Genomic DNA, 57,671 nt, shown 5'->3' with positions numbered 1-57,671 from the left:
AGGTACATCTGGTAGCGGTGCACCAAATGGATTTCCTTCTTGTGCCGGAGCCATGTCTGCCGGTGGGGGAGGTACTGAACTTCCTCCTTTATTCATTTTTGAGCGGATGACAGGTGTCGCGTTTTCTTCTGTAGGCAGTGGCACAATCATTTCATCCTCAGGATTCTGGAATCTTGCAAACTCTCCACGGAAACGTAACAGAACATCGCCTACGGCACCGTTACGGTGCTTGGCTATGATTATTTCTGCCATACCGTGAAGGTCGTTACCCTTTTCGTCGGTATATATCTTGTAGTATTCAGGACGGTGGATGAAGCAAACCATATCGGCATCCTGCTCGATGGCTCCCGATTCACGAAGGTCACTCAACTGTGGACGCTTACCATCCACTCCCTCACGGTTTTCCACACCACGGTTCAACTGACTCAGGGCTATGATAGGTATGTTCAATTCCTTGGCAAGACCTTTGAGCGAACGTGATATGGTGCTGACTTCTTCCTGACGGCTGCCGAACGACATACCGCTGGCATTCATCAGTTGTAGGTAGTCGATGATGATGATTTTCACATCATGTTCCCTAACCAGACGGCGCGCTTTTGTTCTTAGCTCAAATACTGACAATGAAGGAGTATCATCAACATATAGAGGAGCATCATACAGCTCCTTAATCTTATAGTCCAGCTGTCCCCATTCGTATGGAGCTAGCTGTCCGCTCTTTATTTTCTCGCCCGGTATCTCGCATACGTTTACAATCAAACGGTTAACCAACTGGACGTTACTCATTTCAAGCGAGAATAATGCTACTGGCACCTTGTTGTTTACGGCTATGTTCTTGGCCATAGAAAGCACGAACGCAGTTTTACCCATCGCAGGACGTGCGGCAATGATGATAAGGTCGGAGTTCTGCCATCCCGAAGTCATCTTGTCGAGCTTGTGGAAACCGCTTGCCAGACCACTCAAACCGTCGGTACGTGCGGCTGCAGTACGAAGCATCTCATACGCTTCCTGTATCACAGGGTTAATTTGCGTATAGTCCTTCTTCATGTTCTGCTGTGAGATTTCAAACAGACGTCCTTCTGCTTCCTGCATAATGTCGTCCACGTCTTCTGTCTCGTCGAAAGCCTTTTTCTGAATGTTGCTTGTGAAAGTTATAAGCTCTCTGGCAAGGTATTTCTGTGCGATGATTCGTGCGTGATATTCGATATGTGCAGATGATGCCATCATACCGCTCAACTGTGTGATATAGAACGGACCTCCAACTTCGTCAAGGTGTCCCATGAATCGCAGGTGTTCTGTCACTGTGAGCAGGTCTATAGGTTTCTGCTGTATAGCCAAGTCTGTTATGGCAGCATAAATCAGCTGATGTCTGTGCTCGTAGAAAGATTCCGGTTTAAGAATCTCACTCACAAGCGAGTAGGCATCCTTTTCAATCATCAGTGCACCAAGTACAGCCTTCTCCAACTCCGGAGCCTGAGGCTGAAGGTGTCCATATTCATCCGTAAGTTTTTCTTTACTTACCTTTGTTGTTCGTGCGGGTCTTTTCTGTGTAGTAGCCATTATCTATGGTATAATTTTTTTGCAAAGATAAGATTTTCCTATTTATTGTGATTTATCTAAAAACTAAATATGAAAAAAAATAGGAAGAAAGCCATATCAGCTATCTTCCTATTTTTTATATTGTTATAAGACAAGGATTATTTTACTGGAATCTTATCTATTCTTTTCTGATGACGTCCGCCTTCAAATTCAGTATTGAAGAATTCTGTCATAATCTTGTCTGCCATTTCAGTGTCAATAAATCTTCCAGGCATAACAAGAACGTTTGCATTATTATGCTGGCGTGACAGTTTAGCTATTTCAGGAATCCAGCAAAGTGCTGCACGTATTCCCTGATGCTTGTTTAGTGTGATGCCAATTCCTTCGCCACTACCGCATATTGCAATTCCAGGATAACATTCGCCAGCCTCTACAGCTTCTGCCAATGGGTGTGCGAAGTCAGGATAATCGCAACTTTCAGTAGAGTAAGTTCCAAAATCTTTGTATTCTAATCCTTTTGCTTCCAACCACTGCTTAACATACTGTTTCAGTTCAAATCCTGCATGATCGGATGCTAGTCCTACTATTTTCATTATAACATTGCTTTTACTTGGTTATATACATTTTCTGCTGTGAATCCCAGTTTTTCGTCCAATACTTTGTATGGTGCAGAGAAACCGAATGATTCAAGACCCCAAACCTTTCCGTTAGGACCTACAAGTCCTTCAAGGTTTACAGGAAGACCTGCTGTGAGTCCGAATACTTTAGCTCCAGTCGGGATAACGCTTTCCTGATATTCCTTGCTCTGGCTGCGGAACAGACCTTCAGAAGGAACAGAAACAATACGTGTCTTGATACCGTCTTTGTGCAACAGTTCAGCACCGGCAACAAGTGTAGAAACTTCAGAACCTGAAGCAACCATGATAACGTCAGGAGTACCTTCAGCATCAGTTACAATGTAACCACCTTTGGCAGCTTCAGCATAATTTGTACCTTCAGGAAGGTCGTTGATGTTCTGACGAGAAAGGATCAATGCAGATGGAGTGTCGATGTTTTCCATTGCAAGTTTCCAAGCCTCAGTAGTTTCCTTAGCATCAGCAGGACGAAGAACAAGCATAGAGTTCTTTCCGTGGTGGTTTTTCAGTTTTTCCATCAGACGGATCTGTGCTTCCTGTTCTACAGGTTCGTGAGTAGGACCGTCTTCACCTACACGGAATGCGTCGTGAGTCCAGATGAACTTGACAGGCAACTGCATCAAAGCAGCCATACGCACTGCAGGTTTCATATAGTCCGAGAATACAAAGAATGTACCGCAAGCAGCGATTACACCACCGTGAAGAGCCATACCAAGGCAGCAGCATGCCATAGTAAGTTCTGCAACACCAGCCTGGAAGAATGCTCCACTGAAATCGCCTGACTGGAATGCGTGAGTTTTCTTCAAGAAACCGTCAGTCTTGTCAGAGTTAGAAAGGTCGGCAGAAGAACAGATCATGTTAGGAACCTGTTCAGCAAGAGCGCCAAGAACAGTTGCAGATGCGTTACGTGTAGCATCATTAGCTTTCTGCTGTATTCCGGCCCAATCAACTTTAGGAGCAGCACCGCTGAACCATTCTTTCAGCTGAGCAGCTTTTTCAGGATTTGCAGCAGCCCATGCTTTTTCTTCTTCGTATCTTGCAGCTACAATAGTTTCAAGTTCCTGTGCACGTTTTGCGTAAAGTTCTTTTACGTCGTCGAAGATTACGAATGGGTTTTCAGGGTCAGCACCAAGATTTATCATTGTATTCTTGTATGCATCGCCACCAAGAGGAGCACCGTGAGTCTTGCAATTGTGTTCATAAGAAGAGTTGTCGTCTTTACGTGCGCCCTTACCCATGATACATTTACCTATGATAAGAGTTGGGCGTTTTGTCTCAGCTTTAGCTGCGTCAAGAGCCCTACGGATTTCGTCGCAGTCATTACCGTTGATTTCAATAACGTACCATCCCCATGCACGGTATTTCATGGCAGTATCTTCAGTCATTACATCTTTAGTTTCAGTAGAAAGCTGGATGTCGTTAGAGTCGTAGAACATGATAAGGTTATCAAGTCCAAGGTGACCTGCTATACGTCCGCTACCCTGAGAGATTTCTTCCTGGATACCACCGTCAGAGATATATGCGTAGATAGTTTCTTTAGCGAAAGTAGGGTTACCTGTACGAGCAGCAAGGAATTTTGCAGCGATAGCAGCACCCACAGCAAAAGTATGTCCTTGTCCAAGTGGTCCGGATGTATTTTCAATACCACGTTCTACGTCAACTTCTGGATGTCCAGGAGTAGGTGAGCCCCACTGACGGAGTTGTTTAAGTTCGTCGATAGTGAATTTTCCGGCCAAAGCCAATTGAGAATACAGCATAGGAGACATGTGTCCCGGATCGAGGAAGAAACGGTCTCTTCCTTCCCATTTAGGATTTTTAGGGTCGTACTGCAGATATTCTGAATACAGAACGTTGATAAAGTCTGCACCACCCATAGCACCACCTGGGTGTCCTGACTTAGCTTTTTCTACCATTGAAGCTGCCAGAATACGGATGTTGTCGGCAGCATGGTTCATTACTTGTTTGCTGTTCATATTAATTGATTATTTTGTTGAATGTTTCTATCAGTTTTCTTATGTTCTCTGAATTTTTGAGCAAAAATATAACATTTATATGTAAATAACAACCTGAACAAAAGCTTTTTTTATCATTAATTGAATAGAAATATCAGATATTCAGGCTGTTTCATGCCTACTTATTGTCAAAAATACTCTTTACTTTTTGTATTTCACAGCGGCCTCTTCAACAGGTATGCAAGCCTTGTAGTTTTCTATGTATTTGTTGAATCCTGCTACATCTTCTGCAGTAGGAGATACTTCTGTACCTGTATTTCCGGCAAATACCTTTTCATCCAGGAAGTCGGCAAGTGATTGTTTTTTGTCATTGTTCACTAAATAAGAACCAAGTAGTGCTATTCCCCATGCACCGCCTTCGCCTGCTGTTTCCATTACCGATATAGGAGAGTTGATGGCTGCGGCAAGAACTCTTTGTCCTACACCTTTAGTTCTGAACAGACCACCATGGCCTGTGATTCTGTCAACCTTGATTTTCTCTTCATTGAACAGAATGTCGTTACCTATTTTCAACACTCCTACAGAGGCATACAGATGTGCGCGCATGAAGTTGGCAAGATTGAATTTATCACTTGCATTACGAACGAACAGAGGGCGGCCTTCTTCAAGTCCTGTTACAGGTTCGCCTGAGAAGTAGTTGTATGAGATAAGTCCGCCGCAGTCGGCATCACCTTTCAGGGCGTTGTTGTAAAGTTTTCCGAATATCTCGTCCATATCTACAGGAATACCCATCAGCTCCTGATATTCCTTGAAGATGTTTACCCATGCGTTTAGGTCGGAAGTACAGTTGTTGCAGTGAACCATTGCCACAAGGCTTCCGTCAGGAGTAGTGACCATATCAATCATTTCGTATGGTTTCGACAAGTCTTTTTCCAATACAATCATTGAGAAAGAAGAAGTACCTGCAGATACGTTACCTGTGCGCTGTTTAACAGCATTTGTAGCTGCCATACCTGTTCCGGCATCGCCTTCAGGAGGGCAAACAGGGATACCTGCTTTCAGATGTCCTGACACGTCGAGCATTTTTGCACCTTTTTCTGTAAGGCAACCTGCATTTTCGCCAGCCAGAAGTACTTTAGGAAGAATATCTTCAAGAGTCCAGTTAAATCCGTATGGAGCTATGAGATTGTTGAATTTCTTTACCATTTCGGCAGAATAGTTCTTTGTTTCTGGATTGATAGGCAGCATGCCGGATGCATCACCTATTCCAAGAACTTTTTCCCCTGTTATCTGCCAGTGTACATATCCTGCCAATGTTGTCAGGAATGTTATGTCTTTTACGTGTTCTTCCTTGTTGAGGATAGCCTGATAGAGATGTGATATACTCCATCTTAAAGGAATGTTATATACGAACAGCTCAGACAATTCTGCGGCAGCCTTGCCTGTGTTGGTGTTTCTCCATGTGCGGAAAGGTACGAGGATTTCTTCTTTGTCGTTGAAAGCCATATAGCCATGCATCATTGCGCTTACGCCGATTGCAGCCAGGGTTTCAATTTCAATTCCGTATTCCTTGTTTACGTTTGCGCGGAGGTCTGCATAACAGTCCTGCACTCCGTTCCATATAGCATCAATACTGTATGTCCACAAACCGTTTTCAAGTTGGTTTTCCCATGTGTGGCTTCCTTGGGCGATAGGCTTGTTTTCTTCGTCTATTAATACAGCTTTGATTCTTGTAGAACCAAATTCAATACCCAAAATGGCTTTCCCGCTTTCTATTGTTGATTTAGCATTAAGACTCATAGATTTTAAGTTTTTAAGTTCTAAAAAAATAAAAGTGCTACAAACGATTGCTCGCCGAGCACTTTTAATTAAGGCAATATAATCAATTTATTAGCAAAGAGCTTTGTTCAGCATGTAGTAAACTTCATTCATGCGAAGCTCTTTCTTGAACTCACTGATAGTAGTATCTTTGTTGATATGAACCATTTCGATACCTGCGATTTCTGCATAGTCTTCCCAGTATTCTGCTGTCAGATCGTATGAGAAGCAAGAGTGGTGAGTACCACCTGCAAGAATCCATGCACCAGCACCTGTTTCGAAGTCAGGCATTGGTTTCCAAAGAGCGGAAGCAACAGGAAGTTTTGGCAATGGTTTTGGTTCGATACATTCTACATCGTTTACGATGAGACGGAAACGGTTTCCTAGGTCAACAACTGTAGCTGTACATCCTGTTCCAACTTTAGATGTAAACACAAGGCGTGCAGTCTGACTCTTGCGGATACCAATGCCGAGGAAGTGAACTTCCAGACGAGGTTTCTTGGCTGCTATTAACGGACAAACTTCCAGCATATGTGCCTGAAGGATTGAGCTGTTTTTGCCATCGAAGTTCAGAGTATAGTCTTCAAGGAATGAGCAACCGTTTGCAAGTCCCTGATTCATTACCCATACAGTGCGGTAGAGAGCTGCTGATTTCCAGTCACCTTCAGCACCGAAGCCGTAGCCTTCTGCCATAAGACGCTGTGAAGCAAGACCCGGAATCTGGTCGAAATGGCTGCCGTCTGTCTGTCCAAGGTCATCGAAGTTTGTAGTGAAACCTTTGGCACCTTTAGCTTTCAGGATAGCACGAAGAGCAAGTTCTGCCTTAGCTGCATTCCATACTTTCTGATATGCTTCAGTTGACTTGTCTTCAAGTTCTGCATCATGGTCATATTCGCTGAAGTAAGTTTTAACCAAAGCTTCAACTTCTTCGTCCTTGATATTCTTGTGATATTCCATCAGTTCGCTTACTGGGCAATAGTCAACGTGGTAACCCATGCGCTGTTCGGCTTCAACTTTGTCACCGTCTGTTACGGCTACATTGTTCATCTGGTCGCCGAAACGCAAGATAAGCATATCCTGAGAATCAGCCCAAGCAGCACATACTCTCATCCAAACAGCAATCTTGCTGAGTGTTTCTTCATCTTTCCAGTAGCCTACAACCACCTTGCGGCGAACACGCATACGTGTGCAGATATGACCAAATTCACGGTCGCCATGTGCGCTCTGGTTAAGGTTCATGAAGTCCATGTCCATAGTGTCCCAAGGAATTTCCTTGTTGAACTGGGTGTGCAGGTGCAGCAAAGGTTTCTTCAACTGCTGAAGGCCGTGAATCCACATCTTGGCTGGAGAGAATGTGTGCATCCATGTGATTACACCGATACATTTTTCATCATTGTTTGCTGCCTTGAATACTGCTTCTACTTCTTTTGAAGAATTTGCAGTGCCTTTATATACAACCTTAACAGGAAGTTTTCCACTTTCGTTAAGACATGCTACCATTTCATTACTGTGTGCATCGACTGCTATTACTGCGTCGCCTCCGTAAAGGAGCTGTGCTCCGGTTACGAACCATACTTCATACTGACTGAATGCGTTCATAATTTTTTATTTTATTAATAGGTAATAATTTGTTTATTTCAGTATTTATTAATTTCAGATGTTTTTACTTTTTCTGTCCGTAATAAGCGTTAGGACCATGCTTGCGGTTAAAGTGTTTTTCCACCAGCAGAGGATTCATCGTAAGGTTTGGGTTAGCTGCATATGCAATGCTTGCCATTTTGGCTACCTGTTCCATAACTACGGCATTGTGAACTGCATCGTTGGCATCCTTACCCCATGAGAAAGGACCGTGGTTTTTCACCAATACTCCCGGAGTGTGTACCGGATTCATTCCTTCGAAACGTTTTACTATCACATTTCCTGTTTCCTTTTCGTATTCACCTTTCACTTCTTCTTCTGTCATATCGGCAGTGCAAGGAATAGCTTCGTGGAAATAGTCGGCATGAGTCGTTCCTATGTTTGGAATGTCAAGTCCGGCCTGTGCCCAGGCAGTGGCATAAGTGGAGTGTGTATGTACCACACCGCCAATTTCAGGGAATGCCTTATAAAGTACAAGGTGAGTAGGAGTGTCGCTTGACGGACGAAGATTGCCTTCTACTACTTTGCCTTCCAGATCAACTACTACCATGTCTTCTGCTTTCATCTCGTCGTATGAAACGCCACTAGGCTTGATTACTACAAGTCCTGTTTCGCGGTCAATGGCAGAAACGTTTCCCCAGGTGAAAATAACAAGTCCATGTTTCACCAAATCAAGATTGGCATGGAATACTTTTTCTTTTAATGCTTCTAACATATTTGAGTCGTTTTTTTTAGTCAAATTTTGAATTTCGGATCCTTTTCGTATGCCTTGTCATTAAATTTGAACAGGCGTGCACCTCTTTTCGATCCGGTTTTGTCTATTTTGTCTGTCTGTTCTATAAAGTCCATTTCGGCTATGCGCTTGCGGAAGTTTCTCTTGTCCATGGTTTCACCGTAAATGGCTTCATAAAGATTTTGCAGTTGTGTCAGGGTGAACAGTTCAGGAAGCAGGTTGAAGCCTATAGGCTTATGCGATGCCTTTTCCTTCATTATCTTCCTGGCTTTCCTTACCATTTCCGAGTGGTCGAAAATCAATTCGGGAACTTCGTTAATGTTTACCCAGTGTGCATTGTGCTGCTGAACCAGTTCGCAGTCGTATTCGTTAATGTTTATAAGTGCGTAATAGGCCAACGATATAACTCTTTCTCCCGGATCTCTGTCAACATCTCCAAAAGCACCGATTTGTTCCATATAGACGTTTTCCAGTCCTGTAAGTTCGCTCAACACACGTTTTGCGGCATCATCGGCGCTTTCATTTTCCTGTATAAACCCTCCCATAAGAGACCATTTCCCTTTAGCCGGCTCAAAATTTCTCTTTAACAGTAGGAGGTTCAGTTCGCCTTTGTCGAAACCGAATATTATACAGTCAATGCCGACGTAGAATTTTGGATTTTGTTTGTAATAAGCTGTCATGTAAATACAGATTTTATATTGTTCTACATTGAATATGCAAATGTAGAACAATATTTATTTTTATTACCAGAAATATGCATAGAATAATCCGCAAAGGACTATAACTCCAAGTGTTGCTATTACGTCCCACTTGTTCCAGCTCTTTCTGATAAGTTCTTTATAGCTGTCTGTAAATGTTATTGCTTCTATCTGTTGTGCTGATGGTTTAGGAGTGAAGCAAGACACAACAATCATAAATACAATCAGGAATACCAGTAACCATATTTCGAAAATCAACCAGTTGGTCTGCCAGAACCAAGCTGTAGCATCCCAGAAAGAGCCTTCCATGGCTGCTGTACCACTCTTTGTTATTACGTTTGTAATGAGTCTTATCATACCTATGATGAAACCGCCGATAAGTCCCCATTCACCCGCTTTAGGAGTGATTTTCTTAGAGAATATACCGAGAGTGAACACTGCTACCATTGCAGGTGCCAACAGTGACTGGATGTCCTGCAAGTAGCTGTACAGATTGTCCATGTTCATCATAATAGGTAACCATAGCAATCCGAGGATAACAACCACTACTGTAGCTACGCGTCCTACGAATACATAGTGTGCTTCGCTCTTGCCCTGACGCATTGGTTTGTAGAAGTCTTCTGTAAACAGAGTTGCACAACTGTTGAAGAACGCTGCCAAAGATGTAACCAAGGCACATATGAAACCGATTGTTACCAATCCTTTCACGCCTGCAGGAAGAATATTTTTCACCATCATTGCAAATGCTCCGTCAGTGTCGTGCTGGTTTGTAAGATCCATTACAATACCGCTGTTTGGATCTTGTGCCAAAGCAACAGCTACCATACCTGGGATAAGGAACATGAATACAGGAAGAAGTTTGAAATAACCAGCAGCTATACTACCTCTGCGGGCACGTTTCATTACTACGTCGTCCGATTCGCCTTTCTGCTGTCCGAGTACACGCTGAACTATGTGCTGGTCTGTACACCAGTACCAGAAACCGATGATAGATGCTCCGATAAATACTGCAAATCCAGGGAATTTAGGATACATAGGATCGCCTTCATCCCAGTGGAACATATGGTTTATTCCATATCCGTCGTGAGCGGAACGTGCGTAATCCATCATGTTGCTCCATCCGTCGGCTATGCTTCCTTGTCCAAGTGCAGACAATCCGAGGAAGAGAACAAGGAATGAACCGATAATCAGAATAGGGGTCTGTATCGCTGACATTGTCATCACACCTTTCATACCACCCAATACTGTAAATACGGCTGTTACTGCAATCAGTCCCAAAGCTCCCCACCAGAATGGAAGTCCTAGAAGATATTCGAAGAAAATACCGCCGGTGAAAGCTGTAACACTAACTTTTGTAAGGATATATGCGATAAGTGTAATTATACTCAACCATGAACCTGTTCTCTGTGTGTAACGGTATTTCAGGAAATCAGGCATAGTGATGATTTTACCCATCTTGTTGTTAAGTAACTGATAGAAAGGAACGAATAACCATCCCAAAATAAGAATCATCCAGCCCTGCATTTCCCAGTGTGCCATGCCTACACCGTCTTTTGCTCCTGTTCCGGCAAGACCCACAAGATGTTCAGAACCGATATTTGCAGCAAATATTGCAGCACCTATCACATACCATGGTTCACCTTTGCCAAACAGATAGTCCTGGCTGTCGGCACCTTGCATAGCAAGTTTATCTTTACGCACTGCTCGCCATACAGCCCATGCTACTCCAAATATACCTATGATCAGAACAACCCAGTCTAACCATATAAATTCTTTTGAACTCCAATTCATAATGAAAATGTGTTTTTTATGATATTATACTTTTATTTATTTCTCAGTTCCGAATTTGAAAATGCAATGGCTGTAATATGTTTCACCAGGTTTCAGTATTACAGAAGGCCATTGTGGTTTGTTTGGGCTGTCAGGATAATGTTGTGTTTCAAGACATACTGAAGCACGCTGTGGGTATGCTATACCTTGTTTTCCTTTAACTTCTCCTGTAAGGAAATTTCCTGTATAAACCTGTATCCCCGGTTCGTTAGTATAAACTTCCAGTGTTATGCCGCTTATAGGACTTGTAAGTCTGGCTGCCACTTTTGTATCATCACCTTTTGTGTTCAGTACCCAGTTGTGATCGAAGCCATTTCCGAATTTCACCTGTTCGTTGTCGAATGCAGTTACGTCAGGAGCAATTGTTTTTGGTGTATTGAAGTCGAAAGGAGTATCTTTTACTGCCGTCATTTCACCTGTGGTCATGTATGTACTGTCAACTGGAGTTATACTGTCGGATGCTACATATAGTATATGGTCAGTTGCAGGTTTCGACATATCTCCGCTTAAGTTGAAATAAGAGTGATTAGTCATGTTTATGACAGTCGTCTTATCTGTTGTAGCATCATATTTAATGTCTATTGCATTGTCTGATGTCAGAGTATATGTTACGTTAGCTGTAACATTGCCAGGGAAATTGTTGTCTCCATCAGCCGATTTCATTGTAAGTACGATAGTGCTGTCGTTTGTTTGATTTGCCTCATATACCTGATATTGCCATCCGGTAGGTCCGCCATGCAGGCAATGTCCGAAGTTGTTTGTAGGAAGTTGTATTTCCTGTCCGTCAATATTTATTTTCCCCTTGTTTATTCTGTTTGCATATCTGCCTATGCTTGCTCCGAAGTCACTTGGTATATTCTGATAGTCATTTATATTATCGAATCCAAGTACCACGTCAGTCATTTTTCCGTTCTTGTCAGGTACCATGATGGAAACTATTCTACCTCCGAAGTTTGTTACACAGACCTCCATTCCGTTATTGTTGGTAAGTCTGTATAGACCCGTTTTCTTGTTTCCGTCAATAATAGTTTCAAATTTAGCTGGGTCAAGTCCTGAAAGTGTCAACTCAGTTTTCTTCTCTTGTGAGGCGCATCCACTCAATAGTATGATTGCAGCTCCCATACTTAAAAATGACTTTTTCATGTTTCTCATTAATATATTAAATGGTAAATGTTTTTTCACGGTGTAAAAGTAACACTTATTTTATTCCATTGTTCAAAAAAATATATGTTATACAGCATTAAAGTGTTGTTTTTACACTTATCGATTTAAGGTTGATGTTTTATCGTATTTTCTTCCTATCAGCGATGTGAATATCTGTTAAAAAATGACAGGTCGTTTTTTTAAAACGTATGAATTGCTGATTTTTAAGGAAAATAAAAGTAGAATTATAGTAAGCTATGATAGTTTTTCTGTATTGGATATCTAGATATGGTTTGATATACGGAGAGATGAGGCTTTCTTTCTGTTCAGACTATTGAAAGTTTATGCTTAATTTCAGAATCTCTCAGGTTTTTACGTTGATCCAAAATTGTGTCCGACATTTGTCCGACCTCTAAAACAGCAAAAGCCGCAACTTATTGAGTTACAGCTTTTTACTTTCGCACGGAAAGAGAGGCTCGAACTCCCGACACTCGGTTTTGGAGACCGATGCTCTACCAACTGAGCTATTCCCGTGTTTGCGTGTGCAAAGGTAGTACTTTTTTTTATATTGGCAAGCCTTTAATGAAATAAAAAATGAAAATATTTTGTTCTAAATATCTAAGTCATTGAAAGCCTGACGATATAGTTCTGATTTTTTTTCCAGCTTTAATGGATATGCTCTACTGGATGATGGCATTCTATACAGCAGAAGCTTTCTGTCGTGGAATAATATTTCTGTTTTGTTGCCTATGGATGGTTGTTTGACAGAAAAATATTCGCATATAATATCTGTAGCCTTTTGTCCTGTTGTGATTATGGCTTTGCATTTCGGCAGCTGTCTTAACAGTAGTTCGATATCTGTTGCTTCTACAACTTCCAGAAATTTGTCAGAAGCATTGTCCTGAAGTCTTATTACTGCTGTAGCTGTATCATATAATGCAATACCTTTTTCTGTTAGGAATGATTCAAGTTGCTCTTTGTTGAATGCTTTTTTGTCTTCAGTAAGAAAATGTTCTTTATCGTTGAAGAAAATGTAACCGAATATTCTCCACATATCGTTCTGGAGGTTAGGGTAGAAGAAATCCATACTCCATCTTTTACGTTGAGGTGGAAAACTTCCTAACATAAGTATTGAGGCATTGGCCGGAAGGAATGGTTCCAACGGATGTTGTTCAATGTCTTTAGGGTTTGTCATCATACCTATAATATTAAGGCGGGGTTGATTGCTTATGATTTACCAACTCCGCCTACAGTTCGTTCTATATTTAATCTTATGCTTTTGGTTTTGGCTCTTTCTTAGCCAGAAGGACAATGTTATATACATAATCATTCATCCATTCTTGTGAATATCCTAATGCGTGTTTGTATTGACGGATATTATTACAAGTCTTACGTACTCCATCGTCTTTCCAGTCTGTTTTCGTAAGTATATCGTTTATGGCTTTTTCTGTCATGTTGCGAAGCATCTTTTTCAGAAGGCTAGGCATACGGAATTTCCATTGCATCAAATTGCCGATAACCATCATCAGGTCTTGGCTGAAACCTTGGAACATGAACAGGTATGATTTGATGTCGTTTACGTTTTTACAGTTTTTCTTTACTGATGCATCTATTTCCTTAAAGAAACCGTCATTCAACCCGTAAATATCAATAAGCATTTTTTTGCAGCGTGATTTTTCTGCAATACCAAGCTTGTTGTTTTGAGTAGATACTTTAAGTGTACGTTTGAATACTGCCAAGTCAGGCAAAAAGTTTATATTGCTTATGCCCATCTGTGATGCCATTACGGCTTGGTAATACACACGTATAAGGGTCATAAAATCTTCCATTCCACCTACTCTTACAGGTTCTTCTGCATTTTCGGCATTTTTTTTCCCGAATAGTTTTGAAAATATGCTCATATATTTAAATGTTATTTATTTTTTACGGGTGCAAATATACGGAAATAAATTGATTTTGAACACTATTGTTTCCAATGTATCTGTTAACTGTGTATTCTAATTATATTGTTTCGTTGAAATTGCAACAGAATATCACCAACAAGTGATATCTTCCTCAATGTCTTTCATCTTATCTTTAGAAAAGACTGGGCTTTTTATTCCGTTTTTCTTTTGTGTCAGATAGTCATCAAGTAGTCTGAATGCATATTTGCCAAGCATAATGATTGCTATCAGATTACATATAGCCATCAGTGCCATTGTGACGTCTGCAAGGCTCCATACAAATTTTAGACTTGCTATAGAACCGAAAAACACCATTCCGCCTACAAGTATTCTATATATATGTATAACTTCTTTTCTTTTGGTGATGAACCTTATGTTGGCCTCACCGTAATAATAGTTGCCTAGAATGCTGCTGTATGCAAAGAACAGTATCGCTATTGCTATATATGTGCTTCCAATGTTACCTATCTGGCTGTTCAGTGCAGCTTGTGTGAGCTGTATTCCGTCAAGGTCAGTGTTGTAATGTTTCCCACTGAAAAGAATTATAAATGCAGTGCATGTGCAGATGAGCAGTGTGTCTGTGAAAACCCCGAGAGCTTGAATGAAACCTTGTTTGGCAGGGTGGGTGACGTGTGCTGTAGCTGCTGCATTAGGCGCAGAACCCATTCCGGCTTCGTTGCTGAACAATCCTCGTTTAATGCCTTGCATTAATGCCGCGCCTATACCTCCTCCTAAGGCTTGCTCAAAGCCAAAAGCGTTCTTTATTATTATACCGAAGATGTCAGGAAGATGGGTAATATTGCTTATAACTATATATAATGCAAGAATTATATATCCAAGAGCCATTATAGGAACAAGGATACTGCTGACATTGGCTATCCAATGTACGCCCCCGAATATAATAATGATAGTAAGTATCGTAATTCCTATTCCCATATATATAGGAGGTATGTTGAATGCACTGTCGAAAGCCGCGCATATAGTGTTACTCTGTACGGAGTTGAATGCGAAACCGAATGTGATGGTTATCAGTATGGCGAAAATTACTCCCATCCATCTTTTTTTAAGACCTTTTTCCATATAATAGGCAGGTCCGCCAATGTATGAATGTTTGCTTCTCACCTTAAAAAGTTGTGCTAAAGTAGATTCAACGAAAGCGCTGCTTGCACCAAGCAATGCTATTACCCACATCCAGAATATAGCTCCAGGGCCTCCTACGGTTATAGCAGTTGCAACTCCTGCCAGATTTCCGGTTCCGACTCGGCTTGCCAAAGATATTGTAAATGCCTGAAAGGAAGATATATGTTTCTCGTGACCGTCAATTTTTGCTGTTGAGTCTCCTAGGAGTCTTACCATTTCAGATATCATTCTGAACTGTACAAACCTGGTCTTGAAACTGAACCATAGGGCACATCCTAGCAACATAGCCACAAGTATGTATGTCCAAAGTATATAATTAGCCTGGTTTATTAATTCTGTAATGAAATTCATGTTTGTTCCTTGAATTTAAAAATGCATATTATTTTGTATTTTCTTCTTTAAGTCTGAAATAGAATGTGTGCTCTCTGAAGATTTGTTCCACTAAATCAAAGCGTATGAAATCGGCCAGTAATCTGCTTGTTGTTATACGTGGAATTCTTGAGAGTCTGCTGCATTGGTTTAATGTAAGTTCCTTGTTTTTTGACAGGATATCAAGAAGATATTTTTCCCTTTCAGAGTATGTTACAATTACCTTTTCTTCCTGTTTGTTGTGTTTCCATCTGTTTAGGAAAACAGTGTCGGCAAGAATATTCTCGTCATTTATTCTAACGTATGCCCATGGCTTATTGTTCTCATCAATTGCACAAACAGGCTTGTTTTTGCTTTCTTCTATGCTGACTTCCAGAACATCTTTACCTTGGACTCTGAATATTTTGTTTGATATGTTGATTTCAGGGGTGCAGTACATTTTGGCTGCAGCCTCTATCATGTATATTTCTTCTTCTGAGCGTACACCGGCTATTTTGCCGTTGTCTTTTACTCCAACCAACAGCCTTCCGCCTTCCGTATTCGAGAAGGCGGATATGCTTTTGGCTATTTTTCTTGCATCCGAAATAGCGAATTTAAAATCCTGATGGACATGTTCTCCTTCGTCTATCAGTTTTTGGATATAGTATTCGTCAGTAGGGAGCATAATATTTCGTTTAGTCTTGCGCTTGTGTGTGGTGTATTAATGTATTTTTAGTATTCACATGTTTTATGTGTCATTATGTCGAGTACAACCTTATCTGTCTCGTTCATACCTACAGAGCCTATTCTTGTGAGGTTTCTTATACTTAGATCTACGTTGTCTTCAATGATACCTTCTACAGATGTCACACACTTTTCTTCCATAGCCATTATGGCAGAGAATACCGCAGTTGATACTCCACTTGTTACTTTCAGTGCGCAACTAGGCTTTGCACCGTCGCAAATCATTCCTGTGAGGTTTGCAATCATGTTCTGTACAGCATATACTATCTGTTTGTATTTTCCCCCCATCAGATATGTTATTCCGCAACTGCTTCCTGTGGCTGCGACTACACATCCGCACAATGCTGAAAGGCGACCAAGGCTTTGTTTTATATATATAACAGAAAGATGACTCAGGACAAGTGCACGTATAAGTTCCTCTTCAGACTTGTTGTTGTCTTCCGCATAAACTACAACAGGTAGAGTGGCTGCTATACCCTGGTTGCCACTGCCTGAATTACTCATTACTGGAATCATAGCTCCTGCCATTCTGGCGTCGCAAGCGGCCGATGTATAAGACAAGATATGAGTGAATGTATTGTTACCCATTATCTCTCTCTCGTTTTTGCATTCCATCAGGGTTTTACCTAATTCATGTCCGTAATGTCCGTTAAGAGAGCGTTCAGCTGCCTGCTTGTTCAGTCGTTTTGACTCAAGTATGAATCGTATTTCATCAAGAGGAGCAGTTGTGGCAAATTCGTAAACCTTGTATAGGTTGAGGTTTAGTTCTTCCTCGTTTGTTTCATTGTTTTCTGAAACTTTTTCATTCAGAAGTATTTCATCGTTCTTGCTTACATATATGAAGTGTGTGTGTCCGCCGCTTATTATTGCTGTTGCTTCGCCTTTATCAGATGAACATTTCACTTCAATATAAAGCTTTTCTTCTATTCCATACTTCAGACTAATGTCTATAGTCTGCGATTCAATCATTTTTTTACCTTCTTCCACAGCCTCTGGAGTACAGTCTTTCAAGACTTCAAGCTGGTATTCCGATTTTCCTATGATTGCCCCCAGTGCTATGGCTATCGGAAGACCTATCATACCGGTGCCGGGTATTCCTACCCCCATGGCATTTTTTAGTATGTTAGCACTTAGAAGTACAGAAATCTTTTTAGGTCTTTCACCTAGTGTCTCAGTGGCTTTTGCTACACAAAGAGCCACAGCAATAGGTTCTGTACAACCTATTGCCGGGACTACTTCTTTTTTTATGAGTGCTATTATTTGCTCTCTTTCTGATTTTGAAATCATTTTCTGATTTTTATTTTTTGTAGTTCTTTAATCCTGTTTCGAGGAAATCTATATAAAGTTTAATATCCTCATCGTAAGAATATGATTTGTTCAGAGGCATACCTTCATTGTCAACCAATACGTAGAAAGGTTGAGCGTTTGCTCCGAACTTAGAACGTTGCAGATAGCTCCACTTGTCACCTACAGTACGCAATGTACGTTCCTTACCGTTTTCTGTTACAGTAATAGGCTCGGCCAATTTAGTCTTGTCGTCAACGTATAGTGTGATAAGCACATAATCTTCTGTCAACAGTTTGCTTACATTCTGGTCTGTCCAAACTGCCAGTTCCATCTTTCTGCAGTTTACGCATCCATATCCTGTGAAGTCTAGCATTACAGGTTTATTATTCATACGTGCGTATTCCATACCTGCTTCATAATCTGTGAATTTTGCATGTACTTCATTTTTATATAAGTTGAAATCCTGTGTCTGCATAGGTGGAGCAAAAGCACTGACAGCCTTTAGAGGTGCACCCCAAAGACCAGGAATCATATATATGGCAAATGATAGTGATATAAGCGCCATGAAAAATCTCGGTACACTTACTTTCTGGTCATCATCGTCGTGCGGGAATTTGATTTTACCCAACAGATACATACCAAGCAGACCGAATATAACAATCCACAATGCAAGGAATGTCTCGCGGTCAAGTATTCTCCATCCATATGCAAGATCGGCTACAGAAAGGAATTTCAGTGCGAAAGCCAGTTCAAGGAAACCTAATGTCACTTTGATGACATTCATCCATCCACCTGATTTAGGCATTGATTTAAGCCATGACGGGAATAGGGCGAAGAGTGTGAACGGTAAGGCAAGAGCTATGGCGAAACCAAGCATACCTATGGCAGGTGCAATAACGCTGCCAGTAGTAGAAACTTCTACCAGCAAGAAACCGATTATAGGACCTGTACAAGAGAATGATACAAGTGACAATGTGAATGCCATGAGGAATATGCTTAACAGACCTGTTGTCTGTTCTGCCTTGCTGTCAACTGCATTGCTCCATTTTGAAGGAAGTGTTATTTCGAAAGCTCCGAAGAATGATGCGGCAAAAACAAGAAGCATCAGACAGAAAAGTATATTGAATACAGCATTAGTTGATAATGCGTTAAGGGCACTAGCGCCGAAAATAAGTGTGATGGCAAGTCCAAGGGTAAGATATATAACTACTATTGAAGCACCGTATGTCCATGCGTCGCGTATTCCTTTCTTCTTGTCCTTAGTACGTTTGAGGAAGAAACTTACTGTCATAGGTATTATAGGCCATACACAAGGAGTGAACAGTGCAAGAAGACCTCCGGCCAAACCTGTCAGGAATATATATATCCACGACATTGATTCTTCTCCAGCATGCTCGCCGAAGCTGTTAAGTTCATTGATTACAGGTTTCCAATAGTCAGTTTTTTCAGACGAAGCAATTTTTAGAGGAGTCATGCTTATTTCAGAGCTGCCACCCGCATTATTTGTAATATCTTCTTTACTTTCACTTGCTGTGGCAGGACTTGTACTTGTTCCGTTAAAGTTGAAATCCACGCTGGTAGGAGGGAGGCAATTTTCATTGTTGCACGCACCGTATTCCAGATAACCCTTAATACTATAATTCTTATCTGTTATTTTTATTTTCTGTATGAATGTAGCCTTATCTTTGAAATATCTTACTTTCATACCGAAAATAGGATCCATTTCGTTTATTTCATTTCCAACTGGAGTCAGTTTGCCTATAGTTTCAGCTCCTTGGATTTGATCAATGTTGAAAGATGCGGAAATCGGACCACCTTCTTCTAATTCTGTTGAATAGACATGCCATCCTTTATCAATTGTGGCATTGAAAATAATTTCAGCCTCACTGTCTGAATTTTGTTTCCATTCAGTTTTGAATTTTATTGGCTCTTGTATTTGAGCTAGAGCCGGTAAGGCTAAGAGGACTGACAATAGCCAGTAGAACAATAGTCTTTTCGTCATTTTTTTACAATAAAATTAAGAGTTGATAATTTTTCTGCAAAGATACGTATTTTTTATATGATTTATAATTCTGCTAATTCTCTTATATGATTTTTTATGTGTTTTACTGGTGGTTTAGACCTTTTTTGAGAAAAAATGAATGATTTTTTCTGTAAAAGTTTGCAGATTCAAAAAAAATCCCTACCTTTGCATCGCTTTTGAGAGATAAAGTACTTCGAAAGGAGTTTTGGAGAGGTGGCAGAGTGGTCGATTGCGGCGGTCTTGAAAACCGTTGTACTGCGAGGTACCCGGGGTTCGAATCCCTGTCTCTCCGCATGAAAATCCGTTAAGCTATTGCTTGACGGATTTTTTTTGTATATGCTATACTTATTTATTGAGATAGTCATATCAAATAAAAAAATAGAAAACGCACATTTCTGCCATTGTTGGGTAACTATTTTTTTGTATAGTAAGTTACCCAACTAGAAACAGTGAATTATAATTAAAATGTGATGATATTGTTCCAGAATTAAGATTGTTTAATTTGTCTTATTCAAAAAGGTTTCCTTCTAAATTTTATTGAAGAAGTTCTTTTAACCTATTGGTGAGTTCTTCTCCTAAAATGTTTTCTCCTATCATTACACCTTCTGAATCAATCAAGTATGTAGTCGGTACAAATCTTACCTTATAAAGGCTGGCTACACCTGTTTCGTCTAAAAAGTTAGGCCAAGCAAGTTGTTCTTCTTTTAAAGCCTTTTCCCATTCTTCTTTTTTCTTGTCGATGGAAATACTGACAATTTCGAATCCTTTTTCGCTATATTGAGCATATAGTTTTTTTAGATTAGGTATTTCCTTTCGACAAGGATTGCACCAGGATGCCCAAAAATCAATTAGTAAATATTTCTTTCCTTGACGCAAAGTAGAAAGAGTAACATCGTTTCCGTTTTTGTCTTTAACGGTAAATTCAGGGACTTTGGTTCCTTCTTTTCCGGCAGGATAGAGTTCTTCCTTTACCTTCTGTCCGTAGTAAGATTGCTTGGCTGATGGAGAAAGTGCTTCATACCATGGTTTCATGTCTTCGCTTAGATATCTCGTAAATGATATCATCATTAAAGGTCCCCAGAATGAGTCTTTATTAGCCATTACAGTCTGATAATATATAGAATCTACTATGTTAAAGAATTTCTTGTCAGCTGTCATTCTGGCTTTTCCTCTTTCGCTTTGTTGTAGCTCCTTAATTCTGTTCTGGTCCTTCTGCTGGTATGCTTTCATCATCATGCTATCGTAATCTGCAAACTTGCGTGCATTATCAGCATACAGTGAATCCAAATAAGTACGGGCAGACAATAACGAATCATACTTTGTGCTGAGTGGCGAACCGCTAACTGATAAACCGGAAAGATTGTAAGATAGGTTACCGTTTGTTCCTCGTTCAGTTACAGCTCCACTTATTTCTATTGGTGTGTTTTCCAAAATAAGGCTACGCCATCCGTAGGCATCTTTCACTATCAGGCGCACAGCCCTTGGTTCTTCCACTTTTCCTTGAAATATAAACTGTCCATTGGTTACTGTTGTGTCTGCCATTGGGGCTTCGTTGTCGTGGCTCACTGGTACCAGTTGTACATGTGTTCCATCAGGTAATCCTTCAATACTTCCTTTTAATACATATCCATCGGTTACAGGCTGACCTGTACATGCCATCATGGCCAAACTTAAAAAGGCCATCCAAGAGAGATTTTTCTTTTTCATAACGTGGTTTTATTTAGATACATTCTGTTCAATAGTTCCGTTTCCAGGATTATTCAAAGCGCCGGCTGGGAAAGGCATAGTCCACAAATGTGAAGTCGGGCTTAGAGTATATTCTGTTCCATTGTAATTTTTTGTCATTCTACGTAAGTATTTTCCTTCGCTGTTAAAACGACGGGCATCTGCAAAAGGAACTATGGAGAATATCAACTCATTGTCTTTAGTGTCCCGAATTAAAGAAAGAGCTTCCTCAAGTGTACTTGCAGTTGCAGGACGATACATCTCGGGGCGGATGCGTGTAGCGCGTACTGCATTGAGCGTATTCATCGCTTCTGTAAAATCATTTTGCGTTGTTAGTCTTGCCTGACATTCGGCTTTGATGAGATATGCCTCGCATGTGGTTAGTCCTCCATGATTGAAGAAACCGGAAGTCAAAGCCGCATAATATGTGTCGTTATTATCTACCTTAAGTTTCCAGCGTGAAAGGAATCTGGCATCTCCATCTTCAAAGCGTGCGGCTCTTTCTACAGGAATGTTATATTCATAGCTATCGTAGTTTGACTGTCCACCGTAGCGTAAATAATAGTTTTCCACGTAATCATATTGCATAGGGGTGGCGAGCTTGTCGTAGTTATCGGGGTCTTCAATAGCGATATGATGTTCTTCGTAAAAAGAATTCCAGTCATATAGCTGATTGTTCTGTTCCAAGGCCAAATTGGAATAGCGTAATGCTTCTTCATAATTCTGCATTTGCAGATATATCCTGGCAAGTAAAGCATAACCAGCCCCTAAATTAGGATGAATTGCTGTCATTGATTGAGCTGGTAATCCCATTTCAATGGCTTCTTTAATATCATTCAACATGAAGTCATACAAATATTGAATAGAAACCTGTTTATAGGGTGCATCAATATTGGCACTTGTAATAAGGGGTACACTTAGCTTTTCTTCGGCAGTAGAGGCATCGTAGGTATCTGCATAATAGTTAGTCAGGACATCATAGCAAAGCGACCGTATCACTTTGGCGTATGCTATCACCTCGTTCCGTTCTGCGTCTGTAGCTTCAGTGGCTGTCGGAGCATTTTCTACAATCAGGTTACAGTTGGATATTGTCGCATATAGTGCATAATAAGTATCTTCATCTGAATTGTTCAGCATGATACGGTCGGCAGACTCATCCCACATGTAGTTGGCCCGATTGAGGCTTGGTGAGTTGACTTGTGCATTTTTCAGGTAAACGTCGTTCAGCAGATACAAAGCGTTCAAAATAGGTGTACGGCCATTTGTGTACTGGTCTCGTAACAGTGCTTCGAAGTCAGCCAGTGTAGTTGGTATTTTGGAGCCTTTCGGCGGTATGTTCAAGTAATCGTTGCATGCACTGCATATAATGCATGTGAGTACAATCAAAAGATTTATAAATTTAGTCATAAATGTCATGCAATATAAATGGTTAGAAATTCAGGTAAACGCCACACAGGTAGTTAGGCTTGGTATATCCGCCAAGCAAATACTTGGCATTGCTGCTTTTGGCCATTGTAAACACATTCTCCATGCCCAGCATGATACGTGCATTCTTCAGATATAGTTTATGACACCATTTTGAAGGAATGCGGTAGGTCAATGAAAGGTTTCTTAAACGCCAGTTTGTTGCATCAATTACGTTTATAGAGGAGTTGGCATACATACTTTGGTAGTTATAGTTGTAGAGTGGGCTTTCCGTAGATATATAGCGTGGTATATCAGTATGAGCTTCGTCACCAGGTTCACGCCAGCGATTTTCTATGTCTTTGCTGACTACTCCCATATCCGACGAAATAAATGCTGTGTTTGTGTTACGCATTTTATGTCCGCCTTCAAACAGAAACTGAGCAGCCAGTTCCCAGTTCTTCCAGCGTAGATTTGTACTGACAGAACCATTATATATTGGTACGGTAGTTCCCAGGTAAACGAGGTCCTCAATTTCCGAAGGAGTCATATCTGTATATAATTTTCCTTCTGCGTCATATACTTGCGGAGTTCCGGTCTCACTCAATCCTGCCCATTGATAGCCATAAATGGCATTGTATGGATTTCCTACACGTGGATATGCGGTAGGGTAATCAATTACCAGATATGCTACCGGAGCTTTCACATTTACATACGTTACTTTATTTTTGTTATAACCTAATACACCGCTTACATTCCAGTTCCAGTCGTTGTGGCGAATAACATCTCCCGACAGCGTCAATTCAAAACCTTTATTTGTCATTTTTCCGTTATTGATGGAATATGTGCTATATCCCCATCCTTCAGTCGGTACGCCATTGGTATTGGCAAGAAGGTCAGTTCCTTTTTTATTGTAATATTCAATAGAACCGTTGAGGCGATTACCTAACAATGCAAAATCTATTCCTACATTGAGAGTTGTAGTCTTTTCCCAACGTAAATTGGGATTCGGACGACTTGAAATAGTACCCTGAATACCTCCTACCTGGTTATTATTGTTATAATATGCTATCATGTAAGGAGCTGAGTTCTTTGCAATGTTACCGCCGATACCATAACTTGCACGAAGTTTTAGCATGTTGATCCATGCAACATTGAAGAAAGCTTCACGATCAATATTCCAGCCAGCTCCTACCGACCAAATAGGTCTTTTCTGATATTTGGAACCAGTTGAGAACAGATTCGTTTTGTCCCAACGAATACTTCCACTTACCATGTACTTTCCGTCATAAGTATAGGCTGCATTGCTATAGACCGATACATAACGGTTTACAAGTTCACGAATGTAAGCAAATTTTTGTTGGCTAAAGGACGCATATCCCCATTGCCCATTGAAGTTGCTTAGTTGTCCGGCATTAATCATGCTGTAAGTCAGCAGTTGTGGATCATAATTGTAGAGTGTACGGTCGTTATATTCCATTTTGTTTTCTCGGGTTTCCGTACCCAGAATCATGGTTATATCATGTTTCCCGGCAATTGTTTTGTTAAAATCCAACTGTTGACGGAAATTATAAGCATGTGTCGTATTTGCTGATGTAAAAAATACATTGCCATAAGGTAAGGCAAATGTGGAAGTACCGTCATTATTTGATGTAGAAAATGTATTTACCATGTTTCTCACCTCAAAAGAGTCTTTTCCTTTCAATTGCTCAGTTTTATATTCTGCATATTCATACTGGAAGGACGCTGTGTATTTTAGCCAGTCGGTAAACTTGAAAGTGAGTCTGGCGAATGTACGGTTGCTGAAATCACGGCTTTTCGTCAGATTCATTCCGATTTCATCCAGCGGTGTTATGTCCAGATTATATAAGCCGTTGTTGTGCAACAGATTCAGATTGTACAGACTGTAACGGTCTTCTTCTGTATTTGTATAATACGTACCGTCACTGTTCATCAGTCCGTCATAAGGCATATAAGTATAGCCCGGCGAAAAGAGATTAAATGATTGTGTGGTTCCTTTTCCATAATTCAGGTAAGTTCCTACATCCAGAGTAAGCCACGAAGTCATTTGTGTTGAGTTCTGCAAATTAATACCGATAGTGTTATTTTCTGAGAACTTATCCTCCAGCTGGTTTTGGCGATATGATACGGATGCGTTGAAAGTGTTTTTCTCTGTTCCTTTTCCGATGTTCAGGTTATATTGTTGAGAAAACGGATTACGTTTGCCGTATTTTTCTATATCCTTGTAATAACGGTAACCTTGTGAAGCCAGTCCTTTCAGATTGCTTTCAAGTTGGTCTTGAGTGATATTCCCGGCATAATAGTTTAGTATATTACGTATTCCCTGAGTTGAATATGACATGTTATCCAAAACTGTGTTAGCGTAGCTTCTTACATCACCTTCATGTAGTTGGGGGTTCTGTGCAGCCCATTCACGTTCCAGCTCAATCATCGTGGCCGATCCTGCCAGATATTTATCAGCATACGTGTCATAAGGATTAACTGTCAGTGTAGCGGAAAATGACACATTAAGTTCGTCTTTTTTTGCTCTTTTTGTTGTGATTACAACGACTCCATTTGCAGCGCGAGCTCCGTAAATAGAAGTAGCGGCAGCGTCTTTTAGTACAGTGATGCTCTCAATGTCTTCCATATTAAGATCTGGTACACTTTCTATCCAGTTACCATAACCATCGTTGGTCGTTTTCTCTACGGGGAAGCCGTCGATTACGTACAATGGGGTAGTAAGTCCGTTCATTGAGGTAACTCCTCGGATTTTTCCATCACTGTATCCTGCAACACGGCCTTCGAGTATTGCTCCCATATTGCTAAGGCGTTGTGTCTCCAACTTTTTGGAGTCAACTTTTGAAAATGCTCCTGTTGCACGTTCTTTAGAAATGGTTTGATAACCTGTTACGACTACCTCATCAAGAAGTTCTGATGAAGGCTGTAAAACGATAAAATAATCATTATCGGCATTCAGTTTCACCCGATGTGTTTTATATCCCAGATAGGAAGCTTCAATCTCTTTTGTATCAGATGGAAATGTCAGTGTAAAGTGTCCCTGAACATCCGTAATGACAGCTGCAACAGATCCTTTGGCGTCATCATTTACCTGTTTTACGTGGGCTGCAGGCAGCGGCTCGTTGTTTTCATCCACTACAATGCCATGAATTGTGCGGTTGCCCTGCGCATGAGTTTCGCAGACAAACATAATAAACGTACATAGCCAAAGCAGGAAGAGGATTCTGAAACGAGTTTCATGTAATGCTACTTTCTCCATACTTATATCTTTTTTTTAAGGTTATAGATTTAAACTTGAATTTTGCTCATGTGCAAAAATGTAAAAAAAAGATATAATATTGATACTAAATACGCGTTCAAATTCGACAATTGTTACTTTAGGAGAAGATTTTTTGTTAAAACGTTTTTTATCCTTCTTTTTTATGCATGGTAATAACCTTATTGCGATATTGTTTTGGTGGAATCCCTACAATATCCTGAAAAATTTTATAGAATGTGCTCATGGAATTAAATCCCACTTCAGAAGCTACGGCCTTTAATGGTATATCATTTTTAGGATCGCTAAGCAAACGGATAGCCTCCTGAATTCGATAACTGTTGACGTATTGCGTAAAATTCTGTTGTGTTTGCTCATTGATTATTTGCGACAGATAAGTGCGGTTTGTTTCAAGTAAGTCGGCAACACGCTCTTTTGTCAATAAGTTTTCTTTATATACCTTTTGTTCCTGCATTAGTTTTTCCAGTCGTTGAAACAGGAAAGTTTTCTTTTCATTACTCAATGAAGAGGCAGCATACTTTTCATTGGTAGAAGAAGTTATACTTGCTGCAGTATTTATATGTTCCTGCTGTAAGGAATTAATTATGGCTTTGAGATGTTCTTCCTTGCGGATTGATTCCTGATGTTGTCGTACGATACTGGTATATAAAATGTTTTGTCTCCTATACAAAAGCCATAACGTAAAGGTGACAATCAGAATCACTAAGAGGACGCAAAGAAGGGCTTGTTCCTTTTTTTCTTTCTGTAGCAAAACAAGTTTCCCTTCCCGTATTTCATTTGCCTGACGTTCTGTATCGTACTTTATGCGAAGTTCACTCAGCATTTTTTCTTTATCAATATTGAAAATACTGTCTGTTTCCTGCTGTAACTTTCGTTGCCAGGCAAGTGCTTCGGCATACTGTCCCATGTTTTCATAACAGACGGACAATGTATTGATTACTTGGTTTCTATATATCGCACAATTCTCTTCTTTAGTGAGTGATAAGGCTTTTAGTAGTAAATCTATAGCATGCTTATTGTATCCATCTTCTTTTAATGCTATCGCATATTCATTCAGTAAAATAACTTTGTAGGATGTCTGGTTCATAGTATTCAGCGATAATCCTTTCCTGTAATATTCAATCGCCTGTTTTTTATTCCCTTTAGCAAATTCTATCATGCCGTATATTGCGTACACATTCCCTTGATTGTAATACTCGTTCTGGTTCATGATAAATTCGGCTTCCTTTATATACGGTAAAGCTTTATCATATTCCTTACGCAGATAATACATATATGAAGTGTTTAATGAACCGATAAATATAAGATAGGCTGAATTTTGTTTATGCCCCATTTCGTAAGTTTGCAGTGCATAAGTCAGGCCCTCAGGATTGTTTTGTAAAAAATAAATACTGGAGATATTTCCCAGCAGAATAGCTTCAAGTTCACTGTTTTCACTTTTGTGGGCCGCTTCTATTCCTTTAAAGAAATAATGCAGGGCAGAATAATAGTCTTTGTTAATGTTACTGGCATATAACCCCATTCCGTTATAAACGGAACATAAAGCCGAATAGTTATTGGTGCTTTTTCCCAGTAAAGATGCTTGCCCGAGATGATTTATTGCGCTCGAATCACCTAACATGACGTGTGCTTGCCCTAATGCGATATGTGCATACAGCAAGCTATATTCATAATCTTGTTTTTCATATCCTATACGAAATAATTCTTCTCCGTATTCTATTACTTTATGATAATCTGCTTTGTGTAAATATAAAAAACAAAGTTCTTTTAATACTCGTACATCTTTTGGATTGCGTTTTAATATCTGTTCCTGCTGCTGTATGGCTGGAAGAATGTTTTCTTGTGCCTGACATGTCAACAGGATACAAATAGTGGAAAATATAATTATTTTAAGTCTTAATTTTATGCTTATCTGTATAGGGCTTGATTTCGGCATGATATTCTTAAAAATTTATTTATTGCATTGGAAGTGCAATAGATGTATTGTAAAATGGTCGTGAATTAGTCATAAATGAACTGAATTACTACTATTTCAATTCTTTAAAAGCTTCCGCAAAGAACATATTAAACCACTTAATGCTGTGATTTGTTACTTCATGTTTTGCTGATTTTTTCTATTTCAGCGTATTCACACATGATTATCAATGATTTATGCTGCAAAGATAGTATAAATTATGGTTTTAGACTAATTTGCGTATTTATTTGCATTCCATTTACGTTAAGGCAAATGACAAAAAAACTCCTGCAACCATTTAGATTACAGGAGTTTATATATTCGATTAAGTATAGATTACTTATTCAAAGCAGTAGCAACGTCAACTGCACATGCAACTGTACATCCTACCATAGGGTTGTTACCGATACCCAGGAATCCCATCATTTCTACGTGAGCAGGAACTGATGAAGATCCAGCGAACTGAGCATCTGAGTGCATACGACCCATAGTATCTGTCATACCGTAAGAAGCAGCGACCGAGCATCCCTGTAACCAGCTTAATTGACTATAAATCAAATCTATAGTGGCAATAGATAAACTCCGTGTAAATAAATAAAAGAACTAATTATAAAAATAGGCTGCATTATGGTCAAATTCCATTTGCAATTCCGTTTGTAAGAGAAATCCATGTTTGGATTAAGACCGTATTCTGATTTGAGTGTCGATAAAGTATAAATCACCGTCAATGCCATAAAGTACATTGTTAGGAACTACATCAAACACTTCATATTCTGAATTATGATATCCGTCGTAATAGTCCATTTCAAAGCCTAATGCTTTCATGTAGGTAGCTATTTCATCTTCTGTAGCTTCTCGCTCAGCTAAAATGTAAGGTTGTATAAGAACTGCACAGAACTCTTTTTTACCATTATAGGCGAAACCTATCATCTGATAAGGTACGTTACCAAATAACTTGTTGTGTGCATTTATGCGGATGAAGAAATTCTCCAAATCATCACCTGCGTATTCAAAATTATTCAGTTTAATAACGATATTATCTTTATTTCCTGTATAGACCTCGTTTTCTCCACCTTTGCTAAGAAATTCAACATTTAAGTTAGAAAGAGAAATCCATAAATTGTTGGAATTGGCAAAGTCTATCAACTCTTTTGTTTGCCCTCTCTTATAGCTCTCTGTTGGTTCAAGCGTTCCTGTTGTCTCCTTTTTTCTTCTAACGATATAGGATGCTTGCTCCAGAATGCTATTGATTGGCGAGTTCGTTCTATCCATTCTTTGTGAAATTCATTTATATATTCCATAAATCTTATGTTTATGAGTTCAAAACAAAGATAGTTATTCTTTTTTTAACTTTCATGTTTCTGTACAACATTTTATTTCTTTGGGCTTATAATCTGGATATTTTCTTAAGATGTAGTATCTACATAAAAGAAAAACAGCATAAGAGTTTTAGGCTCAAATGCTGTTCTATCTTCTGGTTTTATAGTATTATTAATTGTTTGATATTCTGGTTAAAGTGTATATGTCATTGCTAAGACTTCCATCATCTTCCATTTCTTGCAATGTTAATGTAGTTTCAGTTAATCCTATTATTTTACTTTTGTACCATTCATCTTCATCGCTATATTTTTCCATTAAAATATCATTCTCCACTTTATATTCTCCGTATTCAGAGTAATCATCATCATCTGTACTGAATAATTCAAATTTACCATTTTCATTGTAAGTAACATGAGTTGCGATGAATGGAACTTCACTTGAATATTTCCAAGTTCCTACGATAGATGCTTTGTCTTCATCTTTACTACAAGATGAGAAGGTTACAATTAAGACCATAAATAAGGTCATTTTCTTTGGATCTTTTTAAATTGTTTCTTCTTACTTGATAAGACAAGATAACCAAAGAAAAGGCTATTGGAATATCCCTAAACAATGAATTACGGCAAACAAAAAAACTCCTGCAACCATTTAGATTACAGGAGTTTATATATTTGATTAAGTATAGATTACTTATTCAAAGCAGTAGCAACGTCAACTGCACATGCAACTGTACATCCTACCATAGGGTTGTTACCGATACCCAAGAATCCCATCATTTCTACGTGAGCAGGAACTGATGAAGATCCAGCGAACTGAGCATCTGAGTGCATACGGCCCATAGTGTCAGTCATACCGTAAGAAGCAGGACCAGCAGCCATGTTATCTGGGTGAAGTGTACGACCTGTACCACCACCTGAAGCTACTGAGAAGTATGGCTTACCAGCAAGAACACGTTCTTTCTTGTAAGTACCTGCAACTGGGTGCTGGAAACGAGTAGGGTTAGTAGAGTTACCAGTGATTGATACATCTACGCCTTCTTTCCACATGATAGCTACACCTTCGCGAACATCGTCAGCTCCGTAGCATTTTACTTTTGCACGAGGACCGTTTGAGTAAGCGATTTCACGAACTACTTTCAATTCGCCAGTGTAGTAGTCGAACTGAGTCTGAACGTATGTAAATCCGTTGATACGAGAGATGATCTGAGCAGCGTCTTTTCCAAGACCGTTCAAGATACAACGGAGAGGTTCTTTACGTACTTTGTCTGCTTTTGCTGCGATTTTGATAGCACCTTCAGCAGCGGCGAATGATTCGTGACCTGCCAAGAATGCGAAACATTTAGTTTCTTCGCGAAGCAACATAGCAGCCAAGTTACCGTGGCCAAGACCTACTTTACGGTCGTCAGCTACTGAACCTGGGATACAGAATGACTGCAAACCGATACCGATAGCTTCAGCAGCTTCAGCGGCGTTTTTGCAACCTTTCTTCAAAGCGATAGCACAACCTACAACGTATGCCCATTTAGCATTTTCGAAGCAGATAGGCTGAGTTTCTTCACAAGTTTTATAAGGATCAAGACCATACTGTTCGCAGATAGCGTTAGCTTCTTCGATGTCTTTGATACCGTTAGCGTTCAAAGCAGCAAGAATCTGTTTGATACGACGGTCCTGGCTTTCAAATTTTACTTCTCTTATCATATGTTCTTTCCTCCTTATATTATTCGTGACGTGGATCAATGTGTTTAACTGCACCCTGTTCTGCTGTGAAGCGTCCGTAAGTACCTGTTACTTTCTTCAATGCTTCGTTAGCGTCTGTACCTTTCTTGATTTCATCCATGAACTTGCCAAGGTGAACGAATTCGTATCCGCAGATTTCATCGTTTTCATCCAAAGCGATAGTCTTGATATATCCTTCAGCCATTTCAAGGTAACGAGGACCTTTAGCTAATGTTCCGTACAATGTACCTACCTGGCTACGGAGACCTTTACCCAAGTCTTCAAGACCTGCACCGATCATCAAACCGCCTTCAGAGAAAGCTGACTGAGTACGTCCGTAAACAATCTGCAAGAACAATTCGCGCATTGCAGTGTTGATAGCGTCACAAACCAAGTCAGTGTTCAATGCTTCAAGAACTGTCTTACCTGGAAGGATTTCTGAAGCCATAGCTGCAGAGTGAGTCATACCAGAGCAACCGATTGTTTCAACCAATGCTTCCTGGATGATACCTTCTTTCACGTTAAGAGTCAGTTTACAAGCACCCTGCTGAGGAGCACACCAACCGATACCGTGAGTCAAACCTGAAATGTCTTTGATTTCTTTTGATTTAACCCATTTTCCTTCTTCAGGAATTGGAGCCGGACCATGATTAGGTCCTTTTTTTACAACACACATGTGTTCAACTTCGTGTGAATAAGTCATATTCTTTACGTTTTTATTGATAATAAAAAAATAAGTTATTTCGTAAAAGTTTGGATAGGCACACTTGCCTTTTCCGAACGCAAATTTACTTCTTTTATTCTTTTTTGCAACCCTAGGATGCAAACTTTTTCTTGCATTTTATAATTATTTTCATGTGCTTCTGTCATTTTGCAAACTCCACTTGTCAAAATGTTTTTTTATATTTCTATATAGTATGTTTACCTTATTATATATATAAAGAAACGGGGCTGCCGTTTCTTGCAGGGCAGTCCCGTTGATAGTTCCTATTTTTGTAGTGTAAATACAAATTCGAGTCCCCCGTTTGGAGCATTCTTTGCAAATATCGTTCCTCCGTGGAAGAGTACGGCGTTTTTGACTATCGCAAGTCCCAAACCTGTACCTCCAAGTTTTCTTGAACGTCCTTTATCGACTCTGTAGAAACGTTCGAACAAGCGTGTAAGATGTTCTTCTTCTACACCGACTCCGGAATCAGAGAAACTGAAATAATAGAACGTATCGTCTTGGCGGAAACAGTTGATGGTTATCTGTATGTTTGTTCCGGCATATGCTATTGCGTTGTCCATCAGGTTTCTGAATATGGAGTATAGCAATGAGTGATTACCATTTATCATCAATGCCTGTGGCATCAGATTTATAACCTTTATATGCTTTTCTTCCAGTCCCAGATTAACCTCATTGATTATGTTTTCTACTACCAAGCTCAGGTTCACGGCTTCTCTTTCCATCATTTCCGGTGCTTCGTCCATTCTTGTCAGTACGGATATGTCGCGCAGCAGTGTGGTAAGTCGGTTGCTTTGTGCATAGCTTCTTTCCAGGAATGTCTTGACTGTTTCTTTCGGAATGTTCGGATTGCTTAGAATCGTTTCCAGATATCCCTGTATGCTGCTTACCGGTGTTTTCAGTTCGTGTGCGATGTTCTGGGTGAGCTGTCTCTTCAGGCGTGCTTGCTCTTCTTCCTGTGTTATGTCGTTTATTGATATTTCGAACGACAGATCCTGGAAAATTATACATTCTATGGTGAATGTTCGCGCATTTTTGTTGAGGTGTAGTGCTGTTCTTTTCTCTTCCTTACTGTAGTTACCTTCGTTTTTGTTGAGGAACTCTATTATCGGTTTGAGTTCCGGTATTGTAAAAATCTCGTCGGTAGAACTCAGGTTACGGTCCGAAATATTATTGATATATTGTGTGAACAGGCTGTTCACCAGGATTTCCTTTCTTTCTTTAGTAAATACACCAAGCCCTTCGTGCGATGTCTGCAAGTGCGAAATAAGCTTTTCTCTTTCTATGTAGAGTGCTTCTTTGGCTCTGTGCAGTCTTTTGTAGATGGTAATTATGTGCTGCGAAATTTCTCCCAGCTCATTTTTGGGGAATGTACGCAGTATATCCATGTCTATAGGTTCGTTCTTGTCGGCTTTCAATGCGAATTGCTGCAGGTTTGTAATTGATTTTCCCAGTTTGCAAGTGAACCTGTAGAATATTATCATCAGAACTATGCAGATGAGTATTGTAAACCACACATATCCCATGTCGGCCTCCAGATGTTCGGTGAGGCTTAGATTGTATGGCAGTGCCGAGCGTAAGATTATACGATGTTTAGGAAAGTATTTTGCAGAGTAGAAGAATTCTTCTCCGTCAATACTTTCAGAGAACCTGTTTATGGCATATCCGCTGCCGTACATGAGTGCGTCCTGTACTTCCTTTCTGGAAGAATGGTTCTGGAATTCTTCCAGGTTCTTGTCTGTAGAGTCGAATATGACTTTACCTTCGGGAGTGATTATAGTGACACGCAGATTCGGAATCATGTGTGTCATGATATAGTTTTTCAGCGAGTCTAGTGAACCGGCATCAGCCATATAGCTGTACAGCTGTTCGTTGTAGTTCTGTAATTGGGTGTTCAGAAGTTCTGTCTTGTATGATTTTTCGCGTTGATATTGGAACAGCATGAAGCAAGCTGCAAATGCTACGAACAGAGTTATGACAGACAAGAACAACTTACGGCTGAAAGTGAGGAGACGTATGTTAAACTTTGTCATTTCTTCGTTTTCAATTAATTATTCACATTCGAAACAATATCCATATCCCAGACGTGTTACAATGTATTTTCCGTATTCTCCTATTTTCTTTCTTAGTCGTGTGATGTTTACGTCGATAGTGCGGTCCAGTACATATACCTCGTCATGCCATACTTTTGCCAGTATGTCCTCGCGCGAAAATACTCTTCCCTGATTTTGCAGTAGGAGCAGGAGTATTTCAAATTCTTTTTTTGTCAGTGATATTTCTTCCCCTCGTATGACTACTTTCTTTTTACCGGAGTCAACTACCAGATCCTTGAATACCAGCTGGTCGTTACTCTTGTTCTGTACGCTTGCTGTACGTCGGATTACTGCTTTTACCCTGGCCAGTACTTCTCGCAGTGAGAAAGGTTTGGATATGTAGTCGTCCGCTCCCAGGTTAAATCCTGTGAGTGTGTCGTTTTCTGTGTCCTTTGCAGTGATGAAAATGATAGGGATATTTGCCGTATCCTTGTTCTTTTTCATCATACTTGCCATTCTGAAACCTGAAATTTCGCCCATCATCACATCCAGCAGCAGGACATTATATTGGGTCAGGTCCAGTTTCAAAGCTTCCTCTGCCGAATTGGCCGTATCCACCAGATAGCCTTCGGTTTCTAAGTTGAATTTCAAGATTTCACACAAATCTTCTTCATCATCTACGACTAAAATTCTGTAATCGTTCATAATGCCTTTATTTATTGTTTCACAAATGTATTCAATATTATTTTCTGGTGCAAAGATGATGCGATTTTATTACTGATGTGTGAAATAAATATTACAATTGTGTTACAACACCGGTTTTGTGAATTCTCCGGCTATTGAGCGGCTCATCTCGTTTCTTACTTCACGCGGTGTCAGTCCGTGTCCGAGCAGGAACATGAGTTTTGTCAAAACACTCTCTACAGTAGCGTCATAGCCGCTTATTACTCCGGCATCAAGCAGATGAAGTCCGGTTTCGTAGCGTCCCATTTCCACCATTCCTGTCTGACATTGCGTTATATTAACTATTACAATTCCGTTACGTGTCGCTTCTGCCAGTAGTTTTATGAACCATTCTTTCTGCGGTGCGTTTCCAGAACCGTATGTTTTCAGTACAACAGCTTTCAAGCCCGGAGTGTTGAGTACTGTGCGTACCAGTTTCTCCTGAATTCCAGGGAATATGGTCAATACCAGAACGTTGGTGTCGAACACATAGTGAGGGTGCATCGGCACTCCCGGCTGTACCTTCTTTATCTTGTCATACTCATATTTTATGTGTATTCCGGCAGTGGCAAGTGCTGGATAGTTGTATGAACGGAAGGCATTGAAATTTTCTGCGTTGATTTTTGTTGTGCGGTTACCCCTCAGCAGATGGTTCTCGAAAAAGATACATACTTCGGGTACCACGGCTGTTCCGTCCGGATGTTTTGCGGCGGCAATTTCTATTGATGTTATGAGATTTTCCTTACCGTCGGTGCGCAGAACTCCGATAGGCAACTGGCTACCGGTAAGAATGACAGGCTTGCTCAGGTTTTCAAGCATGAAACTGAGTGCCGACGCTGTATATGCCATGGTGTCAGTTCCGTGAAGTATCACGAAGCCGTCGAAATTGTCATAATTGTAGTCGATTATTTTCACCATTTTAGCCCATAATGCAGGCTCCATATCCGATGAGTCGATAGGCGGGTTAAACTGATATGATGATATTCGGTAGTTAAATCTTTTCAGTTCAGGAACGTTTTCCTGCAGTTGGTCAAAATTGAATGCTTCCAGTGCCCCTGTCTCAGGGTTTTCTATCATACCTATGGTACCTCCTGTGTATATAAGCAGTACTGACGGGTAATCCGGTTTAATCATAATGCGGTTTTTGTATCTTAATTAATGGTGCAAAGGTAGGAATTTTATGCCTTATTTAAAAATGTTAATCAATTTAATTTGTGTATGGATTGTGTCTATTGTCAATCGGAAGTCGTATGGAGTGATTGTATTCATGCTTGTTTTCTTACTATTTGTAAAGTAAATACTTGTGCCTTGATTTATAATGACAGGTAAATCGGGTATATGTTTTACGCTTGATGATGTGATAAAAAAACTGAAATATGTATTTGGCGCGTAAGTATTGTAATATTTAAGCGATAATACTGATATTGGATTTGAAAATATTTTAGTATAATAGTTTTGAATTTCAGAATAATTGATAACTTTACAAAAACGAATTTTATGGATAATATGAGTAATATTACTAAGGAACAATATGAATTTGCGTTAGAACGTATCGAGGAACTTCTTCCTCTGGTAGGTGATGATACTCCGGCCAATGATAATAAGGCTATAGAACTCACGATGATGTCTGATATAGTGATTGCTTACGAGAAAGAACATTTCCCTATTGATAAACCTACGGTATCGGAGTTGATAGAACTTTCGCTGGAAGAGAAAGGCATGACGCAAAAGCAGCTTGCGGCGGAGTTAGGAGTAAGTCCTTCAAGAGTCAGCGATTACGTGTCCGGTCGTTCGGAGCCAACTTTGAGAATTGCCAGATTATTGTGCCAGATTCTTAATATCAAGCCATCTGCGATGTTAGGATTATAGTTCTATATTATGCCTAAATAAACTTAACCGGCGTTTAAACAGTATTTAAATACCGTTTAAACGCCGGTTAAGCATTGTTTGATTTGTTACGGTCTTGCCACATTGACAGACATGACGCTTGCTTGCGAAGCATCATTCTGCCCCTTCACATACGCACGGAAAGACTTCACCTTTACTTTGTCTCCATTGGCTATCGGATAGATGTTGCCGTTCTTTAGGAAGTAGCCCGCGGTGGGTGTATCCACACTCATCGTACCTACCATGAAGCTGTCTGTCGCAGGGGTGGTTACCAGTTCCACGCCTGCGGCACTTTCGGCGCTGAAGGTGATGCTGCCTGTACCGGATGTTCGATAGAACAGCGGCTTGCCGGCTTCAAAATCGGTTTCTATGAGGGTAATCACGTCACTGTTCAGCGTATTGAGCATGGAAGTCGTAACAGTCGGTTTCGCTTCTTCCTTTTTTCCGAACAGTCCTAAGAAACCTGTCCGTTTTCTTTTTGGGGGCTCTTCCTGCGAACTCTTGCGGGCTATTACTGGAACCCGTCGGGCTATTTTGTCTTTTATTTCTTCCTGTTCGTTGAGTACCAGCATGATTTTATTCAGCAGATTTTCCTTTTCAGCCAGCAGCCGGCAGACGCTGTCTATACGTTCGCTGCGATAGCTGGACTTGAACAGGCTGAGCAGACTGTCCACCTCCAGACGCTTCTTATGGTATATATTCATATCTTCCTCATTCCAGTCCAGCACGGTCTCACCAATAAGGGATAAATCCACCATTTTAACATATACCTCGTGTATGTCCTTGCGTAAACATCTTATCTTTTGGCTTGTAATCTCTAATTCCTGTCGTCTGTGCTGTTCGTTGAGCCAAATATAGACGATGCCGAAAATGACGAATAGTATCAGCACATATCCTGCCGCTATCTTGGTGCGCAGGTGTCTGGTTGCTATTGTTTTCTGTTTCATGCGGGTTACCTCATTTTTTATATTATTCTTTTCTCCTTATTAAAATGCAGCCCACTGACCTTACGGTAGCGGGCTGCGGTGTCTGTATGATGTTACCGGGCACAATACTCCCGCCCGGAATGGGAGTTCCTTTCTTTATTGGGGTTATACTTCAGTTATCTTCCGTTACGGGCGGAACTTTTCTCGCCCGACAGTTTACTGTTTCTTCAATGTCGGCAGCGCTCCGTTGAGTACGTAGTGCCAACCTGAGCCTGCGCTCTGCAAGGCGGTGTTCATGGCGACAACTGCCGTCTGCCAGGTAACGTCAGTGCCGTCCACCTTATGAGTGTCATCCTTGCCGTTATTAGAACCGGTGCCGCTGCTGAGATTGCTGTCCCAGTAGCAGGCAGCGACAGTTCCGATGTAATTTTCACCCACGATGCCGCCGATTCTACCTCCTCCTAAGCTGGTAATTTCGCCCGTGGCGTGGTAGCAGCCGGTTACGGTACCTTGGGAGTTAATTCCCACCACACCGCCGACAAAGGAACCATCCGTACTCGTGACAGTCACGTTGCCCGTGGAGTAGCAGGCCATGAGGAAGCTATTGTTTCCCAGGTTGCCCAGCACGCCGCCGACACATAAACTGCCCGATACAGCCGCTGTAGAATGGCAGCCATCGATGATTACCCCGAGATAGCTGCCTCCGGCTATTCCGCCGACATTGACACTACCCATCACAGTCCCTTCCGCCGAGCAGCCGGAGATGGTGCCATAGTTTGATCCCGCAATGCCGCCGGTATCGGTGAACCCCTTACCTGTCACCGTGCCATTGACCGAGCAATTCTCTACAGTGCCATAGTTCTGTCCCGCAATGCCGCCGACGCAGTTTGCACCGGATACGCTTATATTTGTCAGCGTCACGTTCTGCACCTTACCTCCACTGTCGAGACAGCCAATCAGTCCTACATTGTCCGTTCCCGATTGGTCAATCTTCAGCCCCGTGATGGTATGGCCGCCGCCGTCGAAGTTGCCGGTGTATGGTCGGCTTTCAGTTCCTATCGGCGTCCACTCCCCGGTCAGGGTGATGTCGCCGGTCAGGGTGATGTCGATGTCGGTCTTCCCCTCTTCGTTCACCAGCTTGGCTACATTTCTCAGCCCGTCGTCGGTGGTGACGGTGTAGCTGCCGTCGCCCTCTATGGTGTATCCCGGGTCTTTTGCCGCAGCGAGGGAGACGGTGTAGGTATATTCCTCGCCCGCCTGCCAGTCGGTATCGTTCTTCATCTTATAGACGAAGACCTTGCCGTTGGTGAATTTGCAGGTAATGAATGTCGTGCCCGTTGCCACACTTTGCGGGGCGACGAGGGCGGTGTAGGTGTCGCCGCCCTTGTCATGCGGGGCGATTACAGCCGGGTTGCCATTCTCGGTGGAGAGGCCCGTCAGCGACACGGACTTCAGCCCCTCGGTGTAGTCCGTCAGAACGACGGTCACCCGTGCCGTGCGGTGGGTGAAGCGGAGCGTGGGGTTGCCGTAGCTCACCGTCTGTTCCTCGGCTACGATGAAGTCGCTGCCCTCGAAGTCTTTCCGGGCACTTTGGTCGGCAGCTACCTTCACGGCAGGCGGGGTTGTCTCGCCAGCGGTGTAGGGCCACCACGCCGTGACGGTGATGTTATTGTGGTTGGTCCAGTAGTGCGGGTCATCGGAGGTCAGCGTGGCGCCGGTGTTGTCGGAGGTGGAGGGCGTCACATTGTATGCCTTCACCGTGCCGCCAATCAGGACGCCCACTAAAGAGACCCCTTCCCAGTTGCCGTCCACGGGGGCACGGGTACCGGCGGTGGCTGTCGCGTCGGGGTTCAGCCCCGTGGCGGTGAAGACGACGGGTGTGCCTTCCGCCCCTTCCGGCAGGAAGCCCGCTTCGTCCTGCGTGCAGGCAGTAAAGCCGAGCAGCAGGGCGAGGGCTGCGGATATATGGATGGTTGTTCGTTTCATGATGCGTGTTGTTTAGGGTTCGTTATTGTTTCTTTTGCAGTACGGGCAGGTCGTCGGTACCGAGTACCCACTGGTAGTCGTTGTCGGTAAGGGCAGCGTTCATGCCACCAACAGCGTCCTGCCAAGTGGTCGTACCCTTCACCTTCGTGGCACCTACCGTTCCTCCTTGATTATTTGCTCCATGTCCGGCGTTTCCGCCATAGAAGCAGGCGGTGATGGTGCTATAGTTGTAAGCAGCGATGCCGCCATTAGCATAATTCGTTGTTAAATTTCCATCGAACCAACAGCCAATAATGCTACCGCGGTTGATAGACGCAATGCCACCGACATCACCGCTATTTGCAGTAATATCTCCATTTACGGAGCAGGCAGTAATGGTGCCGTAGTTGGCATTTGCTATGCCGCCGGCCGCACCGTTTTGCTGCACATCGTAGTCCACATCCACCAGTTGCAGGTTCTTCACCTCGCCGTTGCCGCCGATACCGCCGAACAACGCAGCACTCTCACCCTGCGGATTGTCCGTAGTGATGGCCAGCCCCGTGATGCGGTGTCCCTGTCCGTCGAAGGTGCCTTGATAACCGGTACTAGAACTGAAACCACTGCCTATCGGTGTCCATGTCTTGCCCGTCAGGTCAATGTCGGCGGTGAGGGTGCAGTTGATGGTAGGGTCGGTCTGCACAGCCTCTGCCCATTCCTTCAGGCCGTTAGCGGTGTAGACTGTGTAGCTGCCGTCGTCCTGTATGAAATAGCCCAAATCCTCTGCCGTGCCGCTCTCGCTGCCGCCGTCAGTCCAGCCGCCGATGGTGCAGCCCTCCAGCGTCAAGCCGGTGGCGTTCACATTGACGGTGTAGGTGTAGCGGCTGCCGGCTGCCAGCACCACATCGCTATGCGGACGGAAATAGTAAGTGCCTCCGCCTAAATCCACCTGTATGAACGGGGTATTCGCCTTCACGGTCTGCGGTGCTGTGAGGGCTTCGTAGGTGTCGCTGCCCGGCGCGTATGTTTTGATAGTGGCGGGATTGCCGTTATCCGTGCCCAGGCCGGTCACGGAAACATCTGCTCCCGTCACGCTCGTGATGCCGTCTCCCGGCTTAAGAAGAAGCGTTATACGCGCCGTGCGGTGGCTGAACTCAAGCGTCGGGTTGTCGAACTGCACTGCCTGGGCTTCGGCGGAGATGAAGTCGCTGCCCTCGAAGCCTTCCTTCGTGCTTTGGTCGGCCTTTACTACCACATCGGGCATCGTGGTGCCGTATGGCCACCATGCCGAAACGGTGATGTCCTCACGGCTTGTCCACCAGAAGGGGTCGGTGTCGCTGCTCAGGGTGGCGGAGCGGTAGTCGTCTGCATCGGATGCCGTCACATCGTATTCCTTCACCGTGCCGCCCACGCTGAGGGCTACGGTCTGTACGCCCTGCCAGTCGCCGTCCACGGTGGCGCGTGAGGCAGGGGTTGCCACGGCTTGCAGGCCGGTGGCGCGGATTACCAATGGATACTCGCCTTCGGGCAACGTGCCGCCGCCGAGATCGTCCTGCGTGCAGGCGGCGAGGGCGAACAGCAGCGCGGTGGCTGCGGGGATAAATAATCTATGTCTCATAATTCTTCATTCTTAATTAATAATGTCTTACAGGTCAGCGCCCACTTCTCCGCCGTCTACGTCGTTCCACTTTGCAATGGTGGCTTCGCTGACTTCAAGGTTTTTGTTGCGTACCTTGACGGTATAGGTATAGTTGTTGCCCGCCTGCAGTGCGCCTTCGGGCACGGTGAGCGTGGCACGATAATTCTGACTTCTGTAATTCACAGTCAACGGCAGGGATGCAGCTGTCTGCGGGAAGAGGATGACCGATGACGTGAGGTTGCCGTCGGCCAGCTCCATGGTCAGTTCTCCGGTCTGTGCCCCGTCGTCTGCGGTGGCAATGCCGTCGGCCGTGTTGAACGTACCGGTGAGTATCAATCCGCCCAGCGTGTAACGTTCAGGCTTGACCACACTGAAATCCACGTCGTCGCCCGCCTCGAAGGTAAGGGTTATCCGGCTCATGCGGTGGTGGAAGGAGTTGTCTGCGCCGCCTTCAGCCGTTTTGTCGGTGAAGCTCACCTCCGGGCTGTTTTTGTCTCCCGTGGCTCCTGAAGCAAAGAGGAAGTCGATGGCAGGCTGGTTCTGCTGCGCCGTGGCATCGGTCGTGGCTGCGAGGGTGCCTCCCGCTGCGTTGTACGGATAGTAGGCGCGGAAAGTATGGGTCTTTACATCTTCGATATAGATGACCTTTTCTTCTGCCTCAAATTTCCCGTTCTTCAGGATGAAAGGCACGTTGCCGTACCGGGTATCGTTGCCGATGTCGGTGACGCCGATGCGGTCTCCGTTATCCCATGTGGTTCCGCTGGCGCGGGTGGCGGGGGCGATGTCGGCGATAAACCGGGCGGCCACGGGACCGTCATTGTTCAGAATCTCGTTGTCGTTATTGCAGGCTGCCAGTGCGAGGGCGAGCGCCGCAAGTGCAAAAAATCTTGTCTTCATTATATCTGTCATTTTATTAGTTACAAATCGGCATTTACATCATCACCTTTCACTTCTTCCCAGCCGGTAATTCCGGCTCCGTCCACTTCCATGCCTTCGGGAGTCTCAACCAGCGTTCCGCCGAGGGTCAGCGATTCGCCCTTTCCGGTGTTGAACTCCTTGAGAGCTTCCGTAAGGTCGCTTTTCAACGTGGTGGGGGTCGGGTTGCCGTCAGCATAGCGGATTTCGCCCGTCAGCAACTGTTCCGTGCCGGTCACACCCAGCAGCCGCACCGTGGCTTTCCACTTGCCGGCATCATCACCTTCGGTTATCTTGGTGAAGGGCAGTACGACGCTCGAAGCGGCTCCGTAGGTATCGGTTGCGAAGTCGAGTGTTCCGGCTGCACCCGTCAGATGGGCAATAATCTCCGTGATGCGTCCGGCGGCATCACCCGTCGGCTCGACGACAAGCGTCAGCTCGCGCACCTGCTGCTTCATCGCGGCGGTCAGCGGATAGTCCTTGTCTTTCTCGATGCTCAACTGTTCCGTATAGGTGAAGAACCATCCCGGAGTATTGTTCACAAAGGCATCCGTGCCTGCCCGGTTTCCCGTGGCTGCGGCAACGGTGGCGGTGGTGCCGCTTACCGTGATTCCTTCAGCCGGGTTCCACACCGCAAGGGTGTAGCTTCCCGGAGCAAACAGATGGTCGGGGGCATGGGTGGCGGAAGTCTCCGTACCCGTATAGTCGCCCATGTTGACCGTCCATGTGGCAGGTATGTCGATGCCCTCACCGCGGGCCGACCAGTCGGCTGTCACCGCAATCTTCCCGTAGTCGGGATGCGGCGTGTCATAAAGCGTGTCCTTCACGCAGGAAGAGAGCAGCACGGCGGCTGCCATTCCCATCATATTTATATATTGTCTTGCTTTCATATTCGATTATTCTCCGTTTTTAGAACAACTTACATAAATCGGGCTGCGCCTCGGCATTCTAAAGTAAACTTTAATGCGCTCGGCTTGCACCAATTTTCCATACCAATGTCACACCGGCATTGATGGGGCCCCACCAGTCCTTTGTCTCGTTGCCACGGCGCACGCGCACACCGTCGATGACTTCATATTTCTCATAGTCGGCATTCAGGTAGCCCAAGCCGAGGTTGAAATCAAGATTCAGTGCCTTGTTCAGCCGCAGCTGATAGCCGGCAGTGATGCCGCCACCCATCAGGTCGCCCTGCTTGCCCGTTTCGGAGAGCTTGTAGTTGAACTGTCCGGCCTTGAACATCGCACCCAGATACCAGGCTTTCTTCTCGCCCATGTAGTAACGCACTTCCGGAGCCACTTCCCAGAGTGCATAGCGGCGGTCCTTGTCGCTCCACGTCCAAGAAGTCCACGAGCCGTTTACGGCAATGCCCCACGACGGGCAGATGCGCCATTCAAGTCCTAAATCGGGTGTCAGGGTAGCCCAGCGCAACAGGTTGGCACGCAGGGAGAGATGATAATCATTTGTGATTTTGGTTTCCGACGGCGTGTCGGCAAGTGTGTTTTGTTGAGCGGCTTTCTCTGCCTCTGCCTTTTCAGCGGCAAGTCGGGCTTCTTCCGCCTTGCGCTGCTCTTCGGCAAGCCGTTCCTGTTCGGCACGTTTTTCTGCTTCTAATCGTTCGGCTTCCGCTTTGCATCGGGCTTTCGCATCCGTATCCGTTACGGCTGTCTCTTTTACCGGTACCGTCAGGCGCACGGTGACGAAATCACCTTCTGCCGCATGGTTACGGGTGACGAAGCATTCTTCCGTCAGTTCCCGGCGCACGATAAGTTCCGATTTCACTCTATTCGAGCGGATTCTCGCCATGGCGAGATTTTCCGTTTCCGTGGGTTGCGAACAGCAGTATCCGTCCACATGCAGCGGCATCCGGCCTCCGAGTATCTCTGTCTTGTACTTCTCTACACAGGCTTCCAGCCTCGCAAGTTCCCCGTCATTACCGTTCCAGGGTACATAGAACATGTCTTTTCCTGTCTTGAAACGGAAAGTATAGGTCGTGTCCGCCTGTTCCTGTGCCCCGGCGGGAAGCAGGAACAAAGAAAGGAAAACTGTCCAAATCCATTTTTTCAGGCATCTCATATTTTTATTTGGTTTAATTTACTAGTTAAATCTACAATACTGAAGTTCAGTTATTCAGTCTGTGTCCTTCATGTTTACTTTCAAATCTCTTTCAAAATCCAAACGGGCGCGCGACTCGTAACGGAAAAAATTATTATAGTACGTGTCCAGTATTCATAATCAAAACGTTTTCTATAAACCCGTATATAATCGTAAACGAGAAAGGCGTATGCCAGCAAATTATAGGAAAGTACCGTAAAACGGTACATGGAAGAATCCAATAGACCGGCAACGTATGGCAACCACAGAAGAGGTATCAGGCATAGAGCCGCTGTAACTTTCCACATGCTGAATCCGGTAAGGCGGTCGGCATATTCAAACGGATCGTTGTATTCCTGACGCATGAACAGGATACAGGATACCTGACAGGCAGGAAGCACAAGTGACATACTGTCGAACCACTGTCCGGGAGTTACCGTTTGGGACAGGTTCTTGTCCAGCAAGGTAAGCAGTGACATTGCTCCCACAAACAGGACAAGGAGGGAGAAGATTATTTGCATTCCGCGTCCGGGATAGTCGTAGCGGAACGGACGTTCCAGGTAGTCCACATCAGGACGCATCCAACGGGGCATCCATGAAGTATTGCTGTAATCGAGCGTAAACGGAAACGCTGCCAGTCCGCCCAGCAACAGGAATATACTTGCTATGATAGTCATTTCTGTATTCATACGACATTTGTTTTAATGGATTTAACGGGGCATACGAATACGGAAAAGGGCGGAAAGCTCCCGTAAAAAGGAGTTTCCACCCTTGCATGTATTGATGATAATAAGTATATTAACGCGCGAAGATACGCCGGTCGCAATGTGTGTGTGTGTGTGTGTGTGTGTGTTTACACAAATCTCACACATATCCAAATTATCAGCACACTTTTTTGAAGGAAAATATATGCAGGATGCGGCAGACAACAGAACATTGTCTGAACAGATTACTATATTTCCAAAAATGGGCCGCAAACCGGAATACATTTTAATTCAATTTATTAACTGCCGCAAAGATAGCGTATTTTGACGATAAATAAAGTATAAATCAGGGAAATAAATATTTTTTTACTGTATTTCCAGATTCATTTTCAGCCGTTCTATCGCCCGCTCAGCGTTTCCGCTTTCTTCGTTGAGTAGGGTCACGAACCGGCTTCCGATGATGCACCCTGCGGCGTGTGCTGCCGCCGCCTCGTATGTACGGCGGTTTGAGATGCCGAAACCTATCATGCGCGGGTTGCGCAGGTTCATGCCTTCTATCCTCTTGAAGTATTCCTGTTTCCGGGCGTCAAAGTCCTTCTGTGCTCCGGTTACGGCTGCCGACGATACCATGTAGATGAATCCTTCGGTATTATCGTCGATGAGGCGTATTCTTTCTTCCGATGTTTCGGGGGTGATGAGCATTATCACTTTGATGCCGTACTTTTCGGCTATTGGCTTAACTGATTGCATGTACTCATCGAAAGGCAGGTCGGGGATGATTGCCCCGTCGATGCCTGTGCTGCTGCAACTCCTGAAGAACTGTTCCATTCCGTATTGCATTATCGGATTGAGATAGCCCATAAGGACGAGCGGTATGCTCACTGTGTTGCGGATGCCTTCAAGTTGTGCGAACAGTCCGGTCAGTGTCATGCCGTTGCGTAGTGCCTGACATGACGCGTTCTGAATCACAGGACCGTCGGCAAGAGGGTCGCTGAAAGGTACTCCTATCTCAATCATATCCACTCCGTTCTTTTCGAGTGAGGTTATCACTTCTGCTGTATTGTCGGCTTTAGGTGCGCCTGCACAGAAATAGATTGAAAGAATGTCATGTTTCTTATTGCTGAAGAGTTCGTTTATTCTGTCCATAGTTGTATCTGTTTTTATTCTGTCCTTAATCGTTTTATGAATTCGGCGATGGCTTCGATGTCTTTTATTCCCGGAGCTGTCTCGAAACCGCTGTTGATGTCTATTCCGGCGAACGACGGATGGCGGAATGATGAAATCTGCTCCAGGCTTTCCGGTCTTATTCCACCGCTGAGCAGGAATGGTGTATTTCCGTGATAGCTTTGTGTGAGCGTCCAGTCGAATGTCTTGCCCGATCCGCCGTAGGCTGCGCAAGGGGTATCGAAGAGATAGTATCGGCACAGCCCGTCGTATGGTGCTGTTATGGTGTCGGCATTGTCAGTTTTTAGAGAGAAGGCTTTTATTATGTCTATACCTTTGCTTCGTATGGCTCTGCATTGCTCGGGCGATTCATTTCCGTGTAGCTGCACTAGGTTGAGACCGAACTCTCTTACCTTATATAATATATACTCCGTTTCGCTGTTTACGAATACTCCAACGCGGAGCGATGAAGCCGGCATGTACTCCGGAACTGCATCTGCGAAACGCGGTGAGGAAGGATGGAAGATGAAACCTGTCATGTCCGGTTTCAGTTTGTCCAATGCTCTTATATTTCCGGCATGTTTCATGCCACATACTTTGATAATCATTATTGTATTGTTAAATGATAGTATTTATTTAGTGTTACACGTTCGTGTCACTCTCGTTACACGTACGTGTTACGCGTGTGACACGTCTGTGTTCCGCCCGTTACACGTTCGTGTAACGCTAATTGCGTCTAAGCTTTTTATTGCTTCAGGGCTGTTTCCAGTTCTTCGATGAGTATTTTCAGTGCGATGGACGGTTCTGCGGTTTTCATGAATGATTCTCCCATGAGGAATCCGTTGTAGCCTGCCTGTCGGAGTCTGATGATGGTTTCTGCCCCTGAGATTCCGCTTTCCGATATGTGCGGTATTCCTTTCGGAAGTTTTTCGGCAAGGCGGAATGAGTTTTCCACATCTGTGTGGAAACTACCGAGATCCCGGTTGTTCACTCCTATGAGGTCGATGCAGTCCGTCACATATTCCAGTTCGTCTTCCGAATGTATTTCCAATAAAACTTCGAGTCCCAGGCTGTGCGCCATTTCTGCGAGGTGTCTGCATTCGTCCTTTTCAAGTGCGGCGGCTATCAGCAGTATGGCATCAGCCCGAAGGACTACGGACTGCAATATCTGATATTCCGATATGATGAAATCTTTTCTCAGAATAGGGGTGGTTGGAGCTGCATGGCGGGCTTTGAAGAGGTCTCCTTCTTTGCCTCCAAAGAATTTTCTGTCTGTAAGGACTGACAGTCCTGCCGCTCCGGCTTTTGCATATTCTCTGGTTATCTGCTTGATATCGGCTTTGCGGTTTATCCATCCCTTTGAGGGAGAACGACGTTTGAATTCTGATATTATTCCGGTGGAAGATGACATTATCGAACGGCTGAGGCTTAACTTTTTTTTTGATTTGATAATGGACACTATTCTTTCGAGCATCTTCATGGTTATATATTCCTTCTGCAGGTTGATTGTTTTGCGCGTGTTGTCTATTATCTGTGTGAGAATATCTTCTTTCATATTTGTGGAGTTATTATTGGTTTATTTCAATGAATTTTTTGAGAGTCTGCATGGCACGTCCGCTTTCGAGTGATTCGCGTGCCTTGGCTACACATTCCTCTATCGGCAGTTGCGGTTCTATGGCCTGTATGGCGAATGATGCGTTGATGAGTACGCATTCGGTCTGTGCCTTTGTGGCGCGGTTGTCCAGCACATTGTCGAAAATTTCTGCTGCCTCGTCGATGGTGTTTCCTCCGTAGAGTTCTTCGCGGCGTGCTATGGTGAAACCTATATCGGAAGGTTTGCAGATGGTTTCATAGCGGTTGGTCATAACCTTGAACTCGTCGGTGAGGGATATTTCGTCGTATCCGTCAAGATTGTTTACTACGGCGAAACCGATGCCGAGACGTTGCAGTGTGTTGGTGTAGAGGCGCATCAGTGTAAGGTCGGCCACTCCGAGCAACTGGTATGCCGGGATGCAGGGATTTACGAGAGGGCCGAGCAGGTTAAAGATGCTTCTTACTCCGAGTTCCTTTCTTACGGATGCCACGGCCTTCATGGCCGGATTGAAGAGAGGCGCGTGCATATATGCCATTCCGCATTCTTCCATCGACTTTCTCAGGCGGGAATTGTCGTTGGTGAATTTCACTCCGTGTTCCTCCATCACGTTGCTTGCTCCGCTCACGGAGGTACTGCCGTAGTTGCCGTGTTTGGCTACCTTATATCCGGCTCCTGCCACTACGAAGCAGGCACATGTGGAGATATTAAATGTGTTCTTGCCGTCGCCTCCCGTGCCTACAATGTCTATCGGTCTGTATTCGCTCAAATCGATATTGACACGTGTGCTGAGGAGTGCTTCGCGGAAACCTATCAGTTCTTCTACTGTTATTCCCCTCATCTGGAAGACCGTGAGGAGTGATGCTATCTGGGTATTGTTGTATTTCTCTCCCGTTATGTTTTTCATGAGCGTACATGCTTCATCGCGTGTAAGTTCCTCATGATTGAATAGTCGTTTGAGTATTTCTTTCATTGTTGAATGTTTTGTTTAGTTGACGAGTTGACAAGTTAACAAGATGACGAGGTTACCGTCCGGATGGAGAACCTTGTCAACTTGTAACTGTAGCCTTGTTACCTTTATTATATGGAAATCCAGTTCTCAATCATTTTCTTTCCGTCTGGGGTAAGTACTGATTCCGGGTGGAACTGAATGCCCCGGACATCGTATTCCTTATGCCGGATTGCCATTATGTAGCCTTCCGCACTGATGGCTGTCACTTCCAGACAGTCGGGGAGAGAATCGTTATCTACAACCCATGAGTGATATCTTCCTACGGGGATTTCTTCGGGAAGACCTTTGAAGATATAGTCATCGGCTGTGATGCGGATTTTACTTTGTATTCCGTGATATACTTCTTTCAGGTTTACCAGTTTTCCTCCGAACACTTCGCCTATGGCCTGCTCGCCAAGGCATACACCGAGGATAGGCTTGTGGCCGGAGTAGGTGCGTATCACGTTGAGAAGGAGTCCTGCCTCTTCGGGTATTCCCGGGCCGGGAGAGAGGAGTATCTTGTCGAAATCCTCAAGTTCTTCCATACTGAAACAGTCGTTTCTGAGTACTGTCACTTCTGCGCCAAGCTCCTTCACGAGGTGGCTGAGGTTGTATGTGAATGAGTCGTAGTTGTCTATGATTACTATTCTCATATTTGATGTTATTTAAAAAGGTGACGAGTTGACAAGTTGACGAGTTGACAAGGTTTTCTACCATCCGGATGGAGAGCCTTTCTATTAACTTGTTGACTGAAGCCTTGTCAACTTATTATAATTTCTCTGCCAGTTCAATGGCTTTTCTCAGTGCTCCGAGTTTGTTGTTTACTTCCTGCAGTTCGTTTTCGACATTACTTTTTGCCACTATGCCGCCTCCTGCCTGAAACCATAGCTCGTTGTTGCGGCTTACAAATGTACGTATTGTTATGGCCTGATTAATATTTTTTCCATCTAAACTGATGAAACCTATGCATCCGCCGTAAACGCCACGGTTGTGTGGTTCGTATTTGCTGATAAGCTGCATAGCCATTACTTTTGGGGCTCCGCTCAGTGTTCCTGCCGGAAAGGTGTCGATGAATGTACTTACAGCGTCGGCTCCGGTGTTTACTTTTCCGCTCACACGGCTCACGAGGTGTATCACGTGGCTGTAGTATTGAGGCTCCTTGTAGAAATCAACTTTCACATCGTGGCAGTTGCGGCTAAGGTCGTTTCTTGCCAGATCTACCAGCATGACGTGCTCGGCATTCTCCTTTGGGTCGGCAAGCAGGGCCTCTGCTGCTTTACGGTCGGCTTCCTTACTGCCTGTCCTTTTGGTGGTTCCTGCTATCGGGTCGATGCTTGCGATTTCATCCTCAATCTTGCAGTGAGTTTCCGGAGACGAACCGAAAATTCTGAATCCGCCGAAATCGAAATAGAACAGGTATGGCGACGGATTTATGCTTCTCAAGGCACGGTAAAGCTTGAAGTCATCGCCTTCGTATCTCTGTATAAACCGTCTTGACATGACTATCTGAAATACGTCGCCTCTCATGCAGTGGCTTATTCCGCGGCGTATGTTATCGCGATGTTCGTCGTCGGTCAGTGTGCTGGTGGTTTCTCCTACAGTTCTGAACTCGTATGCAGTGAAGTTGCGGTTGTTTATGGCTTTTTCTATCTTGTCTATATGACTAGGTTCACCTGGCGACTGCAGTTCTAGCAGTACCATTTCGCTCTTGAATCCGTGGAAAACGATGAGGTATTTATATAATATGTATAGAATTTCCGGTGCGTCGTTCTTCGCGTCTATACTGTCTGGAACGTCTATGTTTTCAAAATAGCGGACGGCATTGAATGTGGTGTAGCCATATACTCCGCAGTATGACGAGTATTCACCTTCTATCCCGAAATGTCCGAGGAAGGTATTTATGGCATTTTCCACGCTTCTCTTATTCTTTACAGATGTTTCTTCTGTAGTTCCGTCGGGGTAAGTGGCGATGGCTTTCCCATGGTTGACACTTATGCTTGCTATCGGGTTGAGGCCGATGAATGACTTGTTGTTCTCTGTTCCGTGATAGTCCGAACTCTCCATCAGTACACTCTGAGGGAAAAGGTCGCGCACTTTCAGGTATGTGCTTACCGGCGTATGTAGGTCGCCCAGTATTGATTTATGTATGGTGGTGTATTGGTATTTTGTATTCATCTTTGGATAATTAAAAATTAAAAATTAAAAATTAATAATTAACAACTAACAACTAATAACCCTTATATTTCAAATAAGTCTCAATATCCTTGTCGCCTCTTCCCGACACTGTAAGTACAACAATATCTGTAGGCTTGAAGTTCATTTTCTCTAAAGCTCCCAAAGCATGTGCCGATTCAAGAGCAGGTATTATCCCTTCTAGAAGTGTAAGTTCGTAAGCAGCCTTGATTGCTTCGTCATCGTTTATAGCCAATACTGTAGCGCGATGTTCTTTGGCAAGATTGGCGTGCATAGGACCTATTCCCGGATAGTCCAGACCGGCAGAGATGGAATAAGGTTCGAGAATCTGTCCGTTAGTATCCTGCATTACCAGAGTCTTGAAACCATGAATGATACCGATTTTACCCAGTTGGATTGTGGCAGCCGACATACCGCTGTTCAATCCCAGTCCGCCTGCTTCGGCAAGTACTATTTTTACTCTCTCATCGTCCAGATAGTGGAATATCGTCCCTGCTGCATTGCTTCCTCCGCCTATGCAAGCCATCAGATAATCAGGATAATCGCGTCCTTCGTGTTCCATGAGCTGCTTCTTGATTTCTTCGCTGATGACGGACTGAAGTCTTGCCACCATATCAGGATAGGGGTGAGGGCCTACTGTAGAGCCTATCACATAATAGGTATCAGTAGGATGACAGCACCAGTCGCGTATGGCTTCGTTTGTGGCATCTTTCAGAGTCATGTTGCCGGAAGTTACCGGGCAGACTGTGGCTCCAAGCATCTTCATTCGTTCCACGTTCACGTGCTGGCGTTCCACATCGGTTTTTCCCATATACACTATACATTCCATTCCCATCAGTGCGCAGACCGTTGCTGTAGCCACACCATGCTGACCGGCTCCCGTTTCTGCTATGATTCTGGTTTTTCCCATACGTTTTGCAAGCAGTACCTGACCTATGGCATTATTGATTTTGTGGGCTCCCGTGTGGTTCAGATCTTCTCTTTTCAGATAAATCTTACATCCGTATTTTTCGGACAGGCGTTTGGCTAGGTAGAGTGGGGAAGGGCGTCCCACATAGTCTTTCAATAACTGCGCGTATTCTTTCTTGAATCCTTCATCTTCAAGCACCTTTGAATATGCTTCCTGAAGTTCGCTTACACATCTGTGCAGTATTTCGGGGATGTATGCTCCACCGAATTCTCCGTAATAACCTTTTTCGTTTACTTGGTAAGATTTCATATCGTTATTGTTTTTTAAATTGTTTCTGAAAATGCAAAAAAGCAGAACGGGCTGCCGTAAAGTACGACAGCCCGCTCTGCTTTTTTAAATTACTTATATCTTTAAATTTGGTATATACACGCGACTGATGCCCTTACGACTTTTGGAGTTGTAAGTGGCGCCACCAGAAGAATGTATTTACCATTGAGTTTGTCATAAATGTTATGTTGTTTGTTGTTTCTGCGGCAAATGTATGTATTATTTTTTATAATCCAAACATTTGGCTGATTTTTTATTGAAAATATTTCACTTTGACTCCGACATTCTTGCAGTCGGCGCCCATTGGCGGATTTTCCTTGAATATGGTTATCTCTATGCTTTTGATGGTCGGGAAATCAGTGAACAGACGTTTGGATATCCTGTAAGCCAGGTGTTCAAGGAGTTTTGCCGGTATATTCATTTCTTCCTTTACAGCCTCATGTATCTCTGCATAATTGATTGTTCCTTCAAGATTGTCTGTAGCAGCAGCTTCGCTGAAATCTGTTTCTATGTCAAGACTGACTTTATACTCTGCACCAACGGTGTTTTCTTGTGGAAGTACGCCATGATAAGAGTAGAATTTCATCTCATTCAGGATGATGTTCATTGATTGGGCTTTCATATATGCTATGGTTTAAAAGAAAAGGCGAAGAATTCCGTTATTGTGTAGGTATTCTTCGCCTAGGTTTGTCATTTATGTTTTAAGTATATTATCCGCATCTTGAAGAACCGCAAGTTGTACAGATAAGACAGCCTTCCTGATAAACCAATGTTTCGTTTCCGCAGTTAGGGCATTTCATACCTTTGGCTTCTGTTCCGTCCTGTACATATTTCTTCAGGGCACGTTCAACACCGACCTTCCATGTGTTGATGTTTTCGCTGTCAAGCTGAAGTGAACCTACAAGTTTGATAACCTGATCGATTGGCATTCTCCAGCGCAATACTCCTGAAATAAGTTTAGCATAGTTCCAGTATTCTTTGTTGAAACGTTCAGACAATCCTTCTACTGTCATTTTGTAGCCACGTTTGTTTTCGAACTGGAAGTCATAGCGCTTGTTTCCATTCTCATCAATGTTCTTGATGATTTTACCGCAAGTTACAGATTTAGGAAGCACTATACCTTCTTCATCATCCTGAAGACCGGTGAAGATTTCGTATGGATGTCCGTCGAGCAAGCCTACAAATGCTACCCATTTCTCTTTGTTGTTCTGGAAGCGTACCACGTCTGCTTCAAGCACTTTTGGTCTTACCTCTACAACCTCAGGACGTTTGCATCTGCATTCTTCTTCCTTGCGCTTTTCTTCCTTGTCTGTCTTTTGTGTTGAAACAAGGACTCCGGCACGTGAGCCGTCACGATATACTGTACATCCCTTGCATCCTGAACGCCAAGCTTCTACGTAAAGATTGTTTACGAGTTCTTCGTCAACAGTGTTAGGCAGGTTGATAGTAACACTGATTGAGTGGTCAACCCATTTCTGGATGCGTCCCTGCATCTTAACCTTCATAAGCCAGTCAACATCATTTGATGTAGCTTTATAGTAAGGTGATTTGGCTACAAGCTCGTCTATTTCTTCTTGAGTATAGTTCTTTGTTGTGTCCAGACCGTTGATTTTCATCCAAGTGAGGAACTTGTGATGGAATACGATATATTCTTCAAAAGCATCACCTGTCTCATCAACGAAATCAATTCTTACGTTTTCGTCGTTAGGATTTACCTTACGGCGTCTCTTATACACAGGCATGAATACTGGTTCTATACCAGAAGTAGTCTGTGTCATAAGACTTGTTGTACCTGTAGGAGCAATAGTAAGACAGGCGATGTTTCTACGTCCGTATCTCACCATATCTTCGTACAGAGCAGGGTCTGCTTCCTTTATACGGTTTACGAAAGGATTGTTCTTTTCTCTTTCGCTGTCATAGATTTCGAATGCGCCACGTTCTTTAGCCATAATAACTGACGAACGGTATGCTTCGATAGCAATGGTCTTGTGTACCTTTTCTGAGAATTCTGTAGCTTCTTCGGTTCCGTATCTTAGTCCCATAGCAGCCAGCATATCTCCTTCAGCAGTAATACCTACTCCTGTACGTCTTCCAAGACCAGACTTTCTGTATATCTTTTCCCAAAGATGACGTTCTGTATTTTTAACTTCATCGTTTTCCGGGTCAGAGTCAATCTTTTCAAGGATGAGACCAATCTTTTCCAGTTCGAGGTCGATGATATCGTCCATTATTCTTTGTGCATATCTTACGTGTGTCTTGAACAAATCAAAATCAAAGTATGCATCCTTTGTAAATGGATTTACAACGTATGAGTAAAGATTGATAGCCAGCAGTCGGCATGAATCGTATGGACACAATGGAATTTCACCGCAAGGGTTTGTAGATACGGTTCTGAATCCGAGGTCGGCATAGCAGTCAGGCACAGATTCTTTCAAAATTGTATCCCAGAACAAGACGCCCGGTTCAGCCGATTTCCATGCGTTGTGTACAATCTTTCTCCATAATTCATTGGCATTGATTTCTTTTACGAACTGTGGATTTTCCGAGTCTATAGGGAATTTCTGTATATATGGCTTGTTGTCAACAGCTGCCTGCATGAACTCGTCGTCAAGTTTTACAGAAACATTTGCTCCTGTAACCTTGCCTTCTGTCATCTTTGCGTCGATGAAAGATTCAGAGTCCGGGTGCTTGATTGAAACACTGAGCATAAGGGCACCTCTACGTCCGTCCTGCGCTACTTCTCTTGTTGAGTTTGAGTAACGTTCCATGAAAGGAACCAGTCCTGTAGATGTAAGTGCAGAGTTCTTTACAGGTGATCCTTTAGGACGGATATGTGACAAGTCGTGACCTACACCGCCTCTACGTTTCATAAGCTGCACCTGCTCTTCGTCGATACGGATAATAGCGCCGTATGAGTCAGCTTTTCCGTCAAGTCCGATTACAAAACAGTTTGATAAGGAAGCGACCTGATATTCGTTACCGATACCGGTCATCGGGCTACCCTGTGGAACAATGTATTTGAAGTGATCGAACAAGTCAAACAATTCCTGTGAAGTCATGCTGTTAGGATAGTTTGCCTCAATTCTGGCAACTTCATTGGCAAGGCGCCAATGCATGTCCCTTGGGGATTTTTCATAGATGTTTCCAAATGAATCTTTCACTGCATATTTGTTTACCCAAACACGCGCGGCAAGTTCATCTCCATTAAAATACTCTAATGAAGCTTCGTATGCTTCATTGTAGCTATAAACCTTTTTTTCCACGATATTATAAGAATAAGTTTGTATCAGTTGTATGTAGATATTAGAGAAATGATTGATGGTGCAAAGCTATCAATGTTTTTTTAATCGACAAAGAAAAAATATATAAAGTTATCAACAGCTTTTTGAAAGTTTTCCATTTTTATTGCTTATAGTGTTGATTTTCAGTTTGTTGTATGTTTTATATATCTGTAAAGTTTTCCATTTTGATTAACTTGTTTCTATTTTGTAGAATATTAGTCTTGAAAAAATATACAATGTTTATTTTTTATATTATCTTTGTGAAATAAGAAAAAATATAAATATGGATTCAATAAAGAATAGAAGAACGATACGTAAATACAAATCTCAGGATATTCCGGAGGATTTGTTGAATGGGCTGTTGGAGGATTCTTTCAGAGCCTCTACAATGGGAAATATGCAGTTGTACAGTGTAGTTGTAACTCGTAGTAATGAAATGAAATCTAAACTTGCTCCTATGCATTTTAACCAGCCTATGGTGATGGGAGCTCCTGTTGTTCTGACTTTCTGTGCAGATTTTAATCGCTTTAGCCTGTGGTGTAAGCAGCGGAATGCTGAGCCGGGATATGACAATTTCCTTTCATTTATAAATGCTCTTTCAGATGCATTGTTGGTAACTCAGAATTTTTGTACTCTAGCCGAGGAAAATGGATTGGGAATATGTTATTTGGGTACAACCATTTATAATCCTGAACCTATAATAGATTTGCTGAAATTACCTAAGCTGGTCGTTCCTGTAGCAACTATAACGGTGGGTTATCCGGATGAATGTCCTTCACAGCCTGATAGACTTCCTTTGAACGGTATTATTCATAATGAAGTTTATTCACAGTACACTCCAGAAGATATAGATGAGATATATGCTTATAAGGAATCACTTCCAGAAAACAAGCATTTTATTGAAATTAATAAAAAAGAGACTTTGGCACAGATATTTACAGATATAAGATATCGAAAGGCTGATAATGAAATGATGTCAGCAGGCTTGATTAATGTGTTAAAACGTCAGGGATTTTTTGAGTAACATAGAATTAGTATAAAAAATAAAGACCACATTTACTGTGGTCTTTTATTTTTTATGTTTATATTGAAATAGTTTATTTCATTCTTATACTAGCCTCTATTTCGTCAATTTCATTTTTGAATGCTTTATCTACGTCAACCTGATCTTTAACAATTTTGCATGCGTGCAATACTGTTGCATGGTCTTTCTTACCTATAAGCTGTCCAATCTTTGAAGAAGAGGTTTCTGTATGTTTCTTGGCAAGATACATAGCAACCTGTCTAACCTGAACGACTTCTCTTTTTCTTGTCTTTGTATGTATTGTTGAAGTATCTACCTTGTAGTATTCACATACCTTTTCGATTATATCTTCAACAGTAACAGGTTTAACTTCAGCGCATTTTACAGCCTTTCTTACTATTCTTTGAGTCAAATCAATATCTATTTCACGTTTGAATAGTATAGACTGTGCCAACAATGAGTTTACAATACCCTCTAGTTCACGAACGCTTTCATTAACGTTTTCAGCAATGTAGCTGATAACAGATTCTGATATAGTAAGACCGTCGCGACGAATCTTATTACGTAATATATTTTTTCGCAGTTCTGTATCAGGCTTCTCTAATTCGGCTACTAAACCCCATTTGAAACGTGTCAGCAATCGGTCTTCCATTCCTTGTAACATTACCGGAGCGCGGTCAGATGTCAGGATTAGCTGCTTACCATTTTGGTGTAGATGATTGAATATATGAAAGAAGGTATTCTGAGTTTTTGTTACTCCGGCAAACTCTTGTATATCATCAATGATGAGTACGTCAATAGTTTGATAGAAAGTAATAAAATCATTGAAATGATTGGTTCTTACAGAATCTGTGTATTGCACCTGGAACAAATGTGCAGATACATATAAAACTCTTTTTTCCGGGTATAGTTCTTTAATACGCGTACCAATAGCATTGACAAGATGTGTCTTGCCAACTCCTGAAGGACCATATATAAATAATGGGTTAAAAGTTCTGGCAGGGTTTTGTGCAACTGTTTCAGCTACAGTTCTCGAAAACTCATTGCTAGTACCTTTGATGAAATTGTCAAAATTGTAGTTAGGATTTAAATGTGGGTCCAAATCCTGTACAACTTGAGCTTGTAGAGGGTTTGGAGTCTTGTTTGCATTCTGCACATTGTTTTGCTGTACAGCCTGTGAACGTTTTGTTCCCTCTATATTTACTGTTATTTGGTTTGTTTTGTCTGTAAGAATGGAGTACATCAGTTCCGTACCTTCTCCTATTTCCTTATATATAGCGGCACGGAGTAAACCTACATACTTTTCTTCTAAATATTCATAGAAGAAAGGACTTGGTACCCCTATAGTCAATGCCTTATTGTCGTATTTAAGTGGAACAATAGGCTCAAACCATGTTTTATAAGCAGTTGCATTAACGTTATCTCTTATAAACATGAGACATTTGTTCCATAATGCAATAGCTTGATTCCCTTCAATCATATTTCTTAATCTAATATCTTAATTTCTTTTTTAGCAAATTATCTACGGTGCAAATTTCGGCATGAAATTTCAGAAAAACAAATCAACTTTTTCTTGCTTTTCTGAAAAATACTATAAGTGCTTGATTGTCAATTGCTTTTTATTCGTATAAAGCTTTGTTGGAATAAAATTGCAATGTATTTGTAATATCTTGAAAATTAGAAGATTGTTTATTCTCTAAAT

General features: G+C 42.6%; 44 protein-coding genes, 2 tRNA genes and 3 pseudogenes (1 of these 49 running past the window's edge). 3 read left to right on the top strand and 46 right to left on the bottom strand.

Going from position 1 to position 57,671, the window contains the following annotated elements; genetic code table 11:
- The 17 genes and pseudogenes from dnaB to H6A61_RS16285 form a co-directional block, all read right to left on the bottom strand.
- Positions 1 to 1,557, bottom strand: the 5' portion of a protein-coding gene (dnaB, locus tag H6A61_RS06570) for a replicative DNA helicase (protein WP_204392224.1). It extends 6 nt beyond the left edge of the window; the window shows 1,557 of its 1,563 coding nt (coding positions 1–1,557); its start codon is at positions 1,555 to 1,557; its stop codon lies beyond the left edge, outside the window.
- Positions 1,558 to 1,694: 137 nt separating this feature from the next.
- A complete protein-coding gene (rpiB, locus tag H6A61_RS06565; RefSeq protein WP_204392222.1) occupies positions 1,695 to 2,129 on the bottom strand; it encodes a ribose 5-phosphate isomerase B in 435 nt (144 codons plus the stop codon).
- Entirely contained in the window at positions 2,129 to 4,144 is a 2,016-nt protein-coding gene (locus H6A61_RS06560; protein ID WP_204392220.1) for a transketolase family protein, read from the bottom strand. The genes rpiB and H6A61_RS06560 overlap by 1 nt, the downstream gene beginning before the upstream one ends.
- Before the next feature lie 180 nt (positions 4,145 to 4,324).
- A complete protein-coding gene (locus H6A61_RS06555; RefSeq protein WP_204392218.1) occupies positions 4,325 to 5,923 on the bottom strand; it encodes a xylulokinase in 1,599 nt (532 codons plus the stop codon).
- Between the two features lie 90 nt (positions 5,924 to 6,013).
- Complete coding sequence (gene araA / locus H6A61_RS06550; RefSeq protein WP_204392216.1) at positions 6,014 to 7,540, bottom strand: L-arabinose isomerase; 1,527 nt, start codon at positions 7,538 to 7,540, stop codon at positions 6,014 to 6,016.
- A 64-nt stretch (positions 7,541 to 7,604) separates the two neighbouring features.
- Positions 7,605 to 8,294: an L-ribulose-5-phosphate 4-epimerase gene (locus H6A61_RS06545; protein ID WP_204392214.1), complete on the bottom strand. Its 690-nt coding sequence runs from the start codon at positions 8,292 to 8,294 to the stop codon at positions 7,605 to 7,607.
- Positions 8,295 to 8,314: 20 nt separating this feature from the next.
- On the bottom strand, positions 8,315 to 8,992 hold the full coding sequence (locus H6A61_RS06540) for an NUDIX hydrolase (protein WP_204392213.1): 678 nt from the start codon (positions 8,990 to 8,992) through the stop codon (positions 8,315 to 8,317).
- A 63-nt stretch (positions 8,993 to 9,055) separates the two neighbouring features.
- The gene (locus H6A61_RS06535) at positions 9,056 to 10,801 is read right to left on the bottom strand and encodes a sodium:solute symporter (RefSeq protein WP_154044068.1); all 1,746 of its coding nucleotides are present in this window, start codon (positions 10,799 to 10,801) and stop codon (positions 9,056 to 9,058) included.
- A 36-nt stretch (positions 10,802 to 10,837) separates the two neighbouring features.
- The gene (locus H6A61_RS06530) at positions 10,838 to 11,992 is read right to left on the bottom strand and encodes an aldose epimerase family protein (RefSeq protein ID WP_204392211.1); all 1,155 of its coding nucleotides are present in this window, start codon (positions 11,990 to 11,992) and stop codon (positions 10,838 to 10,840) included.
- A gap of 452 nt (positions 11,993 to 12,444) precedes the next feature.
- A tRNA-Trp gene (locus H6A61_RS06525) sits at positions 12,445 to 12,517 on the bottom strand.
- 76 nt (positions 12,518 to 12,593) lie between these two features.
- On the bottom strand, positions 12,594 to 13,178 hold the full coding sequence (locus H6A61_RS06520; RefSeq protein WP_154044114.1) for a uracil-DNA glycosylase family protein: 585 nt from the start codon (positions 13,176 to 13,178) through the stop codon (positions 12,594 to 12,596).
- A gap of 76 nt (positions 13,179 to 13,254) precedes the next feature.
- Entirely contained in the window at positions 13,255 to 13,884 is a 630-nt protein-coding gene (locus H6A61_RS06515; RefSeq protein WP_204392210.1) for a hypothetical protein, read from the bottom strand.
- Between the two features lie 132 nt (positions 13,885 to 14,016).
- The gene (locus H6A61_RS06510) at positions 14,017 to 15,417 is read right to left on the bottom strand and encodes an alanine/glycine:cation symporter family protein (protein WP_204392208.1); all 1,401 of its coding nucleotides are present in this window, start codon (positions 15,415 to 15,417) and stop codon (positions 14,017 to 14,019) included.
- A 28-nt stretch (positions 15,418 to 15,445) separates the two neighbouring features.
- Positions 15,446 to 16,099, bottom strand: a complete 654-nt coding sequence (locus tag H6A61_RS06505; RefSeq protein ID WP_204392206.1) for an ATP-binding protein — start codon at positions 16,097 to 16,099, stop codon at positions 15,446 to 15,448.
- Positions 16,100 to 16,146: 47 nt separating this feature from the next.
- The gene (locus H6A61_RS06500) at positions 16,147 to 17,445 is read right to left on the bottom strand and encodes a serine dehydratase subunit alpha family protein (protein ID WP_204392204.1); all 1,299 of its coding nucleotides are present in this window, start codon (positions 17,443 to 17,445) and stop codon (positions 16,147 to 16,149) included.
- Between the two features lie 10 nt (positions 17,446 to 17,455).
- Positions 17,456 to 18,883, bottom strand: a pseudogene (locus tag H6A61_RS06495) (protein-disulfide reductase DsbD family protein); the annotation flags it as partial.
- Positions 18,884 to 18,997: 114 nt separating this feature from the next.
- Positions 18,998 to 19,447, bottom strand: a pseudogene (locus H6A61_RS16285) (protein-disulfide reductase DsbD domain-containing protein); the annotation flags it as partial.
- A gap of 228 nt (positions 19,448 to 19,675) precedes the next feature.
- Here H6A61_RS16285 and H6A61_RS06490 point away from each other — a divergent pair.
- A tRNA-Ser gene (locus H6A61_RS06490) sits at positions 19,676 to 19,760 on the top strand.
- Between the two features lie 242 nt (positions 19,761 to 20,002).
- Here H6A61_RS06490 and H6A61_RS06485 read toward each other — a convergent pair.
- From H6A61_RS06485 to H6A61_RS06430, 12 genes and pseudogenes are all read right to left on the bottom strand, one after another.
- Entirely contained in the window at positions 20,003 to 21,175 is a 1,173-nt protein-coding gene (locus H6A61_RS06485; protein WP_204392200.1) for a TlpA disulfide reductase family protein, read from the bottom strand.
- 9 nt (positions 21,176 to 21,184) lie between these two features.
- Entirely contained in the window at positions 21,185 to 22,600 is a 1,416-nt protein-coding gene (locus H6A61_RS06480) for a RagB/SusD family nutrient uptake outer membrane protein (protein WP_154044060.1), read from the bottom strand.
- 22 nt (positions 22,601 to 22,622) lie between these two features.
- Positions 22,623 to 25,808 carry a SusC/RagA family TonB-linked outer membrane protein gene (locus H6A61_RS06475; protein WP_346342330.1) on the bottom strand — a complete coding sequence of 1,062 codons (3,186 nt, stop codon included), beginning with the start codon at positions 25,806 to 25,808 and terminating at the stop codon, positions 22,623 to 22,625.
- A 217-nt stretch (positions 25,809 to 26,025) separates the two neighbouring features.
- On the bottom strand, positions 26,026 to 27,753 hold the full coding sequence (locus tag H6A61_RS06470) for an AraC family transcriptional regulator (RefSeq protein ID WP_204392196.1): 1,728 nt from the start codon (positions 27,751 to 27,753) through the stop codon (positions 26,026 to 26,028).
- Positions 27,754 to 28,185: 432 nt separating this feature from the next.
- A pseudogene (locus tag H6A61_RS06465) lies at positions 28,186 to 28,362 on the bottom strand (GGGtGRT protein); the annotation flags it as partial.
- 165 nt (positions 28,363 to 28,527) lie between these two features.
- Positions 28,528 to 29,121 carry a hypothetical protein gene (locus tag H6A61_RS06460; RefSeq protein WP_204392194.1) on the bottom strand — a complete coding sequence of 198 codons (594 nt, stop codon included), beginning with the start codon at positions 29,119 to 29,121 and terminating at the stop codon, positions 28,528 to 28,530.
- Between the two features lie 219 nt (positions 29,122 to 29,340).
- Positions 29,341 to 29,685, bottom strand: coding sequence for a hypothetical protein (locus tag H6A61_RS06455; RefSeq protein WP_204392192.1), 345 nt, complete (start codon positions 29,683 to 29,685; stop codon positions 29,341 to 29,343).
- A 170-nt stretch (positions 29,686 to 29,855) separates the two neighbouring features.
- Complete coding sequence (locus H6A61_RS06450) at positions 29,856 to 30,866, bottom strand: GGGtGRT protein (RefSeq protein WP_154044055.1); 1,011 nt, start codon at positions 30,864 to 30,866, stop codon at positions 29,856 to 29,858.
- Between the two features lie 19 nt (positions 30,867 to 30,885).
- Positions 30,886 to 31,587: an iron-sulfur cluster assembly scaffold protein gene (locus H6A61_RS06445; RefSeq protein ID WP_154044054.1), complete on the bottom strand. Its 702-nt coding sequence runs from the start codon at positions 31,585 to 31,587 to the stop codon at positions 30,886 to 30,888.
- A gap of 284 nt (positions 31,588 to 31,871) precedes the next feature.
- Entirely contained in the window at positions 31,872 to 33,641 is a 1,770-nt protein-coding gene (locus tag H6A61_RS06440; RefSeq protein WP_204392190.1) for a sensor histidine kinase, read from the bottom strand.
- An 18-nt stretch (positions 33,642 to 33,659) separates the two neighbouring features.
- Positions 33,660 to 34,346 (bottom strand): response regulator transcription factor, encoded by a 687-nt coding sequence (locus H6A61_RS06435; protein WP_154044052.1) that lies wholly within the window; start codon positions 34,344 to 34,346, stop codon positions 33,660 to 33,662.
- A gap of 102 nt (positions 34,347 to 34,448) precedes the next feature.
- Positions 34,449 to 35,498, bottom strand: a complete 1,050-nt coding sequence (locus tag H6A61_RS06430) for an asparaginase (protein WP_154044051.1) — start codon at positions 35,496 to 35,498, stop codon at positions 34,449 to 34,451.
- Positions 35,499 to 35,870: 372 nt separating this feature from the next.
- Between H6A61_RS06430 and H6A61_RS06425 the strand changes: the two genes are divergently transcribed.
- Positions 35,871 to 36,233 (top strand): helix-turn-helix domain-containing protein, encoded by a 363-nt coding sequence (locus H6A61_RS06425; RefSeq protein WP_204392238.1) that lies wholly within the window; start codon positions 35,871 to 35,873, stop codon positions 36,231 to 36,233.
- An 86-nt stretch (positions 36,234 to 36,319) separates the two neighbouring features.
- Here the strand turns inward: H6A61_RS06425 and H6A61_RS06420 are convergent, their stop codons facing one another.
- The 16 genes from H6A61_RS06420 to H6A61_RS06345 all read right to left on the bottom strand — a co-directional run bounded on the left by H6A61_RS06420 (position 36,320) and on the right by H6A61_RS06345 (position 54,927).
- Positions 36,320 to 37,198 carry a hypothetical protein gene (locus H6A61_RS06420; RefSeq protein ID WP_204392189.1) on the bottom strand — a complete coding sequence of 293 codons (879 nt, stop codon included), beginning with the start codon at positions 37,196 to 37,198 and terminating at the stop codon, positions 36,320 to 36,322.
- A gap of 195 nt (positions 37,199 to 37,393) precedes the next feature.
- The gene (locus H6A61_RS06415) at positions 37,394 to 39,163 is read right to left on the bottom strand and encodes a fimbrillin family protein (protein WP_204392186.1); all 1,770 of its coding nucleotides are present in this window, start codon (positions 39,161 to 39,163) and stop codon (positions 37,394 to 37,396) included.
- A 22-nt stretch (positions 39,164 to 39,185) separates the two neighbouring features.
- On the bottom strand, positions 39,186 to 40,757 hold the full coding sequence (locus H6A61_RS06410; protein ID WP_204392184.1) for a fimbrillin family protein: 1,572 nt from the start codon (positions 40,755 to 40,757) through the stop codon (positions 39,186 to 39,188).
- A 27-nt stretch (positions 40,758 to 40,784) separates the two neighbouring features.
- Positions 40,785 to 41,675: a fimbrillin family protein gene (locus tag H6A61_RS06405; protein WP_204392182.1), complete on the bottom strand. Its 891-nt coding sequence runs from the start codon at positions 41,673 to 41,675 to the stop codon at positions 40,785 to 40,787.
- 20 nt (positions 41,676 to 41,695) lie between these two features.
- The gene (locus tag H6A61_RS06400) at positions 41,696 to 42,583 is read right to left on the bottom strand and encodes a FimB/Mfa2 family fimbrial subunit (protein ID WP_204392180.1); all 888 of its coding nucleotides are present in this window, start codon (positions 42,581 to 42,583) and stop codon (positions 41,696 to 41,698) included.
- Positions 42,584 to 42,653: 70 nt separating this feature from the next.
- Complete coding sequence (locus H6A61_RS06395) at positions 42,654 to 43,766, bottom strand: DUF3575 domain-containing protein (protein WP_204392178.1); 1,113 nt, start codon at positions 43,764 to 43,766, stop codon at positions 42,654 to 42,656.
- A gap of 80 nt (positions 43,767 to 43,846) precedes the next feature.
- Positions 43,847 to 44,473 carry a hypothetical protein gene (locus tag H6A61_RS06390; RefSeq protein WP_204392176.1) on the bottom strand — a complete coding sequence of 209 codons (627 nt, stop codon included), beginning with the start codon at positions 44,471 to 44,473 and terminating at the stop codon, positions 43,847 to 43,849.
- A gap of 381 nt (positions 44,474 to 44,854) precedes the next feature.
- On the bottom strand, positions 44,855 to 45,634 hold the full coding sequence (gene trpA / locus H6A61_RS06385) for a tryptophan synthase subunit alpha (RefSeq protein ID WP_204392174.1): 780 nt from the start codon (positions 45,632 to 45,634) through the stop codon (positions 44,855 to 44,857).
- A gap of 14 nt (positions 45,635 to 45,648) precedes the next feature.
- Entirely contained in the window at positions 45,649 to 46,260 is a 612-nt protein-coding gene (locus tag H6A61_RS06380) for a phosphoribosylanthranilate isomerase (protein ID WP_204392172.1), read from the bottom strand.
- 137 nt (positions 46,261 to 46,397) lie between these two features.
- Positions 46,398 to 47,207: an indole-3-glycerol phosphate synthase TrpC gene (gene trpC / locus H6A61_RS06375; RefSeq protein ID WP_204392171.1), complete on the bottom strand. Its 810-nt coding sequence runs from the start codon at positions 47,205 to 47,207 to the stop codon at positions 46,398 to 46,400.
- A 13-nt stretch (positions 47,208 to 47,220) separates the two neighbouring features.
- Positions 47,221 to 48,216, bottom strand: a complete 996-nt coding sequence (trpD, locus tag H6A61_RS06370; protein ID WP_204392170.1) for an anthranilate phosphoribosyltransferase — start codon at positions 48,214 to 48,216, stop codon at positions 47,221 to 47,223.
- Positions 48,217 to 48,323: 107 nt separating this feature from the next.
- Complete coding sequence (locus H6A61_RS06365; RefSeq protein ID WP_204392169.1) at positions 48,324 to 48,887, bottom strand: anthranilate synthase component II; 564 nt, start codon at positions 48,885 to 48,887, stop codon at positions 48,324 to 48,326.
- A 115-nt stretch (positions 48,888 to 49,002) separates the two neighbouring features.
- Positions 49,003 to 50,409 (bottom strand): anthranilate synthase component I family protein, encoded by a 1,407-nt coding sequence (locus H6A61_RS06360; RefSeq protein WP_204392168.1) that lies wholly within the window; start codon positions 50,407 to 50,409, stop codon positions 49,003 to 49,005.
- 52 nt (positions 50,410 to 50,461) lie between these two features.
- Positions 50,462 to 51,646 (bottom strand): tryptophan synthase subunit beta, encoded by a 1,185-nt coding sequence (gene trpB, locus H6A61_RS06355; RefSeq protein ID WP_204392167.1) that lies wholly within the window; start codon positions 51,644 to 51,646, stop codon positions 50,462 to 50,464.
- A 271-nt stretch (positions 51,647 to 51,917) separates the two neighbouring features.
- Entirely contained in the window at positions 51,918 to 52,286 is a 369-nt protein-coding gene (gene folB / locus H6A61_RS06350) for a dihydroneopterin aldolase (protein ID WP_204392166.1), read from the bottom strand.
- Positions 52,287 to 52,374: 88 nt separating this feature from the next.
- Complete coding sequence (locus H6A61_RS06345) at positions 52,375 to 54,927, bottom strand: adenosylcobalamin-dependent ribonucleoside-diphosphate reductase (protein WP_204392164.1); 2,553 nt, start codon at positions 54,925 to 54,927, stop codon at positions 52,375 to 52,377.
- A gap of 301 nt (positions 54,928 to 55,228) precedes the next feature.
- Here H6A61_RS06345 and H6A61_RS06340 point away from each other — a divergent pair, with 301 nt between their 5' ends.
- The gene (locus tag H6A61_RS06340) at positions 55,229 to 55,969 is read left to right on the top strand and encodes a nitroreductase family protein (protein WP_154044034.1); all 741 of its coding nucleotides are present in this window, start codon (positions 55,229 to 55,231) and stop codon (positions 55,967 to 55,969) included.
- Positions 55,970 to 56,042: 73 nt separating this feature from the next.
- Here H6A61_RS06340 and dnaA read toward each other — a convergent pair whose 3' ends face one another.
- Positions 56,043 to 57,449, bottom strand: coding sequence for a chromosomal replication initiator protein DnaA (gene dnaA, locus H6A61_RS06335; RefSeq protein WP_204392157.1), 1,407 nt, complete (start codon positions 57,447 to 57,449; stop codon positions 56,043 to 56,045).
- Between the last annotated feature and the right edge of the window lie 222 nt (positions 57,450 to 57,671).

The organism is Bacteroides caecigallinarum (genome assembly GCF_016901995.1).
In the GTDB taxonomy this organism is placed as follows: Bacteria; Bacteroidota; Bacteroidia; order Bacteroidales; family Bacteroidaceae; genus Phocaeicola; species Phocaeicola cellulolyticus.
This window is presented reverse-complemented; position numbering and strand designations above follow the sequence as displayed.

Coding starts and splice junctions, on each gene's coding strand:
- rpiB (WP_204392222.1), bottom strand. CDS start 2,129: ATGAAAATAGTAGGACTAGCATCCGATCATGCAGGATTTGAACTGAAA.
- H6A61_RS06560 (WP_204392220.1), bottom strand. CDS start 4,144: ATGAACAGCAAACAAGTAATGAACCATGCTGCCGACAACATCCGTATT.
- H6A61_RS06555 (WP_204392218.1), bottom strand. CDS start 5,923: ATGAGTCTTAATGCTAAATCAACAATAGAAAGCGGGAAAGCCATTTTG.
- araA (WP_204392216.1), bottom strand. CDS start 7,540: ATGAACGCATTCAGTCAGTATGAAGTATGGTTCGTAACCGGAGCACAG.
- H6A61_RS06545 (WP_204392214.1), bottom strand. CDS start 8,294: ATGTTAGAAGCATTAAAAGAAAAAGTATTCCATGCCAATCTTGATTTG.
- H6A61_RS06540 (WP_204392213.1), bottom strand. CDS start 8,992: ATGACAGCTTATTACAAACAAAATCCAAAATTCTACGTCGGCATTGAC.
- H6A61_RS06535 (WP_154044068.1), bottom strand. CDS start 10,801: ATGAATTGGAGTTCAAAAGAATTTATATGGTTAGACTGGGTTGTTCTG.
- H6A61_RS06530 (WP_204392211.1), bottom strand. CDS start 11,992: ATGAGAAACATGAAAAAGTCATTTTTAAGTATGGGAGCTGCAATCATA.
- H6A61_RS06520 (WP_154044114.1), bottom strand. CDS start 13,178: ATGACAAACCCTAAAGACATTGAACAACATCCGTTGGAACCATTCCTT.
- H6A61_RS06515 (WP_204392210.1), bottom strand. CDS start 13,884: ATGAGCATATTTTCAAAACTATTCGGGAAAAAAAATGCCGAAAATGCA.
- H6A61_RS06510 (WP_204392208.1), bottom strand. CDS start 15,417: ATGAATTTCATTACAGAATTAATAAACCAGGCTAATTATATACTTTGG.
- H6A61_RS06505 (WP_204392206.1), bottom strand. CDS start 16,099: ATGCTCCCTACTGACGAATACTATATCCAAAAACTGATAGACGAAGGA.
- H6A61_RS06500 (WP_204392204.1), bottom strand. CDS start 17,445: ATGATTTCAAAATCAGAAAGAGAGCAAATAATAGCACTCATAAAAAAA.
- H6A61_RS06485 (WP_204392200.1), bottom strand. CDS start 21,175: ATGAAAAAGAAAAATCTCTCTTGGATGGCCTTTTTAAGTTTGGCCATG.
- H6A61_RS06480 (WP_154044060.1), bottom strand. CDS start 22,600: ATGACTAAATTTATAAATCTTTTGATTGTACTCACATGCATTATATGC.
- H6A61_RS06475 (WP_346342330.1), bottom strand. CDS start 25,808: ATGTTTGTCTGCGAAACTCATGCGCAGGGCAACCGCACAATTCATGGC.
- H6A61_RS06460 (WP_204392194.1), bottom strand. CDS start 29,121: ATGGATAGAACGAACTCGCCAATCAATAGCATTCTGGAGCAAGCATCC.
- H6A61_RS06455 (WP_204392192.1), bottom strand. CDS start 29,685: ATGGTCTTAATTGTAACCTTCTCATCTTGTAGTAAAGATGAAGACAAA.
- H6A61_RS06450 (WP_154044055.1), bottom strand. CDS start 30,866: ATGATAAGAGAAGTAAAATTTGAAAGCCAGGACCGTCGTATCAAACAG.
- H6A61_RS06445 (WP_154044054.1), bottom strand. CDS start 31,587: ATGACTTATTCACACGAAGTTGAACACATGTGTGTTGTAAAAAAAGGA.
- H6A61_RS06440 (WP_204392190.1), bottom strand. CDS start 33,641: ATGACAAAGTTTAACATACGTCTCCTCACTTTCAGCCGTAAGTTGTTC.
- H6A61_RS06435 (WP_154044052.1), bottom strand. CDS start 34,346: ATGAACGATTACAGAATTTTAGTCGTAGATGATGAAGAAGATTTGTGT.
- H6A61_RS06430 (WP_154044051.1), bottom strand. CDS start 35,498: ATGATTAAACCGGATTACCCGTCAGTACTGCTTATATACACAGGAGGT.
- H6A61_RS06425 (WP_204392238.1), top strand. CDS start 35,871: ATGAGTAATATTACTAAGGAACAATATGAATTTGCGTTAGAACGTATC.
- H6A61_RS06420 (WP_204392189.1), bottom strand. CDS start 37,198: ATGAAACAGAAAACAATAGCAACCAGACACCTGCGCACCAAGATAGCG.
- H6A61_RS06415 (WP_204392186.1), bottom strand. CDS start 39,163: ATGAAACGAACAACCATCCATATATCCGCAGCCCTCGCCCTGCTGCTC.
- H6A61_RS06410 (WP_204392184.1), bottom strand. CDS start 40,757: ATGAGACATAGATTATTTATCCCCGCAGCCACCGCGCTGCTGTTCGCC.
- H6A61_RS06405 (WP_204392182.1), bottom strand. CDS start 41,675: ATGAAGACAAGATTTTTTGCACTTGCGGCGCTCGCCCTCGCACTGGCA.
- H6A61_RS06400 (WP_204392180.1), bottom strand. CDS start 42,583: ATGAAAGCAAGACAATATATAAATATGATGGGAATGGCAGCCGCCGTG.
- H6A61_RS06395 (WP_204392178.1), bottom strand. CDS start 43,766: ATGAGATGCCTGAAAAAATGGATTTGGACAGTTTTCCTTTCTTTGTTC.
- H6A61_RS06390 (WP_204392176.1), bottom strand. CDS start 44,473: ATGAATACAGAAATGACTATCATAGCAAGTATATTCCTGTTGCTGGGC.
- trpA (WP_204392174.1), bottom strand. CDS start 45,634: ATGGACAGAATAAACGAACTCTTCAGCAATAAGAAACATGACATTCTT.
- H6A61_RS06380 (WP_204392172.1), bottom strand. CDS start 46,260: ATGATTATCAAAGTATGTGGCATGAAACATGCCGGAAATATAAGAGCA.
- trpC (WP_204392171.1), bottom strand. CDS start 47,207: ATGAAAGAAGATATTCTCACACAGATAATAGACAACACGCGCAAAACA.
- trpD (WP_204392170.1), bottom strand. CDS start 48,216: ATGAAAGAAATACTCAAACGACTATTCAATCATGAGGAACTTACACGC.
- H6A61_RS06365 (WP_204392169.1), bottom strand. CDS start 48,887: ATGAGAATAGTAATCATAGACAACTACGACTCATTCACATACAACCTC.
- H6A61_RS06360 (WP_204392168.1), bottom strand. CDS start 50,409: ATGAATACAAAATACCAATACACCACCATACATAAATCAATACTGGGC.
- trpB (WP_204392167.1), bottom strand. CDS start 51,646: ATGAAATCTTACCAAGTAAACGAAAAAGGTTATTACGGAGAATTCGGT.
- folB (WP_204392166.1), bottom strand. CDS start 52,286: ATGAAAGCCCAATCAATGAACATCATCCTGAATGAGATGAAATTCTAC.
- H6A61_RS06340 (WP_154044034.1), top strand. CDS start 55,229: ATGGATTCAATAAAGAATAGAAGAACGATACGTAAATACAAATCTCAG.
- dnaA (WP_204392157.1), bottom strand. CDS start 57,449: ATGATTGAAGGGAATCAAGCTATTGCATTATGGAACAAATGTCTCATG.